This window comes from Hymenobacter coalescens (assembly GCF_054783195.1).
Genome location: NZ_BAAGRA010000022.1, coordinates 172639 through 229929 on the forward strand (window position 1 = coordinate 172639; position 57291 = coordinate 229929).

The window sequence follows — 57291 nt, forward strand, 5'->3', positions numbered from 1 at the left end:
TGGTTGAGTGTGCTCAGCAGGGCTTCCACCACTTTGGGGTTGGCCTGCTGCAGCTCCTTGGTGTAGCTCACGGCCCGCAGCCGCTCCGTGGCCGAAGGCGCGTCGATAAGGGAGAGCAGCATCACCTGGCGCATGTCCTGCACCTGTTTGGTCAGCGCCGCCAGCTCCTGCCGGTCGGCCGAGCCAACCGGGGCGGGGCGCTGGCTGGTGAGCCAGTAGCCGCCCGCAATGCCCAGCGCCAGCAGGCACAGGCTATAAGCCAGACGACCGGCAAACTGCGGGGTGAGCAGCGCCTGCAGCCAACCCACGGCGCGGCTAAGCGACGAAGCTGATCTGGGCGCCATTTCGGTGGCTTTGTAGGCGGCCAGCATGGCGTAGAAGTCAGGCCGCAGGGTTTCGCTGGGTTCCGGCGTGGGCAGCTGGACCAGGCCCCGCCACAGCTGCCGGGTCATTTCCAGCTCGGTGCGGCAGTCGGGGCAACCGGCTACGTGCGCGTCCAGGGCCTGCTGAGCGGCCGGCGGAAGCTGGTGGTGCAGGTAATCGAGCAGATGCTCTTGGATATGGTCGCAGCTCATGGCTTTCCCGTCAGTTTTCGATTTTCAAATACACCGCCTTCAACTCGTTCATGGCGCGGTGCACGCGCACCTTCACGGCGCCTTCGGTGGTGTTGAGCACCCGCGCTATTTCCCCGTATTTCAGCTCCTGAAAGCGGCTGAGCAGCAGTACCTCGCGGTGCTCGGGGCTGAGCCGGGCCAGGGCGCGGTGCAGGGTGGCTACTTCCTGTTGCTGCTGCAGTTGCTCGTCGGCCTGCGCCCCGCCGCCGAGGGTTTCGGCCAGCGCCGTCACGTCGGCGTGGCGGGCAGCGTGGCGGTTTTGCTTGGCGTAGTCGGCCAGCACGTTGCGGGCTAGGTGAAACATCCAGGTGCGAAACTCCCCTTCGCCCGTGTAGGTGTGGCGGTACTTGAGCATGCGGTAGAACACGTTCTGCACCAGGTCCTCACCCGCCGCGGCCTGCCCCAGCATGTGGTACAGAAACTGGAACAGCGGGCGGTGGTAGCGTTCGAAAAGCAGGCCCATGCGGTCTACCTCGCCGGCCTTGACCCGGAGCATGAGCGCGTTGTCCGTAGGGGAGTCCAACTGGGGTGGGGTAGAAGGTGGCGGTATTTGGTAGTGGACACCGCGCTTCGGCCGGATGGTTACAGCCGGGCCCCAACTTTTTTTGCGCCGGCATCCCAGCACTGGCGCTGGGATGCCGCCAAGGTAACGTGAGGCTTTAAAACGCATAAAGCCCCCGCTTATGAAGCGGAGGCTTTGGGCAAACCTAGCGTGCCGGCCTTAGGCCGACAACCACACTTACGCGGCCCGGCCGGCGAGCGGATTGGGGAGCGAAAAAAAAGTGCCGGCCGGTAACCCGACCGGCAGAACGCAAAAAACCGCGGCCCAAAGGGCAGCGGTTTTCTCCTTATTCCAAACAAGGTGCTTTTCGGCACCCTGCGTACACAACCACGCAAAAAGCGGATAAGTGCCTGATGAACTGTTGGTAATCGAGGGGCTTATTGCATATTTTGAGGGAATTATGGGTCTAAGCTCGACGGTATAGCCGTGCGCGGGGTATTAACACCGGCTGTTCGCGTGTCAGGCCGGTACATAGGTGGCCGCGCGTCGGCGTTGACAAGGCCCCGAAAAAACGGCCTGTTACCGTGCCTCGGCCATATCCCTAGGCGGGGCGAGGCCGTAGAAGCGGGCACCATTCCCCCTTCTTCTCAACATCCGTTCTTTATGAAAATCGTTGACCTCCGCACCATGCGCGGTCCGAGCTACTGGTCTGTGAAGCACCGCAAAGTGATTGTGCTCAAGCTGGATCTGGAAGACCTGGCCGATACGTGGAGCAACGCCGTGCCCGGGCTCGACGGGCGCCTGCTCAAGCTGTTGCCCGACCTGGGCCTGCCTTGCAGCAAAAACTCCCGCGACGTGCTGAAGCGCCCGCCGCTCACGCGCGAGCAGCTGGCCGACGGCGAACCGTGGGGCCACGTCGTGCAGCACATTGCCCTGCTGCTGCAGCGCATGGCCGGCATGCCCGTCAGCTGGGGCAAGGCCCGCCCCGCCCACGAAGAAGGCATGGAAGTGGTGCTGTTTGAGTACCAGGAAGAGCGGGCAGGGCGCGTGGCCGCCGAGGCCGCCGTGGACCTGCTCAACGCCGTGGTGCGCAAAGAGAAATACGACGTGCGCGCCATCGTCGATGAGCTACACGAAATCCGCGAGGACGAGTTCTTTGGTCCCAGCACCCACAGCATCGTGGCCGAGGCGGCCTCGCGCGGCATTCCCTACATTCAGCTGGAAGGCTCCAACATCATTCAGCTGGGCTACGGCGTAAACCAGAAGCGCATCTGGGCCACCACCTCGTCGTACACCTCGCACGCGGCGGTGGAAATTGCCGGCAACAAAAACCGCACGAAACGCATGCTGCGCAACGCGGGCGTGCCCGTGCCCCGCGGCACCACCGTGTACGACGCCGACGAACTGCGGCAAGCCATCGAGGAGCTGGGCTTTCCCATCGTGACCAAGCCGCTCGACGGCAACCATGGCAAAGGCGCCTCCATCAACCTCACCAGCTGGAAGGAGGCCCTGGCGGGCTTCAAGGCAGCGCAGGTGTACTCGCAGGCCGTCATCGTGGAGCAGTTCATCGAGGGCTTCGACTTCCGCCTGCTCGTCATCAACGGCAAGCTGGTGGCCGCGGCCAAGCGCACCCCGGCCTGCGTCACCGGTGACGGGGTGCACACCATTCAGGAGCTGATTGACGAGATTAACAAGGACCCGCGCCGCGGCGTGGGCCACGAAAAGGTGCTCACCCGCATCAAAATCGACAAGCACACCCAGCAGATCCTGAAAGCCCGCGAGCTGACGCCCAAATCGGTGCTGCCGGCCGGGGAAATCCTGTACCTAAAGAGCACGGCCAACATCAGCACCGGCGGCACCGCCACCGACGTGACCGATCTGGTGGACCCCTACAACGTGCTGCTCGCCGAGCGCGTGGCCGGCATCGTGGGCCTCGACATCTGCGGCATCGACGTGCTGACTACCGACATTGCCATTCCGCTCAACGAAACGCGCGGGGCCGTCATCGAAGTAAACGCCGCGCCGGGCTTCCGCATGCACATCTCACCGGCCGAAGGGCTGCCGCGCAACGTGGCCGCGCCGGTGGTGGACATGCTGTTTCCGCAGGGCTCCAAGTCGCGCATTCCCATCTTCGCCGTGACGGGCACCAACGGCAAGACCACCACCTCGCTGCTGCTGGCGCACATCGTAGCCTCCAAGGGCTACAAAGTAGGCAACACCACCACCTCGGGCATCTTTATCCAGGGCCGGCAGCTGCAGAGCGGCGACTGCACCGGCGCGCAGAGCACCGAGTTTGTGCTGAAAGACCCGACGGTGAACTTCGCCGTGCTGGAGGTGGCCCGCGGCGGCATGCTGCGCTCGGGGTTGGGCTTCAACTACTGCGACGTGGCCGTGGTCACGAACGTGGCCGCCGACCACCTCGGGCTAAAGGACATTCACACCGTGGAGGAAATGGCGCAGGTGAAGGGTGTGCTGCCCCGCACCGTGCGCAAAGGCGGCTGGGCCGTGCTCAACGCCGACAACGACCACACCTACGCCATGCGCGAACGGCTGCAATGTGGCGTGGCCCTCTTCAGCATGCACGACGACTGCCAGCGCATCCGGGAGCACGTAGAGGCTGGGGGCGTGGCCGCCGTGTACGAAGAAGGTTACATCACCATCTACAAGAATACCTACAAGCTGCGCATCACCCGCGCCGAGGACATTCCGGTGACTTTTGGTGGGCGGGCCAAGTTCAACATCGAAAATGCGCTGGCCGCCGCGCTGGCCGCGTACTGCTACGGCTTCACGAAGGACGACATCAAGACGGCGCTCTGCACGTTTACCCCGTCGGCCACCAACACGCCGGGCCGCATGAACGTGTTCCGCTTCCCCACCTTCGAGGTCATCGTCGATTACGCCCACAACACCCACGGCATCGAGAAATTCGCCGAGTTTCTGGAGGCCACGCCCGCCACGCACAAGGTGGGCATTGTCTCGGGCCTGGGCGACCGGCGCGAGCAGGATACCATCGACTACGCCCGCGTGGCCGGCCGCATCTTCGACGAGGTGGTGCTGCGCCAGGACCAGGACCTGCGCGGCAAAACCGCCGAGGAGCTGGAAGCCCTCATGCGCCGGGGCCTGACCATGGACAAGCCCGACCTGCCCATCACCTACATCGACAACGAGCCCGAGGCCATCGACTTCGCCCTGCAGAACGCGCGTGAAGGCTCGGTCATCACCATCTTTACCGAGGATATCAAGCACACGATTGCCAAGCTCGAAGCCTTCGAAGCCAGCCTGAGCGAAGCCCAGCGGCAGCCCGCTTAAGCCCGTTTGCTGCCCACGAAAAAGCCCCGCCGGACCTGCGTCCGGCGGGGCTTTTAAGTTGAACCCTGAGGCTTATTTCAGCGTGAAGGTGGTCTTGCCGATCAGGTAGCCGTCGGCGTACAGCTCCACGGTGTGGGGGCCGGTTTTGTATTCGGTGCCCTTGGCGTACACAAACTGCACGCCCTGGCGGGTGTTGTCGTACACCAGTTCCTGCTTGGCGGTGTAGAAGGCTTCGTTGCCGTCGATGAGGAAGGTGCCGCCGCCGGTGCTCAGGTTGTAGAGGGCCGCGCCGTCGGGCTCCAGCAGGCGCATCATGATCTGCTTGGTTTCCTTGGGCGCCACCTCGTTCTGGCCCAGGTTAAAGCTGATTTTGATTTTCTCGACGCGCTTGGCCTTGAACTCGTTGTCGTCGTCGCTGTCTTCCTTGTTGCGGCGGTTGATGACCCCGATGCGGATGTTTTCAGCCCGCAGGCGCGAGGCAATGGCTACTTTCTCGCTCAGCTCCTGGTTGGTGCGGGCAATGGTGCCGATGGTGTCGGTGAGCTTGTTCTGGCGCTCCTTGAGGGTTTGCGTCTCGGTGAAGAGCATTTCGTTGTCCTTCTTGAGCTGAGCAATTTCCTCATCCTTCTGCCGCAGCTGCCGCTCGAAGTTCTGGGCGCGCTGCTGGTAGCGCTTCTGGTCGGCCAGCGAGAAGGAGCCGGCGCGGAAAGAGCGCAGCTTCAGCAGGTCGGCGTTGACGGAGGCAATCTTGGCTTCGAGCGAGTCGTTGGCCAGGCCCATGCCCTGCAGCTCCTGGCTTTGGCGCTCGAAGTCGGCTTTGAGCGTTTCGTACTGCTTGATCTGCTCTTCCAGCTTGGTGTCCTTGACCTTGATGTCGGCGGCCAATTGTTCGTTTTGCTTGCTCTTCTGCTGGTTCATGTAGAAGAGGATGCCGTTGATGCCGACAAGCACGAGCACCAAGGCCGCCAGAAGCAACCAGCGGTTGTTATTGCGGCGTTCGGGAGCTTGTTGTTGTTCCATAAGCGGGAAAAGTGAATGAAGCCGGGCCGGGTCCGGTGCCGGGCCACAGCGTTACCTTTACGCCAAAAATACACGGATATTATAACCGGGCAACTTTCTCGGCCCGCGTAGCGCCGCCTTTTGCATGTCCGAATCCAATTTTGACGCCGCTTACTGGAGCACCCGCTACGCCGCGGGTCAGGACCAGTGGGACGCGGGCGCCATTACCGAACCGTTGCGGGCGTACCTCGCCCAGCTGGGCCCGCCCGACGCGCGCCGCATCCTGATTCCGGGCGCCGGCCGCGCTTACGAAGCTGAGTATCTGCATCGAGCCGGCTGGCCTGAGGTGTGGGTGGCCGACTTCGCCGCGGCGCCCCTGCAGGCCTTGCAGCAGCGCGTGCCCGACTTCCCGGCGGCGCATTTGCTGCGGGCCGACTTCTTCCAGCTCGGCGGGCGGTTCGACCTCCTCCTGGAGCAAACATTTTTTTGCGCCCTCGACCCCGCGCTGCGCCCGGCGTATGCCCGCCAGTGCGCCGAGCTGCTGCGCCCCGGCGGCAAACTCGTGGGCTTGCTGTTCGACGGCCTGGTCGGGCCGGGTGACGGGCCGCCCTTCGGGGGCACGCGCGAGGAATACCGCGAGTATTTCGCGCCGTACTTCGATTTTGTGCATTTCGAGGCCGCTTACAATTCCATCAAGCCGCGGCAAGGGCGGGAGCTGTTTATCTGCCTGCGGCGGAAGGAGCACGCCGGGGCACGGCTGTAGCGCGGACTTTAGTCCGCGTCCCCGGATAGTAATTCACCTCGTTGTGATGACCACCGTCCAGTTCTGCGGAGTTACCAGCTGCGGACGCGACCGGAACCGAAGGAAGGCGTAGCCAAGTCCGCGCTACTTCCCGACCTTTGTCGCTACTCTAACCTGGCTTTCATGCTATGATTGACACCCTCGCCACCGCCCTTCCGCACTTCCGCAACACCAACTCGGGCCAATTTTTCCTGATGGCCGGTCCCTGCGTTATCGAAGGCGAAGACATGGCCCTGCGCATTGCCGAGCAGGTGCGCACGCTCTGCGACCGGCTGCAGATTCCGTACGTTTTCAAAGGTTCCTACCGCAAGGCCAACCGCTCCCGCATCGATTCCTTCACGGGCATCGGCGACGAAACGGCGCTGAAGATTCTGCAGAAAGTCGGCCGCGAAATCGGCGTGCCGACGGTGACGGACATTCACGAGTCGGGCGAGGCCGCGCTGGCCGCCGAGTACGTGGACGTGCTGCAGATTCCGGCTTTCCTGTGCCGCCAGACCGAGTTGCTGGTGGCCGCCGCCGAAACCGGCAAGGTGGTCAACATCAAAAAGGGCCAGTTTCTCTCAGGCGAGGCCATGGGCTTCGCGGTGGACAAGGTGAAGCAATCGGGCAACCCGCACGTCATCCTCACCGACCGGGGCAACTCCTTCGGCTACACCGACCTGGTGGTCGATTTCCTGAATATCCCGGCCATGCAGCGCTTCGGCGTGCCGGTGGTGATGGATGTGACGCACTCCCTGCAGCAGCCTAACCAGAGCAGCGGCGTGACGGGCGGCAAGCCCGAAATGATCCAAACCATTGCCAGCGCCGCCATTGCCGCCGGCGCCGACGGCCTCTTCATCGAAACGCACCCGACGCCGGCCACCGCCAAGTCAGACGGCGCCAACATGCTGCAGCTCGACCGCCTGGAGCGGCTGCTGGAGCGTCTCACCCGCATCCGCGAAGCCGTCCGTTAGCACGTAGCGCGGGCTTGCGCCCATGTTTGGCCGGCCGATAGCCGCACGGCTATCGGCCGGATGCTGGCGTTTCCACCGGACCGATGCGCGCTTAAGTCAGGCTACACGCCCAGCCCGCGGCCTTCGATGCGCAGCGTGAAATGCTGCTTGGGCGCGTTTCGGCGGAAAAACACCAGTCCGATGAAGAACAGATCGATGGTAGTCGTCACGTCCGGGTGGGCTTTGATGGCTTCCCAGGCCCGCTCCATCTCGGCCGACCAGTGAATGTCGTCGAACACGAACACCGACTCGTCGGTGCGGTAGGGCAGGCACTGCTCCAGGTAGCGCAGCGTCGGCTCGTAGCGGTGGTTGCCGTCGAAAAAGGCAAAATCCAGCGGCTGGCCAAGGCGGGCCAGGGCGTCGGGCAAGGTCTGGTCGAAGTTGCCCTCGATCAGCTCCACGTTTTGCAAGCCCAGTTGCTGGATGGTTTCGTGGGCCACGGCAGCCGTTTCGGGGCAGCCTTCAAAGGTCAGCACCCGCGCCTTCGTGGCCGCCGACGCCAGGTAGGCCGTGGTCAGGCCCAGGGAAGTGCCCAGCTCCAGCACGGTAGCGGGCTGCTGGTAGTTGACGAGGCGAAACAGCAGCTGCGCCAATCGCGCGGGCTTGGCCGCGTGCCGGGCTACGTCGCGCACGGCCCGCTCGCGGCCGGCGCCGGTGAGGGAACCCGCGCCGTAATCGGTGATGCGCAGGCGGCGCTGATCCTCGCGCAGAGCGGCCCGGCGCAGTTCGATGGGCTCGAAAGGACTGTACTCGCCGGTGTGGCAGACGACGTCGAGGTACAGGGAAAAAACAAACGGGGAATGCAGCCCGTGGGCATTACCCGAACGAAGCCAGTAGCGGAGGTAGCGCAGTGCCTGCTGAAGCAAAGGAGGTCGATTGTTAAATGGCTGAATGGTTAAATGGCTGGCCGTTCTGGTATCGTCAGAGCGGCCAGCCATTCAGCCATTTGGCCAAGTAGCCAGTTAATTCAGTCGGAACGGCACCACGAGGGTAAACTCGGGAATCTCGACCTCAAAGGTACGGCCGTCGGCCACGCGCTCCATCAGGTAGGTGCCGCGCATCTTGCCGATGCCGGTCTTCAGGTTGCAGCCCGATACGTACTGGTGGCCGTCGCCGGGCTCCAGGGTGGGCTGCTGGCCCACCACACCTTCGCCTTCCACTTCGCGCACCACGCCGTTGGCGTCGTAGATGTGCCAGTGTCGGCGCAGCAGCTTCACGGTGTACTCGCTGTGGTTGCGAATGTCAATCTTATAGGCAAAAACGAAATGCTCCTGCTGGGGGCTGGAATACTCCGAGAGGTAACTGGTCGAGACGCTGACGGTGACGCCCTGGGTGGTCGTTGAGTTCATGGCGCGGGAATGACAACAGGTGAGGCAGTAGGGCTAACAGCAGCCTTTCGGATTTGGTTTACGTACGCACTCCGGCTACGTTTGGCCCGCCGAATAGCATCCCGTACCCCCAAGAGGCATGAGCGTAAAGATAGAAGAAAGCTGGCGCAAGGTGTTGCAGCCCGAGTTTGAAAAGCCCTATTTTCAGGAGCTTATTGCATTTGTCAAGCAGGAATACGCCACCCAGACGGTGTACCCGGCCGGCAACCAGATTTTTCACGCCTTCGACGCGGCGCCCTTCGATCAGGTGAAGGTGGTCATCCTCGGCCAGGACCCCTACCACGGCCGCGGCCAGGCGCACGGGCTGGCGTTTTCGGTGCAGCACGGCGTGCGCAGCCCCCCGTCGCTCATCAACATCTTCAAGGAACTGGAAGCCGATCTGTGCATTCCGCGCCCGCCCGACGGCAACCTGGACCGCTGGGCCGAGCAGGGCGTGCTGCTGCTCAACGCCACGCTCACCGTGCGTGCCGCCACCGCCGGCTCGCACCAGAAGCGGGGCTGGGAGGAATTTACCGACGAGGTCATCCGGAAGATTTCCGAGCAGAAGGAGCACGTGGTATTCATTCTCTGGGGGGCTTACGCCCAGAAAAAGGCCGAGCTGATCGACCAGGGCAAGCACCTCGTGCTGAAAGCCGCGCATCCCTCGCCCTACGCCGCTGACAAAGGCTTTTTCGGTTCCAAGCCCTTCAGCAAGACAAACGCGTACCTGAAGCAGCACGGCCTGGAGCCGATCAACTGGTAGAGCGCTGCGCCGGTACCACCAAGTGTTCGTGGCGAGCAACCCGATAGTACCGGCGCAGCGCACGGGCGCTGCCTTGCAATAAAAAAAGCCCGGCTGGAGTAGCCGGGCTTTTTTCGGGATGCGCTGCGGGGCGCTTAGTCAATCGTGTTGAACAGGCGGTTCCAGCGAATTTTGCCGCTCACGCCGCCGAATGGGTCCACCGACATCCAGATCAGCACGGCCTTGCCCACGATGTGGTCCTCGGGCACGAAGCCCCAGTAGCGCGAGTCCAGCGAGTTGTGGCGGTTGTCGCCCATCATGAAGTAGTAGTTCTGCTTGAAGGTGTAGCTGGTCAGCGGCTTGCCGTCCTGCAGAATCTGGCCGATGCCCAGCGAGACGTTGTCGTTGTGCTCGTAGCGCATGATGATCTTGGCGTAGATCGGCACGTTCTGCGGGGTAAGCTGCACGGTCTGGCCTTTCTTGGGCAGCTGCAGCGGGCCGTAGTTGTCGCGGTTCCAGGTGACCTGCGGCGTGGGCGTGGAGTGCGGGTAGTCGGGGTTGTTCGGGAACACGTCGATTTCCGTCTTGCCCGGCTCGGCCACGTCGCGCGTCAGGCTGCGCACGTAGGGCTGCTTCTTGAAGAAGTCGGCCGTGGTGGCGGTCATGTCCACCAGGTAGGTGGGCGTCGGAAACATGGGGCTCGGCGTGGGCAGGCCGTCCGCGTCGTTGTAGCTCACCACATTGTGCTCCCGAAAGGCGCGCTTCAACTCGTCGTCGGGCTGGGGCACGTCCAGGGCGTAGGTGGTCTGCGAGCCGGCCGGGGTGCCCTGCGACTTGCCATTGATAAACACCTCCTGATTTTTGATTTCCAGCACGTCGCCGGCCACCGCCACGCAGCGCTTGATGTAGTTGGTGCGCAGGTCGGCCGGGTGCTCGTCTTCGAAGGGCACGTTGAACACGACCACGTCGCCGCGCTTCACCTCCGAAAAGCCCGGCAGGCGGAAGGAGGGCAGCTGAATCAGGTCCGAGTAGCTCTTGATGCCCGAGCCCCACAGCGTCTGGTGCGTCAGGGGCACCTGCAACGGCGTCTGCGGGGTGCGCGGGCCGTAGTGCAGCTTGCTCACGAAGAGGTAGTCGCCCACCAGCAGGGAGTTCTCCATGGAGGGCGTCGGGATGGTGTAGGCCTCGAAGGTGGCCCAGCGTATCAGCGTGGCGGCCACCACCGCAAACAGGATAGCGTCGCCCCACTCGCGCCAGAAGCCTTTGGGCTTGGTCGGCTGCTCAGCCGGTTTTTTCTTCCAGAAAGTAACTGCCATTGAAAACAACAAACCGGCGAAACCGCCTTTGGGTGTCAAGAAAGAGGATTTGAGCGGCTGAATATCCGATTTTCCCCGTCTACTGATGCTGCCCGAAGCAAAAAGCTGCGGGCGGCCGTCGTCAATTGCCCGGGCCTAACTAAAAAGAACGCGCCGAAACGCGTTCCTTCAAGGCGGCCGTGGCCACGGAAATTACAGCCCGAGCAGGTCTTTCATGCCGTACACGCCCTGTTTGCCGGGCAGCCACTCGGCCGCCAACACGGCGCCGTGGGCGAAGCCTTCGCGCGAGAGGGCCTCGTGCTTCAGCTCCAGCACGTCGGCCGGCGAGGTGTACGTGACGATGTGCGTGCCCACCGTTTCGGCCAAACGCTCGGACAGGATGGCCAATTCCTCCGGCGACTGGGCCGGGTCGTTGCGCCATTTCTTTTTCTCGGGGTAGTGGCGCAGAATACCCTCGGCCACCGTCAGGGCGGTGCCGCTGGGCTGATCCACCTTGTGCACGTGGTGAATCTCGCGCACCTGCACGTCGTAGCCGCCGAACTGGTGCATTTTGGCCGCGATGTACTCGTTGAAGTGGAAGAACAGGTTCACGCCCACGCTGTAGTTGGAAGCGTAGAACAGCGCGCCGCCCGTGGATTTCGCCAACGCTTTCGCCTCTGGAAAGTGGTGCAGCCAGCCCGTGGAGCCGCACACCACCGGCAGCCCTTGGCGCAGGCAGGCCTGCACGTTGGCAAAGGCCGCGTCGGGGTGGGTAAACTCAATGGCTACATCGGCGTTGTGCGGACCGAACTGGCTGAGCTGGGTTTCGGGCTGCGAGGGGTCGATGATGCCGGCAATCTGGTGGCCGCGGCTGCGGGCCTGGGCTTCAATGGCACGGCCCATTTTGCCGTAGCCAATCAGGAGAATATTCATGGGACTAATGACGGCGCGGGGCAGCCGAAGTGGGCGCCTGGCGCAGCGTAAAGGTAAGGGCCATTCCGGCGGCCGGCGCGCCCGGCAGGGGCAAAGCGTAAGGCTGAATGTTCAGGCTGAGGTTGTCGCTCACGTCGAAGTCGTGTAGGTGCGCGTCCACCAGCGCGTCGACGATCTGCGCGCCGTAGGCCAGGCCGATGTAAGCAAAAAAAACGTCGCGGCGGGTGCGGTAAAAGTTGAAGGCCACGGACTGCAGCCGGTCGCCGTTGGCGTCCTGCGCATACAGCCCGGAGCGGCGGCCGGTGTCCCGGGCCCGCGGGTCCACCGCCGGGTCGATACCGCTCTGGGCCAGCCGCCGGGCGTCGATGCCCCGCTTGAATTCCTTGTACGCCTGCCAGTAGAAAACCTCGCCGTAAATGGTCGCGCCGAGCGCCCCGTACACCAGTGGCAACTTCCAGTATTTGTGGTTGTATACCTGGCCGGCGCCGGGCAGCACCGCCGCCAGGATAACGGCTTTCTGCGGCCGCGTCACGCGCCAGCCCAGCAGCCGCTGGTTGCGGCGCAAGGAGTCCGCTACGGTGGGGCCGGCCTGCACCCGCACCGAGTCGGAGCCGGCCGTGACGGTTTGGGCCTGGGCGCCATTCGCCAGACAAAACAGCCCCACTGCCAGGGGCAATGGGGCTAGTCGACGGTACATGGGGATAGGGCTACTCATAATGCTTCCCCACAACGCGGCTTACGCCGGCTGCAGTATGCTGATGATGCGGTGCATGTCTTCCGCCGAGTCAAAGCTGATGCGAATCTCGCCGCGGCCCTGAGCGGAGGGCTTCACTTGTACGCGCGAACCGAACCGGTCGGACAGGTGCCGCTCGGCGCGCTTGATTTCGGCCACCGGCACCACCGGCGCCTCCGTAGTCGGCGGCGTTTGCTCACCCTTGCCCGGAGCAGGGGCCGATACGCCCTGGCGCACCAGCTGCTCCACCCGGCGCACCGACATTTCTTCCGTCACGATGCGGCGGAAGAGGTTCAGCTGGGCGGCCGCGTCGTCCACGCTCAGCAGGGCGCGGGCGTGGCCCATGCTGATGACGCTGTCGCGCAGGCCGATCTGAATATCGGGCGGCAGCTTGAGCAGGCGCAGGTAGTTGGTCACGGTCGAGCGGTTTTTGCCCACCCGGTCGCCCAGCTCTTCCTGCTTCAGGTTGCACTCGCTCACCAGGCGCTGGTAGCTGAGGGCTATTTCAATGGCGTTGAGGTTTTCGCGCTGAATGTTCTCGATCAGCGCCATTTCCAGCATTTGCTGGTCGTCGGCCTTGCGGATGTATGCCGGAATGGCCTCCAGCCCCGCCAGGCGCGAGGCCTGCAGGCGACGCTCCCCGGAAATCAGCTGGTAAGCCGCCGGGCCCACCTGCCGCAGCGTGACGGGCTGGATGATGCCCTGCACTTTGATGCTTTCGGCCAACTCCTGCAGCGCTTCCTGATCGAAGTGGGTGCGCGGTTGGTAGGGGTTGGCCTCGATCTGGTCGGTCGGAATCAGGCCCACGGAATTGGCGGGGTGGGGCACCAGGCCCAGCCGCTCACTCTTTTTCTCGTAGCTTCCTTCGATGAGGGCGTTCAACCCGCGACCCAGGCCACCCATGCGGCGCTTAGCCAGCGGCGTCGGGGTGGTTTTCTCTTCGTGCTTCTCTGACATACTCACTCTGAGGCCAATCGGCCAACTGCCGGCCGATACGAAACCAAAAATAGCATAAACCCCCGTGAAACTTCCAGTAAATTTTGTGGAACGTTGGGTTAGGCGATTGTTAAACTGCTGATTGATAAATTTATATGCGTGGAACATTTTTATCGGGCTCGACCCGGACCAGGGTGGCGGGCCGTCCGGCAGCGGCCGGCGCGGGCCTTTCCGCACAGGATGCTTCCGGACGCGTGCTACGACCACCGGGCGGGCGGATGCCCGCGCTGCGGGGCCCTGGCGGCAAGCCTTACAGCTGCTCGCGCACCAGCGTCAGCACGCGCTCCATCTCGCGGCGAACGATGCCGGTGGTGGCTAAGTGATTGTTGTTCAGAAAACTGACGGCCAGCAGGCGGCTCGAGCGGGTGCGCAGGTAGCCGCAGAGGTTGTGGTTGTTGGTCAGCGTGCCCGTCTTGCCCCAGAACCACAATTCTTTCGGGTCGCGGTAGGCGCGCTTGAGGGTGCCCTGCCGGCCGCCGGCCGCCAGCAGGTCGAGCAGGCGCGGCTCGGGCACCAGCTGGTAAAGCTTCAGGAGCAGGGCCACTTGGTTGCGCGGCGTGGAGAGATTCTGGCGCGAAAGGCCGGAGCCATCGACCCAGGCCACCGAGTCGGGCAGCTCGCGTAGCCAGCCCTGCCCGCGCACGTGCCGGATGGTGCGCGCAATGCTGAGCGTGTCGTGGCCGAGCTGGGCGGAGCAGAGCAGCAGGGTTTGCTCGGCCAGGAAGTTGTCGCTGACGCGGATGGTGCGCCGTAGCAGCGAGTCCACGTTCAAGCCGTAGTAGGTGCGGGGCGCCTCGCCGGGGCGCAGGCGCCAGCGGGCGGGCTGCACGTCGCGCTTCAGGGTATCGCGCAGCAGCTGCAGCAGCAGCGGCTGGTCGGTGCGGAAGGGCACTTCGTCGACCCACGCCTTCGGGGCCGGGTACCAGGTGTAGCGGTTGGCTTCCAGCTCGCGGCGCACGTGGTCGGGGCTGGTGGCGCCGGCGGCCGCACGCTGCGTGGCGGCCCTGAACGAGGCCGGGCGCACCACCACGCTGCTTTGGCCGGGCCGGCGGTAATAAAAGCGCACCGTGTGGCCGTAGATGGGAAAGGCGCCGCGCTCGGGCTGAAAGTAGTACGGAAAGTCGTCCCAGCTCCAGCCGGGGCCGAGCTTGGCGTCGGCCAGGGGCGTTTCGGCGTAGCGCAGCGGACCGGGCCAGCGCTGCAGCAGCTGGTAGGCGCGGGTGCTGGGAATGTCGCCGTGCAGAAACGAGGGGTCGGCCGTGCCGCGAAACAGCAGGGTATCGCCGCGGACGACGTAGCGCAGGGCCGGCACCGAATCGGGCAGGATGCGCAGCGCCGCGTACAGCGTAAGCATTTTTTGGGTGCTGGCCGGCACGAAGTACTTGTCAGCGTGCCAGGCCACCAGGGTTTCGCCGGTGGCCACGTCGGTGAGCTGCACGCCGGCGTGGTGCTGACGCAGGACCGGGGAGTTTTCCAGCTCGCGCACCAGCCAGTCGGTCGGGGCGGCGGGCAAGGGCGGAGACGTTGTGGGCGGGCTGGTTTGGGCCTGAGCGAAAGACGCGAAGCCGACCCAGCCGACCAAATGGAGAAGCAAACGGCGCATGAGGCGTCTAAACTACGGTAAGCCCGGCAGTTTTTGATTCCGGCCGGACCGCGTGGGCGCGCGGAGTGCTGCTTCATTCCGCGTCGCGTAGGATCAAGGCAGGAATAGGCGACATCGGGCCAGCCGACCCGGCAAGCCCAGGCCGGCTCAAAGCGACAAGGTAACGGCCAGGCCCCGGCGCAGCGTGTTGTGAACCTCGGCCACGCGGTCGGTGTGTCGGATCAGCGCTTCGATTTCCGCCGCCGGGGCGTCGGCCTCCACCCGGGCCGTATAGCGAAAATCGGTGCCAGGCTCACCGGGGCCACCGAAGGTGCCGTGGCACTCCACCGTCACGCTCGTCAGAACCAGGCCCCGCAGGGCCGCTTCGCGGTACAGGTCGTTGCCAAAGCAGGTGGCCAGGGCCAGCAGCAGCAGCTCGCCGCCGTTGACGGCAGAGCCGGCGCCCGTAGGCTTCGGGGGCAGGGGCAGCACCTGGGCCGCGCCGTTGGTTTGCACCGATGTGTGCAGTTGGTCAGCGGTGCTTTGGATGGTGGCGGAAATGGTCATGGTAGGAATGGGTTACATGGACCTGAGACTGTTAACATAGCCAAAGGCAACCACCCAATCACCTGGCCGCAGCGCTTTAAGGCTTGCCGGGATAGAGGCAATGGCCGCATCGGGGGCGCTGGGTCATGCGGCGTGCGGCCCCCGCCCACCGCGGCACTTGGCAGGGTAGGGCAGAGGCCAGGCCTGGGGCGGGCCCAGCACATCCGTCGGCGAGCCGGCCCAGGGGCATGCCGCCCTTATTGGTCGAGCAGGCGCCGGTGGTAGTTGACCTGGCCGAGGTGGTAGGCCAGGTGCGTGGCCAGGTGCGTCAGCAGGTACTCGGTCGAGGTTTTGTGCTCCAGGACCAGCGCGGGGTATTCCTCTGGCAAGGCCGCCGCCGGCAGCGCGGCCAGCGTCGTGGTAACTACTTCGAGGGTGTCGTCGAGGCGGCGCAGCAGTTCCGTCCGGGGCACGTCGCGCAAGGAAAATTCCAGCTCCCGGTGGCGCACGTAGCCGGTGTGGCCGAGCTCCCGGCCGATGTAGGTGTTCAGGTTGCCGATCAGGTGCAGGCACAGATTGCCGGCCGAATTGGCAATGGTGCCCGCGGTAAGCCAGAGGTGTTCCTCGCGGCTGTACAGTTCGATTTCGCGGCGCAGCCGCAGCAAATCCCGGCGGAACAGCGCGGATAAGGTATCAGTGCTCATGCGACTCTAGGTAAAACGTGCCCGCCAGCACCGTGACGGCTTCCCCGTAGATGCACACGCCGTCGGGCCGCAGCTCGGTGCGCATGTGCCCCGTGCGCGCCGACGACTGAAACGCCCGCAGCTCGCGTCGTTGCAGCTTGTCGGCCCAGTACTTGGTCAGGAAGGTGTGCACCCCGCCCGTAACGGGGTCCTCGTTGGTGCCGGCCCAGGGCCAGAAGTAACGGTAATGGAAATCGTAGGCGGGCGTATCGGCGCGGGCCGTCACCAGCACGCCGTTGATGCCCTGGTAGGAGCGCATCAAGGCCGCAAAATCGGGCTGCAGGCCGGCCAGCACCGCCGCGCGGCCGATTTCCAGCAGGATGATTTTGTTGCGGGGGCTGTAGCGGGCATTCAGGCAGTCGGCCAGGCCCAGGGCCTGCAGCACGGCCGTCGGCACGTCGATGGGCTCGGTTTCGTACACGGGAAAGCGCATGCGGATGCTGCCCTCTACCTGCTCGCACCGCAGTTCCACGCCATCGGGGTTGACGAACACCACTTGCTGCAGCCCGGTAGCGTCGAAGGTGACTTTGGCCGCCGCCAGCGTCGCGTGCCCGCACAGCGGAATTTCCTGCTTGGGCGTAAAAAACCGGATGTGGTAACCCCGGCCCGCGGCATCGGGCCGGACGAAAGCCGTTTCGGAAAACCCGATTTCGGCGGCGACGTGCTGCATGGTCGCCGCGCTCAGCTCGTGCTCGGGCAGGCACACGGCGGCCGGGTTACCCGCGAACCGCGTGGTGGTAAAGGAGTCGACGAAGTAAGTTTTCATGGGGCGAAGATGCGCAGGCCGGCGGAGCAAAGAGGGGGCCGCGCCCTACGCCGCGGGCTTGATGACGAAGGCCCGCAGCTCCGCCATCTGGCCGTCGCGAAAGCGCCACACGTCGCAGTACGCGTACTCCACGTCCTGCCCGTCTTCTGCCATGGTGATGGTGCCCAGGGCCGTCACAAAATCGTCCTCGGCAATCAGCTGCTCCACCCGAAACCGGGGCGGCTGCTGGTAGGCCGTGGCCATCCACGCGCGCACGGCCGCCTTGCCCCGCAGCGTCTGCTCGCCCACGAAGGTCCACGCGGTGTCCTCGGTGCAGCGGGCCAGGAAGCCTTCGTAGTCGCCGGCCGTGATGGCGGCGTTGGCTTGCTGGAGGGTGGTTTTGTTGGGGTTGGTCATGGGAAGAGGATTGAATGGTACGCTGAACTCGCGCCGGTTGAACGACCGCACTACGTCTGAATTTGCCCGGGTCATCTTCGCTACGGCTACCGAAACTTCTTCCACAGCTTGGGCAGCAGTTTGGGCAGGTCTTCCTCCTCCCAGTCGGTGCCCTTGGTCGGCGGAGCAAAGTCATAACTCAATCCGTGCGCTAGCGCCACGGCGCGCGGAAACGTCTCATCCTCGTCTTCCTTCCGGCCGGTTTGCCGCGCGTAGGCCTGGGTGGCCACGTACAGCAGGGCCTCAAAGTCACAGTCGTAGGGGCCGGGCGCCACGGTGGCCAGGGAATCGGGGTGTTGCAGAGCGGCCGTGAAGACGGCCTCGCCCTGCCCGATCAGCCAACAGCGGAAGTACAGGTAAGAGTCATCGGTGACGTAGCCGTCGATAATCTTCTGTGCCCCCATGATGCCGTAGTCGTCGGCCTGGGTGATGAGCTGGCGCAGCGTCAATTCGAAGCCGGTTATGTCCGCCAGCGGCCGGGCGGCCAGGGCCTCCACCAGGTACTGCACCCTGGCGTCGTGGTCGGCGGGGGCGGCGGCATTGGCTTGCTCGATCAGGTGCCAGAAGCTGGCGGTGGGCAGGGGGGGCATAGCAGCGGAATCTTTTTTGGGGCGAGTAGCTGCCTGCAAAGGCAACATCCGGCGGCGAACATAGCCAAACCTGCCGGCCCGCGGCGGGCTTGGTTGCGGAATCTGCAGTTGGCCGCCAGGAAAAACTGCGCATCGCAGGCACAGGCAGGGATGCGCCCAACTCTTTCCCTACCTTTGTTTCCCGTTATGCCAGACCGAACCATCACCCCCCCGGCTGCAACGGCCAAGTTCATTTTCGTAACGGGCGGAGTTACCTCCTCCCTGGGCAAAGGCATCGTTTCGGCGTCCCTTGCCAAGCTGCTGCAAGCCCGCGGCTTCCGGGTCACCATCCAGAAGTTCGACCCCTACATCAACATCGACCCGGGCACGCTGAACCCCTACGAACACGGGGAGTGCTACGTGACCGACGACGGGGCCGAAACCGACCTGGACCTGGGCCACTACGAGCGGTTTCTGAACGTGCCCACCTCGCAGGCCAACAACGTGACTACCGGCCGCATCTACGACGCGGTCATTCGCAAGGAGCGGGAAGGCGCCTACCTGGGCAAAACCGTGCAGGTAGTGCCCCACATCACCGATGAGATTAAGCGGCGCATGCTGCTGCTGGGCCAGAAAGGCGAGTTCGACGTGGTCATCACCGAAATCGGCGGCTGCATCGGCGACATCGAGTCGCTGCCCTTCGTGGAGGCCGTGCGCCAGCTGCGCTGGGAGCTGCCCCCGACGGACTCGCTGGTCATTCACCTCACGCTGCTGCCCTACTTGAAGGCGGCGGGCGAGCTGAAAACCAAGCCCACCCAGCACTCGGTGCGCGACCTGCGCGAGGCCGGCCTGCAGCCCGACATCCTGGTGTGCCGCTCCGAGCACCCGATTCCGGCCGAGATGCGGAAGAAGATTGCCCTGTTCTGCAACGTGCAGGTCAACTCGGTTATCGAAAGCCTCGACGCCGACAGCATCTATTCCGTGCCGCTGCTCATGCGCAAGGAAAAGCTCGACGAGCGCGTCATCAAGAAAATGAAGCTCGTCGGCGGGGCCCCCGACCCGGACCTGGAGCTGTGGAAAGACTTCCTGGGCCGCCTCAAAAACCCCACCGAGGAGGTGACCGTGGCGCTGGTGGGTAAGTACGTGGAGCTGCCCGACGCCTACAAGTCCATCCTGGAGGCCTTCGTGCACGCCGGGGCGCAAAACGAGTGCAAGGTGACGGTGCGCATGCTGCAATCGGAGCACCTGTCGGCCGAAAACGTGGCCCAGCAGCTGCACGGCGCCGATGGGGTGCTGGTGGCGCCGGGCTTCGGCGAGCGGGGCTTCGAGGGCAAGCTGGCCGCCATCCGCTACGTGCGGGAGGCCGGCATCCCGTTCTTCGGCATCTGCCTGGGCATGCAATGCGCGGTGGTGGAGTTTGCCCGCAACGTGCTTAGCCTGACCGGGGCCAACTCCACCGAGATGGACGCCCACACGCCCCACCCGGTTATCGGGCTGATGGAGGAGCAGAAGACCATCACCCAGAAGGGCGGCACCATGCGTCTGGGCTCCTACGCCTGCGAGCTGCGCAAGGGCTCCAAGGCCGCCAAAGCCTACGGCCGCAACCACATCGAGGAGCGGCACCGCCACCGCTACGAGTTCAACAACGACTACCTGGCGCAGTTTGAGGCCGCCGGCATGCTGGCCTCGGGCGTGAACCCCGACACGGGGCTGGTGGAAATGGTGGAGCTGCGCGACCATCCGTGGTTTGTCGCCGGGCAGTTTCACCCCGAGCTGAAAAGCACCGTGCAGAACCCGCACCCGCTGTTCGTGCGCTTCGTGCGCGCCGCCATTCAGCACCACAAGCAGCAGGTGGCCGTGGTGTAAGCGCTGCCGACCGGACAGGCATAGCTGAACGTCCTGCGGGAGGGCCGTCGAAGCATCTTTCCCTCCTTACGGAGCGGGGAGGAGGCTTTGGCGGGACCCCGCAGGACGATTTTTTTCATCCTTCATCGGCCTGCTGAATGCCCCGGCTGCGCCCGGCACACCGTTCTTTGTTGGCGGCCGGAGGCCGGGCCACCGGCGCCGCGGCGGCCAATTTGGCATGCCGTGCCGGCTGCGCCCGGTTGTTGCAGGCAGCCGCTGCGTCGCCGAGTTGGGCACGGGGGTAGTCAGTTCGCTGATTACCACGTACTTTTGCGGTTGCTTTCCGCAGTTTGGCACTGAAGTAAGCTCCTAACTGCCTTTTACCCAATACCTAATCCATTCATGGATAAGAACCAGGCCACGGGCCTCATGCTCATCTCGGCCCTGCTGCTGGCGTACCTGTTTTTCTTCAAGCCCAAGGCGGAAGAAGCGGCGCCGCAGCCCGCCAAACCGGCCGTGACGGCCGCGGCTGCCCGCCCCGATTCGGCCACCGCCGCCCGGCCCGACTCGGCCGCCATCGTGCGCGCCCTCGGCGCCTTCGCCGCGGCCGGGCAGGGCTCCGAACAGATCGTGGAGCTGCGCAACCCGAAGGTGACCGTGTCGCTGAGCACCCGCGGCGGCCGCCCGCAGGTGGTGCTGCTTAACGAGGAAAAGACTTTCCAGGGCCAGCCGCTGTTTCTGCTCGACAAGCAGAGCGCCGACATCGACGTGCAGGTACCCACCTCCGACGGGCGCCGCGTGAAGCTTTCCAGCCTGTACTTCCAGCCCTCGGCTGTGACGCCGGTGACGGAAGGCGGCAAGCAGGGCCAGCGCGTGCAGCTGACCGCCACCCTGGGCCCCGGCCAGCAGGTGCAGCAGACCTACACCCTCTACGACGACTCGTACCAGCTGGGCTACAACCTGAAGTTTGTGGGCCTCAGCGGCTTGGTAACGGCCGATCCGCTGACCTACACCTGGGTCGACCACGTGCGGCAGACCGAGCAGAGCGCCAAGCAGAACCGCAACCACTCGACCATCAACTACTACCTGGCCGAGGACGACCTGGGCTCCATGGCCGAGGCCAGCGAGAAGCCCGAGGAGCAGACGGCCGTGAACGTGAAGTGGATCGGGCACAAGCACGACTTCTTCACCGCCGGCCTGATTGCCGACAAGCAATTCCCGAGCGGCAAGTTCAACACCAACGTGAAGGAAGGCGACTCGACCTTCCTGAAGACCATGCAGAGCACCCTGCAGATTCCGGCGGCCGAGGCGCAGTCGGTCGACGGGGCCAGCTTCCAGTACTACTTCGGCCCGAACTCTTTCCGGGTGCTGAAGAACGTGGCGCCGCACTTCGAGCGCAACGTGTACCTGGGCTGGGGCGTGCTGGGCTACGTGAACCGCTTCCTGGTCATCCCGATCTTCAACTTCCTGGAGCAGTACATCAGCTCCTACGGCCTGATCATCGTGATTCTGGTGGTGATTATCAAGACGCTGCTGTGGCCGCTGGTGTACAAGTCCTACCTCTCGCAGGCCAAGATGCGCGTGCTCAAGCCCGAAATCGACGAGATTAAGGAAAAGCACGGCGACGACCAGATGAAGGTGCAGCAGGAGACCATGAAGCTCTACCAGAGCACCGGCTCCAGCCCGCTGGCCGGCTGCCTGCCCATGCTGGCCACGTTGCCCATCCTCTTCGCCCTGTTCCAGTTCTTCCCCAACGCCATCGAGCTGCGCGGGGAGTCCTTCCTCTGGGCCAAGGACCTGAGCACCTACGACGCGCCCATCAAGCTGCCCTTCGAGGTGCCCTACCTGGGCAGCCACATCAGCCTGTTCACGGTGCTGATGACCATTTCGACGCTGCTTATGACCTGGCAGAGCAACCAGATGAACCCGGCCGCCATGCAGGGCCCGATGAAGTTCTACAGCTACCTGATGCCGCTGATTTTCTTCTTCGTGCTGAACGACTTCCCGGCCGGCCTGACCTGGTACTACTTTGTGTCGAACGTGGTGACCTTCGCCCAGCAGGCCATTACCCGCCGCTTCGTCGACGAAGACAAGCTGCACGCCCAACTGCAGGCCAACAAGGAAAAGAACAAGGACAAGAAGCCCGCCGGCTTCCAGGCCCGTCTGGCCGAGGCCATGAAGGCCGCGCAGGAGCGCGAGACCGAAGCCCGCAAGGGTGGACAGCAAGCCAAGAAAAAATAATTTTTCGGGCTACAGCTCAACAACAAAAAAGCCTCCTGATCTGCCGTCAGGAGGCTTTTTTGTTGGCGAATATTAGCTACTTGCGCTATTGGTCCGCTTTTTGGCTAGCGCCCACCCGAACTCCCCTTCTCTCTCCCGCTATGCGCTCAACCTTACTCCCCCTGGCTTTGGCTGCGCTGCTGCTCGGCTCGCTGCCGGCCTGCACCGTGAATTATTACGTGGGCGGTACCCGCCCGGCCGCGCCGGCGACCCCCCAGCCCGGCTACGATTACGACTATCCCGCGCCGCAGCCCGGCCCGGTGGCCTCGGGCCCCGTGCGCACCCCGCCGCCGCCTATCCGGACGCCCCCGCCCGCCCAGCCGCCCGTGCGCGACCCGCGCCCGCCGGTGCGCACGCCCCCGCCGCGGCACACCCAGCAGCCGCCGGTCACCCAGCCCTCGGGCCCGCCGCGGGGCGGCACGCTGCCCACGGCCCCTCCCAAGCCCATTCCGCAGCCCGACCAGCCGCCGCTGCTGCCCACGGCCCCCCCGAAGCCCATCCCGCAGCAACCTCAGCAGCCGCCGCACCAAGCCGGAGAGCTGAATACGCCCGACCAGCCGACTACCAAGCCGCCGCTGCTGCCCACGGCCCCGCCCAAACCCATTCCGCAGCAAAACGGTCAGCTCACACCCGCCGATGAGGCGCCCAAACCGCCGCTGCTGCCGACCGCCCCGCCGAAACCTATTCCCGGGCAAGGGCTGCCGCAGGATGGTACCCTGCACCCGGCAGGCAGCGACCAGGCCCCCCAGCCGCCGCGCGGCGAGGGCCCAGCCGGCAGCCTGACCGACGGCGGTGGGGAGCAGATGGCTGCCCGGCCGGTGCTGGTGTTCCGCAAAACGCCCTGTCTGGGCCCGTGCCCGCACTTCGAGGCGTCGATATACGCCGATGGACGCGTGCACTACGAAGGCTACCGGCACGTAGCCAAGGTGGGCACCCACGAGCTGCGCCTGCCGGCCGAAACCGTCCGTGAGATGATGCGGCAGGCCGATGAAGTGGGCTTGGAGCGGCTGAAAGGGCAGTACATGAGCGGCGCCACGGACATGCCTTCCACGTACCTGACCTACAGCCGCCCTGGGCACCCGGCCAAAACCGTGCAGGTGGAAGAGGGCGCGCCCGCCGAGCTGATGAGCCTGCTCACCTACATCAACAACCAGCTGGAGCGCATCAGCGGCGGTACCAAAGCCGACTTCTAAGCGCGAATGGCAACTCGCCCCAAAAGCCAACGCCCGACTGTACTGACAGTCGGGCGTTGGCTTTTGGGGCTGACCCCGTGACCCCGTGCTAGTCTTTCCAGACGCGCTCCAGCACCAGCTGGTTCATGGGGTTGGGCGTGAGGCCGTGCACGTTGTTCTGCGTCAGACGCACCACCTGGTCGTAGTAGAGCGGAATGACGGGCACGTCGCGCACCACGAGGCGGTCCATGGCCTGGTAGAGGGCCCAGCGCCTATGGTCGTCGCGCTCCAGCTTGGCTTGCTCGTAGAGGCGGTCGTACTCGGGGTTTTTGTAGTGGGTTTTGTTGGGGCCGGCGGGGGAGAAGTTGGGGCTGTAGAACAGGGCCAGGTAGTTTTCCGCGTCGGGGTAGTCGCCGAGCCAGCTCTTGGTGAAAAATGCCACGCGGCCGTTGTCGACCACTTCCTGCTGGGCCGCCGACTGGTTCACGTCGATCTGCACCTGCACGCCCACTTCGGCCCATTTCTTTTGCAGGTACTCGCTGATTTCCTTGCGCTCGGCCACGGTGGTCAGGGTCAGGCGCAGCGGTTTGGCGGGGCCGTAGCCGGCTTCGCGCAGCAGCTGCCGGGCCTTGGCGGGCTGGTAAGAGTAGCCCGGTACCTCCTTTTCGCTGTACGAGGGCAGCGACGAGGGCACAAAGCCGGAGTTGCCGGGCACGCCCACGTTGTTGAGGAAGTAGGCCAGCAGTTCTGGCTTGTTCAGGGCGTAGTTCAGGGCCTGCCGTACGCGCCGGTCACGCAGGGCGGGCTGGTCGGCGGCGCCGCGCAGGTTGGTGGCATCCAGCTGAAAGCCGAGGTACTCGGTGTTCAGGTAGGGCACCTTCTCGTAGCGGAACTTGCCGGCGAAGTCCTCGCGCACCTGCCCGTTGGGGTACAGAATCAGGTCCCTGGAGCCGGCCCGGATGCCCGAAAGAAAGTCGAGCTTGCCCTGCTGAAAGGTCAGAAACTCGGATTTGCGGTCGGCAATGAAGCTGATCTGCACCGCGTCGAGGTAGGGCAGTTGCTTGCCCTTCGCGTCGCGGCGCCAGTAGTTGGGGTTGCGGTGGTACACGATGGCGGAGCCCTCGTCCCAGCGCTTGAACACGAAGGGCCCCGTGCCCACCGGATGCTCCCGGAAATCCTTGCCGTAGCGCTCCACGGCCTCGCGCGGCACTACGTAGGCGTAGGGCATGGTCAGGATGCCCAGGAAGGGAATAAACGGCTCCTTCAGGTACACGCGCACCGTGGAGTCGTTCGGGGCTACAAAGGCCGTGTCGGACGGCTCGCCGTCGGGCTTTTCAAGGATTTTGCCGCGGAAAATCCAGCCGCCGGGGCTGGCCGTGGGCTTGTCGATGATACGGCGAAAAGAGTATACCACGTCCTGGGCCTTCACCTCGCGGCCCTTGCCGCCCGGAAACACCTCCGAGTCGTGGAAGTGCACGCCGGGACGCAGCACGAACGTGTAGGTCTTGCCATCAGGGCTGATGCTGTAGCGCCGGGCCAGGGCGGGAGCGGGGCGCAGCGAGTCGTCGAGGTCGACGAGGCCGTTGTAGAGCTGCGTCACGGCCCAGATGTTGGCCTGGTTGCGCGAGAAAGCCGGGTCGAGCGAGGTCAGCGCCTCGGGCTGGTTGTAGCGGAACACCCGCCGCTCGTCGGCGGGCTTCTCGGCGGGGCCGCAGCCGGCTAAAAAACTTAGGCTAAGCACGAGGCCGAGCGCCGCGGCGGCGGCCGACGGCGCCGGCCCAGGGGCCGCCACGGCCTGGGTGCCGGGCCAAACAAAAGGGCCAATGGCGCGGGTAGTGCCGCATTCCGGGCGCCGCCGCGGCGAATTTGAAGAACCCTGAACACGGCCCGGACGGGCCAAAAAGCGGGGCATGCGAACGGGAAAGAGGTGTATATTTGTAGCAAAGTACGGCGAAATCCGCGGGCTGCCGCCGCCGTTTACCACCGCAACCTTCACCGCATGGAACTTACCTATTACGGCCACGCCAGCTTCGGCCTGCACGTGGGCGGCTCGCGCCTGGTCTTCGATCCGTTCATCAGCCCCAACCCCCTGGCCAAGGACGTGAACGTGGACGAAATCGAGGCCGACTACCTGCTGCTCTCGCACGGCCACGGCGACCACGTCGCCGACGTGGAGCGCATCGCGCAGCGCACCGGCGCCGAGCTGGTGGCCATTGCCGAAGTAGCAGGCTGGTTTGGGGAGAAGGGCCTGAAAGCCACTTACCAAATGAACATCGGCGGCAAGGTAAAGCTGCCCTTCGGCACCGTGAAAATGGTGCCGGCCCTGCACAGCTCCTCCATGCCCGACGGCTCCTACGGCGGCCTGGCGGCGGGCTTCGTGCTCGAAACGGGCGAAGGCAACCTGTATTTCGCCGGCGACACGGCCCTGACCTACGACCTGAAGCTCCTCGGCGAGCAGCACCGCCTGGACGTGGCCCTGCTGCCCATCGGCGACAACTACACCATGGGCATTGACGACGCGCTGATTGCCGCCCGCTGGGTGGGCGTCAAAAAGGTCATCGGCATGCACTTCGATACGTTCCCGGTCATCAAGATTGACCACGCCGAAGCCATGCGCAAAGCCGAAGAAGCCGGCATCGAGCTGGTGCTGCCGACCATCGGCCAAACGATTAATCTGTAAGTTGTCGGTTGTTAGTTGTCCGCGGGCAGTTTCTTACCTTCGAAAACTGAACACGGATAACCGACAACTGGCCACTGTCAACTAGAACGAAATGGGCAAAATCATTGCGGTAGCCAACCAGAAAGGCGGCGTGGGCAAAACCACCTCGTCCATCAACCTCGCGGCCTCGTTGGCGGCGCTGGAATACCGCACCCTGCTGGTGGATGCCGATCCGCAGGCCAACGCTACCTCCGGCGTGGGCTTCGACCCCAAGGACATCCAGCACAGCATTTACGAGTGCATGGTCGACGGCATCAACGCCCAGGACATCATCCTGCCGACCAACATCCTGCCCCACCTGGACCTGATGCCGTCCCACATCGACCTCGTCGGGGCCGAGGTGGAGATGATCAACCTGCCGAACCGGGAAGAGAAGATGAAAACGGCGCTGGAGCCCATCGTGGACCAGTACGACTTCATCATTATCGACTGCTCCCCCTCGCTGGGTCTCATCACGGTCAACGCGCTGACGGCCGCCAACTCGGTCATCATCCCCGTGCAGTGCGAGTATTTCGCCCTGGAGGGCCTGGGCAAGCTTTTGAATACCATTAAGATCATTCAGAGCCGCCTGAACCCGCAGCTGGAAATCGAAGGCATCCTGCTCACCATGTACGACGTGCGCCTGCGCCTCTCCAACCAAGTGGTAGAGGAGGTGAAGCTGCACTTCCAGCAGCTCGTGTTCGACACCATCATTCCGCGCAACGTGAAGCTGTCGGAGTCGCCGAGCTTCGGCATCCCGGTCATCCTGCACGACGCGGAAAGCAAGGGCTCGATCAGCTACCTGAACCTGGCCCGCGAAATCGTAGAGAAAAACATCGTGGCCGGCAACGGCGGCGCCTACGCCGAGGACGACGCCGCCTAAGCGCGCGGCCTCCGCGAATCCTTGCCCAGGCCCCCGGTGGGTCCGCCCTGCGCGGAGCCACCGGGGGCCTGGTCGTGTGAGGTGATTCTTAGAAAGTTACTGTTTTGCGCTCAGCCGGTCCCGCGCAAAATCTGGCACAGGAGAACGAAGCATTTATCTATAAGCATGAAAGGATGAAGCTACGCGGCAAGAATGCCCGCCGCTGTTGGGAAGGCTGCGGGAGAAACTGTAGATTCAGGGCACCGTTCGTTTGCTGCGTACCCACCCACGTACCAAAGGCAGCAGGCGCAGCGGTTATTTTTTGCTAGTCACTCTTCAATTTCTCCTACTGTGCGTAGCCTGATCTTCTGCTCGCTGGTGGCCGGACTTTGTGCCGGTAGCGCCCACCTGGCCGACGCCGGCGTTTCTTCGGCTGCCGCTTCGGCAGGCACACCCAACGGCAAATCTGCCGGGCTTCTGCCGACGCAGGAAGCTGGTACCGGCCTGACGGCCAGTTATTTCTCCAACGGTTCGTTGGCAGGCGCCCCCGTAGTACGGCGCCTCGACGCCGCTATCGACTTCCAGTGGGGCAAGGGCCGTCCGTCGCCTAGCCTGCCCGAGGATAACTTCTCAGCCCGTTGGGACGGCCTGCTGGCCGCTCCGGGCACGGGCAGTTACCGCTTCGTGGCGCGCACGAGCGGCGAGGTCCGGCTGTGGGTAAACGGCAAGAAGGTACTCGATACCTGGGCCGGTAACAAGACCGGGGGCGAAGGCTCCGTGGGGCTGGCCGCTGGCGAGAAGACGACCATCCGGCTGGAGTACGCTCACGGCGAGGGCGAGGCCAGCCTGCAGCTGCAGTGGATGGCGCCGGGCCAGGCCCCGCAGACCATTCCGACCATGTACCTATACCCCACCGACGCGCCGCTGATTCCGGACCCGGCCGCCGTGGCCGCCAAGTCGGAGGAGGTGCCCAAGGCCAAAGCCAAGGCCGTGGCGAGCGTGGAAAAGGCCGAAAATAAGGTGGCAAAAGCCGAAGCCAAGGCGGAAACCAAAGTAGAGAAGGCCGAAACCAAGGTAGCCAAGGCCGAAACCAAAGCCGACAAGGCCAGCGCCAAAGTTGTCGAGGCCGAAAAAGCGGCCCGCAAAGCCGCCGAAGCGAAAACCCCCGACGCCCCGGCGGAAGTAGAGCCGGGTGTGTACGTGCTGACTTCGCGCACCACCGGCAAGCCGCTGGAAGTGCTGGACCCCTCGCGCCCCAACAGCCGCGCCTACCAGGCCGCCGGCCTCACGCCCGTGGAAGCTGCCAAAACGGCCCCGCAGTGGCGCATTGAAAGCCTGGGCAACGGCTACTACCGCCTGATGGTGCCCGGCAACAACAAGGTGCTGGAAGTGCTTGGCAGCTCCACCTCCAACGGCACGCCCATGAACGTGTGGACCTACTACAGCGGCAACAACCAGTTGTGGCGCATCGAGCCCACCGAGCACGGCTACTACAAGCTGCTGGCCAAGCACAGCAACAAAGCCCTGAGCGTGCGCGACTCGGTGGAGGGCACCGTGCAATGGCGCTACAGCGGCAAGGAAGGCCAGATGTGGAAGCTCACGCCGGTGGAAGCCGAGGAGCCCGCCCCGCTGATCATGGCCGGTGCCCGGCCTGGCGTGGGGGCCAACAAAATGAGTATTTACCCCAACCCCAGCAACGGCGTGGTGCAGCTGCGCTACGAGCTGCCCGAGGCCATTCCGATGGGCTGGGTGCTCTACAACCAGAACGGCGCTCCGGTGCGCGTGTCGGACTACCGGCGCCAGGCCGCCGGCCCGCACCACCAGACGCTGGACTTCACCGGCCTGCCCCCGGGCGACTACAACCTGCGCATGACCGTGGGCACCGTGACGACGCGCGAGCAGCTGCAGCTGCGCAAGCCTTCCGCCGTCGAGCCGGAACCGGCTACCAGCGGCGGCAACTAGCCAGAAGGCCGCATAAAGCCACCATTGCTACAACGAGAGGCCACCCCCGGACGGGGTGGCCTCTCGCTTTTTTGCGCCTTCAGGCCGGCGCGCAGGGCGGGCGGGAAGCGCCCTAAAACCGTTTCAAGCAGGATCCGCTAGTACAGCACCCGAAACTTGATGGTATGCTCTACCTCGCGCAGGGCCTGGATGACGTCCTGATCGTACTCGCGGTTCACGTCGGTAATCACGTAGCCGATGTGCTCGTTGGTTTTCAGGTACTGGCCGAGGATGTTCACCTGGTGGGCGGCCAGCACGTTGTTGATGCGGGCCAGCACACCGGGCACGTTGTGGTGAATGTGGATGAGGCGGTGCGCGTCCTGCTGGGCCGGCAGCTGCAGGTTGGGCAGGTTCACGCTCTGCTGGGTGTTGCCGGTGTTCACGTACTGCATGATGCGCTCCGGCACAAACTCGGCAATGTTGCGCTGCGCCTCGGCCGTGCTGCCGCCGATGTGGGGCGTGAGCAGCACGTTCGAGAGGCCGCGCAGCTCGCTCTCAAAGGTTTCGGCGTTGGTTTTGGGCTCGTACGGGAACACGTCGACGGCCGCGCCGCCGAGGTGGCCGCTGCGCAGGGCGGCGGCCAGGGCGGGCACGTCCACCACGTGGCCGCGGGCGTTGTTGAGGAGCAAGGCGCCGGGCTTCATCAGCGCCAGCTCTTCGGCGCCGATCAGGCCGGTGTTTTCCCGGCGGCCGTCCACGTGCAGGGTTACGATGTCGGCCTGGCTGAGCAATTCCGGGAGCGTGCGGCACTTCACGGCGTTGCCCAGCTGCAGCTTTTCGGCGATGTCGAAGTAGAGCACCTGCAGGCCGATGGCTTCGGCCACTACCGACAGCTGCGCGCCGATGTTGCCGTAGCCGACGATGCCGAGCTTCTTGCCGCGAATCTCGAAGGCCCCGGCAGCCGATTTGTCCCACTCGCCCTGATGCATCTTTTCGCTCTTGACGGGCAGGCGGCGGGCCAGGCTGATGATTTCGGCGATGGTCAGCTCCACTACCGAGCGGGTGTTCGAAAACGGCGCGTTGAACACCACGATGCCGCGCTGCATGCACCCGACAAGGTCAATCTGGTTGGTGCCGATGCAAAAGGCGCCCACGGCAATCAGCCGGTTAGCCCGCTCCAGCACCCGCGGCGTCACCTGCGTCTTCGAGCGGATGCCCAGAATGCTCACGCCCTCGATGCGGGCCATGAGCTCCTCCTCGTCGAGACCGCCGGGCACGATTTCCACCTGGTAGCCTTCCTCCCGAAACAGCTTTTCGGCGGTGGGTTCGATGTTTTCGAGCAGCAGGGCCTTGATGCGGTTTTTAGGGTAGGAGAGGGTCATGGGGAGCTTGTTCTGGTAAAGAAACTCGTCAAAAGTGGGCGCCACCTGGTCGGCGTGGGCCACCACGGCCGGGCGGCTCACGTTTTCGGTAAAGGCGTAAAAGCGCGCCGCCAGCCCGGCCTCGCGGATCTGATAGTCGGTAATTCCGTCGCCGAGCACGTACACCGGCGCATCGTCCAGGCCCAGCTGCTGCAGCTGGCGGATCTTGCCGCCGTCCTGGCTGAGTGGGTTCGTGGAGTCGAAGCCGGTGATGTTGCCGTCGGCGTCGAAGGTGAAGGTATTGGCCAGCACCTGATCGGCCGGAATGCCGAACTCGGCCACCACCGGCTCGATAAATTCGCGGAAGCCGCTGCTCACGATGTAGATGCGGCCCGGCGCGTGCTCGTGAAAGAACGCCTGGTTGCGGCGGATGCTCTCCGACACCTTGGTGTGCAGGTGCGCTACCAGCTCCTCGAGGTGCTCGCGCCGGGCCGGCAGCAGGGCCACGCGCCGCCGCAGGGATTCGCTGAACGACACCGAGCCGTCCATGCCCCCGTCGGTGAGGGCCTTGATTTCGGCCACGATGCGCGCGCGGTCGGGGTGGCCGCGCAGGGCAATGTCGGCCAGCTCGTCCAGCCCTTCTACCTGCGTAAAAGTGCTGTCGAAGTCGATGACGAGGTACGGTAAGCTCATGAGGAAGTAATGGCCCGCACGGCGGCTGACCGGACGGGTCTGGCTGCCCGCCGGGTGCAGAACAGCGGTGAGAGGTGAGCAGAATGGCGGGATGCAACCGGGGCAAAGCCGCGGCGGGCGGGGCAGGAGGGAGCAAGCGGCAGCAGCAGGACGCGGGCCCGTAGCGCCGCCTGAGGCGCTGCATGAGACGGGCTCGGCCGCCACACGGCGTACCGCGGGCAATATCGGGCGGATGCGGGAGCAATTGCAACCCGGTCCGTAAATACCCCGCGCGGCCCGGCGCGCCGACGGCCCGAAAACAGGTCCGCCCGTCCGGGCCGGGGCGCGAACGGGCGGAAACTAGTGGCAGCCAGCGGCGCGAAAGGCCGGGCGTTAGTCATCCATTTTGGCTTTCGACTTGCGACGCTTCTCTTTCACCTTCACGTCGTCGGTGCGGGGCGTTGCGGTGCCCTGCGTCACGCCGGTGCCGGCCTGCGTCTGAATGCCCGTGCCACCGCCCGTCGTGGTCGATTCCACGGTGGTTGTGGTGGTTTCGGTGGTGGTAGCCGGAGCGGGCTGCACGATTACCGGCGCCGGGGTAGTGGTCTGGGCCGGGGTGGTCGTGGTTTGCTGCGTGGTCGTCGTGGTGCGCGTCTGGGCGTTGGCGGCAACGCCGGTCATGCACAGGGCGGCGAGAACGAGGAGCTTTTTCATGGCTAGGATCGGTCAGAGAATGAAACCATACCCGCTGCGGCGCGGGTTGTTGCGTCCCCTTTAACGTAGCTCAAGCGTGGGGGTTGGGCTGGGGCGCCGGCATCCGGCTGAACGAACCCGCCGAAAGGGGCACCCAGCGCTTGTGTGATGCTTTGACTATCAGCAAAATAATAAAGAAGAAGTAAAGGGGCAGCACCAGGCAGAAGCACGACAGGCCCGCTCCGACTGGGGCAGGCCTGCGCGTCACCGGCTAGCGGGGCTGGTTATTTGGGCGATACCCGCGGCGCGGCGCCCCGGGTTTGCCAGCGCGGGTCGAAGCGGACGCCGCCGAACAGGTAAAGCATCAGGCCCCGGGAGTAGCGAAACACCAATGGCAGCGTGACCAGCGTGGCTACGGCCACGGTGGTGATGTACACCCACAGCGGCGGGTCGCCGGCCAGGTAGTAAAGCAGTACGCCGGCCACGGTAAAGATGGCCACGGCAAAACCAAAGCTGATGTACATGGCCCCGTAGTAAAAGCCGGGTTCGGGCTCATAGCTCTGCCCGCACACGGGGCAGTGCTCGGGCATATCCGAAAACTTGGTAAGGCTGAGCGCCGAGTGCGTAAACAACCGCCCTTCGTGGCAACGGGGGCATTTGAGTTCGAGCAGGGCCAGCGAGGAAGAATCAACAGCAGCCATAACAGATGTTGCGAAGATGAAAGAGGGGCTACCTGGGCAGGTGGGCAGCCGAAACCGGTCGGACTGGAGCATACATGTGTCCCGCCGTGCCGGCGTTGGTTTCTACGGCAAAAGTACGGGCTCGGTACGCCGCCGCACCGGACTACTTCGGGGGAAGTCTGGCACAAATCAACGCTGCTGCCGGTAGGCCTCCGGGGTGCGCCCGGTGTACTTGCGGAAGTAGCGGCCGAAGTACGAAGGGTCGTCGAAGCCCAGCTCGTAGGCTACCTGCGCCACCGACAGGGCCGAGTGGACCAGCAGGCGCTGGGCCTCCACCACCACCCGCTCGTGAATGAGGGTACTGGCCGTCTTGTTGAGCACACGCCGGCACACGGCGTTCAGGTGATTGGCCGTCAGGTGCAGCAGCTGAGCGTACTCCTGCACGGTGCGGTGGGTGCGGTAGTGCTGGTTCAGCAAGGCCCCGAATTGCCGGATCTGCTGCAAGGCCAGGTGGGGCCCGCCCGTAGCCGGCGCCGCCGCGTGCCGGGCGGCCAGCTCCAGGCACAGGTGCAGGTACGAGCGCACCACCTCGGCCTGCTCGGGCTGCTCGCGGGTGGTTTCCTGGTAGAGGCGCTCCAGCAGCGGCAGCAGCTCGGTTTCCTGGGCCGGCGGCGGCAGGTAGAGCACGGGCGGGTGCACGCCGTCGAAAAACGGGTACTGGTAGAGCCGCGGGCCGGGGTGGCGAAACAGGTAGAACTCGGCCGCGAAGAACACCACGTAGCCCTGCGCCTCGGGCGGCAGCTGCCAGTGGTGCACCTGCCCGGGCGCCAGCAAAAACACGCTGCCGGGCCGGAGCGCGTACGTGACCTGGTCGATGGTGTGCGTGCCCTCGCCGGCCGTCACGTAAATCAGCAGGTAGAAGTCGTGGGCGTGGGGCTCGCGCACGTGCGGAAACCGCGCCAGGTGCGTGGCCAGCCGCTCGGCGTAGTAGGGCCGCTGCGTTGCCGGCTGCGGAAACGAGGCCAGATCAAGTATGGGCGGGGCGGAAACGGGCTTCATGCGGGGAAGGGGCAAGCAGCTCCAAAGAACGGCAGGACGCACCGTATGTGCGCCCGGCCGGGACCATCGGCGTGGCCAATCAAGTACAGCGGCCCCGCACCGAATGCTCCCGGCCGCCACGATTCGCAACGTACCTTTGGCCGCAACCGGCGCCGGCGCGAACTTATTGGGCCACCCGGGGTTAATACCGCCATGCCGTTAGCTACCCGTCCGGCGCCTGCCCCGCGCCGCGCCGCTTTTGTTTTCTTTCTGTTCGCCCTGCTGATGCTGGCCGATTCTGCTGCTGCCCAACCCGCCGCACCGCTGGTGCCGCGCGTGCGCACCTTTGCTTTCGAGTACCAGACCGTGGTGGCGGCCGTGCCCGCCGGCGGCAAGGCGCTGGACCTCTGGCTGCCTGTGCCCCACGCCGATGCCTCGCAGGATATCAAGGGCCTGCAGATCGACTGCCCGTACCCGTACCAGGTGCGGGAAGGGCAGTACGGCAACCAAGTGCTGCACCTGCGCGTGAGCCCGTCGGCCGGGGCGCCGTTCACCGTGGCGCTGCGTTGCCAGGTAACGCGCCGCGAGCACATCAACCCGCTGCTGCCCAAAGTAGCCGGCCGCAAGCTGCCCAAGGAGCCCGCCGATCCGAACATGAGCCGCTGGCTGGCCCCCGACCGCCTCGTGCCCCTCGACGATTCCATCCGCATCTGGGCCCTGCGCGTGGCGGCGCAGGCCCGCGCCACCACGGAGCTGGAAAAGGCCCGCGCCATCTACAACCACGTGGTGGCCACCGTCAAGTACGACAAGAGCGGGCAGGGCTGGGGCCGCGGCGACATCTACTACGCCTGCGACGCGCGCCGGGGCAACTGCACCGACTTTCACGCCCTGTTCATCGGGTACTGCCGCGCCCTGGGCATCCCGGCGCGCTTCAGCATCGGCTTTCCGCTGCCCGCCGAGCGCGGCGCGGGCGAGGTGAAGGGCTACCACTGCTGGGCGGAGTTCTACACCAAGCAAACCGGCTGGGTGCCCATCGACGCCTCCGAAGCGGCCAAGAACCCCGACAAGCGGGAGTACTTCTTTGGTCACCACGACGAAAACCGGGTGGAACTCACCCGCGGCCGCGACCTGGTGCTGACGCCCCCGCAACAGGCCGAGCCGCTCAACTACTTCGTGTACCCCTACGCTGAGCTCGACGGCAAGCCATTCTCCAGCCTCACCAACCAGTTTCGCTACCGCGACGCGACGGAATAGCTGCCGGCCTCACGATTTTCAATCAGCACGTCATATCGAGCTTGCCGCGACGTCGCGCGGGCTGAAACAGGGAGCTAACCTCCTCGCTGATCGAAGAGGTTAGCTCCCGGACGAAATGTTTCGACATGCTGGCGTTCTGCTGCGGGCTTGTGGCGCCGCCTGCGAGCCGGCCTACACCAAAATGTTATTTACCGCCGTGATGGGGGCTGGCAGGTCCGTTTCGTCCAGCATGTCGCGCAGGTCGATTTCGATGGTGCGCGAGATGTTGCTGATCGGTACGTCGTTGGCGCTGCCCTCGAAGGGGTTGGCGCTGCTTTCGCCCACCCGGTCCAGGGCCAGGAACACCCACATCAGCAGGGCGGCGAAGGGAATGTTGATCCACACCGAGTAACCCTCTAGGAAGGTGCCCGCGCCGAGCTTGTTGAACTCGTTGATGAGCCCGAACGGCACCAGCAGCACGAACAGGTACAGCAGGATGGTGGTGATGGAGGAGAAGTTGCGCGGGTAGGGGAAGTTCTTGATGCGCTCGGCCCGGCCCTGGTGCTCGTAGAGCGCCGTAATGGCCGTTTGCAGCTGCATAAGCTGCAGTTCGGTAAGGGCCGCGCCCAAGCCATTGAGCTGCCGGGACTGCAGGGCCAGCAGTTGGGTGGCGCGGTTTTTCTTGGTCAGCACATAAGCCAGCTCCTGCGGGTCCAGGTAGCGGGCCAGCTCCGGCTCCAGCGGCGCGTGGTGCTCCGGAATCTGGAAGTGGCGGGCGTACTCGCGGTTGGCCGGGTCGTTGAGGTTTTCCCAGACGCGGGGCTCGCGCAGCTGGTAACGTAGCGCCGTCAGCCAGGCGTAGTGACGGGCGAAGATCAGGGGCACGGCCTCGGGAGCGGTGGCGGCCAGAAAGTCGCGCACCATCACGGCGAAGGCCCGGCTGGCGTTGATGATGCTGCCGTAAATCTGCCGGGCTTCCCAGAGGCGGCCGTAGCTGGAATTGTTTTTGAAGCCCACCAGAAACGACACGGCCGTGCCCAGCAGGGCAATGGGCACCCAACTCAGGGAGAGGAACGTGAAGCCCAGGAAGTGGTAGAGCAGCGTGGGCAAGGCGGCCCAGAGCAGGCAGCGGTACAGGTCGCGGCGGGTCCAGTACAGCACTTCGCGCAGGCTGAAGTTGCGGCCGGCGTGCATAGGCAGTGGGGTGGGGGCCGGCGGGACGGTCCGCTGGCGAAGTAAACATAGCAGCGGCCGGGCGCTCGGCAATGCCCGCGCCGCTGCTACCTTGCCGGCTCGCTCACCGCTGACCACGATGCAGATACCGTTTACGCCCGTGGTGGTGCTGCTGCTGGCCGTGGTGGCCCAGGCCGCGTTTGCGGCCGGGCTGCTGTGGCTGGCCCCGCACAACCGCCGCCCCAACCGCCTGCTCGCCCTGCTCATGCTGGCCCTGGCGCTATGGATACTCGACGGCTTTTTCCGGGTGGCCGGCATCTACCAGCAAAACCCCGGCTGGTACTTCGCGCCCATCTACTATTCCCTGGCTTTTGGGCCGCTGCTCTACTTCTACGCCCGCAGCCTCACCAACCACGACTTTCGCCTGCAGCCCCGCCACCTGCTGCACTTCGCGCCGGTACTGCTGCAGGCCGCTCTTTACGCCGGTCTGCGCCTGCAGAGCTACGAAACCCGCAACTGGTTCTGGCAGCACGTGCACCGGCCCTTTACTTACCGCCTGGAGTTTATCGGTACGTGGCTATCCTTGATGGTGTACCTGGCCCTGAGCCTGCAGTTGCTGCGCCGCTACCGCCGCTACCTCGACGACAACTTTTCCGAGACCTCCCAGCTGCGCCTGCGCTGGCTGCGCGTGCTGCTGGTGCTGCTGGCCGTGGTCAGCGCGCAGTGGCTGGTGGAAGTAGTGCTGCGCGAGTTTTTCGACCTGTACTACCGCTACGACTACTCCACGGAGCTGCTGGGTTTTGTCGTGTTTCTGATCGGGGTAGTGGGCCTGCGCCAGGCCGATATGCGGGCCGTGCACTTCGGCCCGGAAGAAACGGCCGAGCAGCTCGCTCCGCCGGGCCCGGCGGCACTGCCTACGTTGGCCGCGCCCACCGCCGCCCCCGTCGATGCCCCGGAGCCGCGCGCGCAGCCGGCCGTCGATCCGGTGGCGCTGGCGCGCGTCCGCTGGGCGCTGGAAGACGAGCGGCTGTACCTGAATCCCACGCTGACCCTGGCCGAGCTGGCCGCGCACACCGGCCTGCCGCCCCGCCTCGTCTCCTTCACCGTGAACCAGGGCTTCGGCAAGTCCTTCAACGAGCTGGTCAACGGCTACCGCGTAGCCGAGGTGCAGCGCCGCCTCGCCGCCACCGACGACGCGGCCCGGCTCACGCTGCTGGGCATTGCCTTTGAGAGCGGCTTTAACTCCAAAACCACCTTTAACCGCATCTTCAAGCAGGTAACCGGCCTGGCCCCCAGCGAATTCAACCGCGGGCAGTAGCCTCTGAGCTTCGTCGCCAACAGGTGCCAAATCAGGTTTTGGGACGCCCCACATCCGGCACTGGGGCGCTTGCGCGGCGGGCGGCGGCCACCTTCGGGTCATGGTTCTACCAACCCGACCCGACCCGTGAAAACCCCGCTGTTACTGCTGCTGGCGCTGCCCCTGGCCGCCGCGGCCCAGGCGCCACCCTCCGCTTGGTCTGACCACTCCCGCGCCCTGCCCGACAAGCTCCGCCAGGTGCCGGTGGGCCTCTCGCTCTGGCACACGCCCAACCCCAATTACCCCGAGCCCGACTCGGCTCAGCCCGGCCGCTACGTGTGGAAGCACCGCACCATGGTGCGCGCGGAGGTGGCCGATCTGGAAATTGTGGAGTGCGGCAGCTTTATCTGGTACAGCGCCGCCGGCTGGCAGGCCAACATGCGCGAAACGCCGGCCGAGTTTGCCGAGCTGTTCGACTGCCCGCAGGGCCAATTGCGCCAGGGCCGCACCTATACCTTCGGGCGCAACTACCGGTACGCCAGCAGCGCCCGGCAGCTCTACGGCGGCGACGCGCTCTGGTACATCCTGGCCCGCGACAAGCAGGGCCGGCTCTACAAGGGCTTCGGCCTGATCGAAACGGAAGCCACTCCGCGCTAGTCCTGCCCACCACCTCTTCCTGCTGAATTCCGCCATGTTCACGCGTCGCCTGCCTTATTTTGCCATGTGCGCCGGCCTGCTGGGGCTGTTGCTTGCTGCGGCGGCCTTCCGCCCGGCCGCCATCCGTTACACCGTGCAGCCCGCGGCCAGCCGCCTGGTTTGGGTGGGCCACGCCGAGGTCGGCAGCTACGCTCCCAGCGGTACCGTGCCGCTCAGCCACGGCTCGTTTGAGTACGACGGCACGACGCTGCGCAACGGCCGTTTCGTGGTGAACCTCGCCTCCCTGCACCACGATAACGCCCAGCTGCAACAACACCTGCGCGGCGCCGAATTCTTCGACGTGGCGCGGTTTCCGACGGCCGAGTTCCGCCTGCAGACCGGGCTGCCCGCGCAGGTGCGCGGTCTACTTTCCATCAAAGGCGTCCGCCGGCCAGTGAGCTTCCCGCTTACCGTCACGCCCATCGCCGGCGGCCTGCGCCTGCGCGGCACCGTCTCCCTCGACCGCACCCAGTTCGGCATTCGCTACCGCTCCACCCGTTTCTTCGCTGACCTCGGCGACCAAGCCATCCGCAATGACTTTCAGCTGCTTTTCGACGTGATGGCTACCGCCCGGCCAAAATAGCGTACTGATGCGCAACGCATTGGCGAACAATGAAAGCTGTAGCAATATGCTATTTTAGTTAGCAAACTATTGGCTATATATTTTAGTATGTGGTATATTTGTCCGACAACGCTAACGGGACAATGGCTATGCACGAACGCGCTTTGAGTACCCTGGAGTTGGAGGCTTGGACGGAGCAGGCCTGCCACGAAATCGACGGGCAGCCCGCCCTGGCGCGGGCCAGCGCCACCCAGCAGTTCCGCGGCGACATTGAGGGGACCGGGCAGCTGGAAGTGCTGCTGACCTACCACTCCGATGGCTCGGCCAGCTCCGTGGGCCTGGAGCGCGTGGTCGGCCGCGTAGGCGGGCGCCAGGGCAGCTTCGTGCTGGAGCACAGCGGCAGCGTGGAGGATGGCGTGAGCAAGGCCAACCTGGCGGTGGTGCCCGGTTCTGGCACCCACGGGCTCGGGGGGCTGCGCGGGCGCGGCTGGGTGGTGCGGCCCGCCGGCCGCGGCGGGGCCCTTACCCTGGAGTACGAATTTCAGGAGTAGCCCCGCGGCGCGCGGCCGTGCAGCCTCCGGTGGGCGCGACGGTCAGTAGCAAGCTGCCCTGTTCTTGCTGCTCCCATGTTGCGCCACTTGCTTTGCTGGGGGTTCAGTGCCCTGCTGCTGAGCCTCGCCCCGCCCGCGTTTTCGCAAACCGCCGCCCCTGCCGACGAAGCCCGGCTGCAGGCGCTGTTCGCCGATTTTGCCCGCGACTACCGCGCGCTGGGCGTGCGCCCGCTGCAGCTTGATTACCAGCAGAACCTACGCCTGATTCCGGCGCCGGGTGAGCTGCAGCGGCGCCAGCAGGTGCTGCGTGAGTACCAGCAGCGCCTCGGCCGGCTGAGCCGGGCGCAGCTGGCCCCCGATTCGCGCTACGACTTCGACCAGCTGGCCTACGAGCTGGCCTTCAACCTGCGCCGCGCCGAGCTGGAGGAGCGGTTTGTGCGGGCCCGTCCCGACCGTGCCAGCGCCGCGTCGGGCCTGGCCACCCTGCCCGACGCGGCCGCCTGGTACGCCCTGTACGCGCAGCGTTACACCTCTTTGGCGCTGACGCCGGCCGAGCTTCTGGCCTTCAGCGAAGCGGAAGTGCGCCGCGTGCAGGGCCAGATCCGGCGCCTGCGCCGCGTACTCGGGTACGGCGCCGACAGCGCCGGCTTCTACCGCCACCTGCAAAGCCCGGCCTTTCAACTTACCGACGAAGCCGAAGTGCGCCGCCGCTACGCCCGCATCCGGCAGCGGGCCCGCGCCGGGCTGCCGCGCCTTTTTGCCGATACCGCTCTGCCGGCCGTGGCCATTCGCGTCATTGCCGATTCGGGGCCGGCCACGCCACCCGGCTACTACCAGCCTGACGAAGCCGGCCGCGACGAAGCGGGCCCGACGCTGGGCGCGTTTTACTTTAACTTCTACCGGCAGCGCCACAACGTGCGGGCCATGGAATGGACCTTTCTGCACGAGGGCGTGCCCGGGCACCACTACCAGTTCAGCCTGAACCGCCAGCAGCAGGCCCGGTTGCCTGCCTTCAAAAGCTTCTTCCTCTACAACGCCCACTTCGAAGGCTGGAGCGCCTACGTGGAGTACCTCGGCCACGACCTCGGCCTGTACCAGGACCCTTACAGCGAGCTGGGCAAATGGGAGTGGGACCTGGTGCGCTCCGTACGCGTGGCCCTCGATGCGGGCATTCACGCGCAGGGGTGGAGCAAGGCGCAGGCCCTGGCCTACTGGCGCCAGCGCGTGCCCGGGGCCGACGACATTGCCGAGCGCGAAGTCAACCGCTGCGTGGCCTGGCCGGGGCAGGCCCTGAGCTACAAGCTGGGGGCCGCGCGCCTGCTGCAGCTGCGCACGCAGCTGCAGCAGCAACAGGGGAGCCGCTTCGATATCCGCCGCTTTCACGCGCTGGTGCTCAGCCGCGGCCAGTTGCCGCTGCCGGTGCTCGAGCAGCTGGTGCGCGATAAGGCCTGAGCCAAGGCAGCGCGCACCGTGGCGCTGGGCTACGGCTCCGACGGCGGCTCGGCCGCGGCGGTTGGGGTGCGCTGGGCCGGTACGGTGCCGGGCAGGTACAGCCGGAACGTGGTGCCTTCCTGCACGACGCTGTCCACGGTGAGGCGCCCGCCCATCTGCTGCACAATGCGGTTGACCAGGTACAGGCCCATACCCGAGCCCGGCACGTGGTCGTGAAAGCGGCGGAACATTTGGAACAGCTCCCGCCCGTGGCGCTGCAAGTCGATGCCCAGGCCATTATCCTGCACCGAAAGCACCGGCACGCCGCCCTCCAGCGACGTGGAAATGCGCACGTGGGGCGCCCGTCCCGGCGCGGCGTATTTGAGCGCGTTGCTCAGCAAGTTGTAGAGGATGCTTTGCAGGTTGGGGCGCACGAAGATCAGGGCCGGCACGGCCGCAAAATCCAGCTCGAAGCGGGCCCCGAGCAGATGCGCCTGCACCTGCAGGCCGCGGATAACCTCTTCCGTGAACGGCCGCAGCTCCAGCCGTTCGGCGGGCAGCTGCTCGTGCTGGCGCTGCACCTGCACCACTTCCGAGAGGTCCTGAATCGTGCGGTGGATTTGGTGCAGGGCGTTTTCGAACATGCCCACCAGCTCCAGGGCCGCCGGGTCGTCGAAGCGGGCCGAGCGGGTGAGTTCCTGGAAGATGCCGGCCATGTTGTCGATGGGCTGGCGCAAGTCGTGCGAGGCCGTGTACACGAAGCTGTCCAGGTCCTGGTTGATGCGCAGCAGCTGCGCATTCTGCGCCAGCAGTTGCTGCTGGGCCTGCTTGAAGTCGTGGATGTCGGTGCTGGTGCCGAACCACTTCACGATGCGGCCTTCCGCGTCGCGCATGGGCGTGGCCCGGTGCAGAAACCAGCGGTACTGCCCGTCCTGGGCGGAGCGCAGGCGGCTTTCCTGCTCGTAGTTTTGGCCGGAGCGGAAGGCCCGCAGGTACTTTTCCATCACTCCGGCCGCGTCTTCGGGCGGCACCAGCTCCGACCAGCCGAAGCGCAGCGCGTGCTCCACCGTCATGCCGGTCAGCTCGGTCCACCGCTGGTTCAGGTAGTCCAGCTCGCCGCCGGGCAGGGCCGTCCACACCACCTGCGGAATGCTCTCGGCCATGAACCGGAACCGGGCCTCGCTGCGCAGCAGCTCGTCGCGCAGCTCGCGCTGCTCGTGGTTATCCACCAGCGTGCCGTACCAGCGCACGGGGTGGCCGGCGGCGTCCAGCTCGGGCACGGCGCGGCACAGCTGCCAGCGGTACTCCCCGCCGTGGTGCCGCAAGCGGTACTCGAATTCCAGCGGCGTGTCCTGCACTTGGCCGAACACCGCGCGCACCGTCGCCTGGTCGTCCGGGTGGACCAGCGTGGGCCATACCGCGTCGGCATCGATTGCGGGCGGCTGCCCCGTCAGCTGGTACCACTGCGGGCTCAGGTATTCCAGGTGCAGGGCGCGGTCCAGGATAAAGGAAATGGCCGGCAGGGCCTCGGTGAGGCTGCGCAGCCGCTCGTCCTGGCGCCGCACCTCGGCCTGCAGGGCTTCCGCCCGCTGCCGGGCCTGCACCTGCTCGGTCACGTCGAGGGCAAAGGACATGATGCCCCGCGACCCGGGCCGGTGCGCCAGCTCGGGCAGGAGCTGGTAGGTGAAGCTGAAGTAGCGGGTCTCCTGCTGCCCGGTGCCGGGGTTGAGAATGGTAATGGGTTGCTCCAGGGCCGTGAACGGCTCCCCGGTGCGGTACACCTCGTCGAGGATGCGCACGAAGCCCTGTTCGGCCACCTCCGGCTGGGCATCCACCACGCGTGCGCCCAGCTGCACCCGCTCACCCACCAGCGCCAGCATCTGCGGCGAAAGGTAGGTGTAGCGGTGTTCGGGGCCCTCCATGGTGTTGACGATGGCCGGCAGGGTGCGCAGCATGCGCTGGAACTGCTCGTCCTTGAGCTGCAGCTGCTGCTGGAAACGCTTCTGGTCGTCGATATCAGTGTTGGAGCCGTACCAGCGCAGCACCTGCCCGGCCGCGTCCAGCTCGGCCTCGGCCTGGTTCAGAAACCAGCGGTACTGCCCGTCGCGGCCCCGGAAACGCAAATCGAAGCGCCAGCCGCGGTTGTCAACGCGGGCCGCGCGGTACTCCTGCTCCACGCGGGCCAGGTCGTCGGGGTGCACCACGCGGCGCCAGTGCTCGGCAATGGTGGAGTGGGCAGGCAGGCCGGTGTACTCGTACCACTGCGGGCTCACGTAGTGGCCGGCGCCCGCGGCCTCGTTGATGTACGTGATGAGCGGCAGCGCCTCGGTCATGCGGCGGAGCCGCTCGTCGCTGCGGCGCACTTCGGCCTGCAGCTCGGCCGTGCGGCGGCGGGCCAGCACCTGCTCCGTCACATCCACGCCAAAAGCCAGAATGCCCTGCGCCTCGCCGCGCCCGTCGAAGAGCGGCTGGTACACGAAGTTCAGGTAATGCTCGCGCAGGTTGCCGGTGTCCGGGTCGAGCACCCGCAAGGGCGCTTCCTGCGCTTCGTAGGTCTGGTTGGAGCGGTACACCTCGTCGAGCAGGGCCACAAACCCCTGCTCGGCCACTTCGGGCAGCAAGTCGGCGGCCCGCTCGCCCAGGCGGATGCGCCCGCCCATCAGCTCGTGGTAGCTGGGCGTGACAAAAGCGAAGCGGTGCTCGGGGCCCACCACCGTGGCCACGTAGGCCGGCAGCTGGCTCAGAATCTGCTGCAGCTGCCGATCCTTGATTTCCAAGCGCTGCTGCAGCTGCTTCTGCTCATCAATGTCTACGCTGGAGCCGTACCAGCGCAGCACCTGCCCGGTCGGGTCGAGCAGGGGCACGGCGTGGGTGAGCACCCAGCGGTAGGCGCCGTCGTGGCGGCGCAGGCGGTACTCGCCCGTCCAGGGCCGGCGCAAGCGGCGCGCTTCGGCAAAAAGGCCGCGCATGCGGTCGGCGTCGGCCGGGTGCACGGGCTCGTCCCAGTGCGTGAGGGCGCGGGCCGCATCTTGGCCGGTGTAGGCCTGGCGCTGCGGGTTCACGTAGAGCATGCGCCCCTCCGCGTCGGTGATGTACACGTACAGCGGCAGCGACTCCACCAACAGGCGAAATTGCTCGTTGTGCTGGCGTACTTCCTCCTGCAGCTCGGCGGCGCGGCGCTGGGCCAGCACGCGCTGCGTTACGTCGAGGCCAAACACGAGGATGCCCGTGGAGCGGCCCTGCTCGTCGGTGAGGGGCTGAAAGACGCCGTCGAAGTACCGCGTGGGCTCCAGGGCGTCGGGCGCCATGGGCACTTCGTTGAGCACGTAAGGCTGCTGGGTGCGGTACACCTCGTCGATGAGGGCCACGAAGCCATTGGCCACGAGCTCGGGCCGGGCCACCGCCGCGGGCACGCCCAGCTCCATGCCGTCGCCGAGCAGCTCGCGGCTGCGTTCGTTGAGGAAGGTGTAGACGTGGTCGGGGCCCGCCAAGGTGACGATGTGGGCGGGCAGAAGCCGCAGAATCTGCTGCAGCTCCCGGTCCTTGTCGGCCAGTTGCTGCTGGCTCCGCTTCAGGTCGTGGATGTCGGTGCCGGTGCCCAGCCAGCCCGTGATGCGGCCCGCCGCGCTGCGGCGCGGTACGGCCTGCACCAGCATCCAGCGGTAGGTGCCATCGGAGCCGCGCAAGCGGTACTCCACCTGGTACTCCTGGCCGCTGGCCAGGGCCCGCTGCCACGCGCCCTCCACGCCGGGACGGTCGTCGGGGTGGATGTCGTCGAGCCAGCCCCAGCCCAGGGCCTGCTCCAGCGTGCGGCCGGTGCGGCGCAGCCACCAGGGGTTCTGGTAATCGGCCGCCCCGCTGGCGTCGGTGGTCCAGATCATCAGCGGCAGCTCCTCCAGTAGCCGGCGGCTGTGCTCCTGGGTTTCGGCCAGCTCCTGCTGCATGCGCCGGCGGTCTAGCTCGGCCAGGTGCTGCGCCGTCACATCTTCGGTTTCCTGTAGGATGAAGCGCAGGGCGCCCTGCTCGTTGAGGATGGGGTAGTGGGTGGCCTGCCAGTAGCGCTCCTCCAGGCCGCCGCCCTGCGCGGCGGGCCGCTCCAGGTCGTAGCGGATCAGCGGCATGGTGTGGGCCTCCTTGTGGCGGCGCACGTGTTCGAGCGAGGCCCGGAGGATGTCGGCCTCGCTTTGGTCTGCGGCCGGAAAGGCGTCAAACAAGGGCTTGCCGACAATTTCCTCGCGGCTTTTCATAGCCACCGCCGCGTGGCGGTCGGTATGGTCGAGTACCGTCGCGGCCGCGTCCGGGGCCAGCAGCAGGAAGCTGCCCGGCAGGTGGCGGAACAAGGCCAGGTAATCGGACGACGCGGCGGATGGCACCATGAACGAGCAAGGAAAAGCGGGGAAGGAGTCGGGCCGCTCAGGAAGCGGCCCCGGGCTTGGTAAAGCTACCGAAATAATGGGCGGCCGGGCCGGCCACAAACCGGCATCAACCTTCGGAGTACAGCGTGCCCGCCTTGTCGGCCGATACCTTGATGCCCTTGATCAGGGCCGAGCTGAAGCCTTGGTGCTCCATCTCGTTGAGCCCGGCGATGGTGCAGCCTTTGGGGGAAGTCACCTTGTCGATTTCCTGCTCCGGGTGCGAGGCCAGCTGCAGCAGCAGGGCGGCGGCCCCCTTGGCCGTTTGGGCGGCCATGGTCAGCGCGTCGTGGGCGTGAAAGCCGATTTCGGTGCCACCCTGCGAAGCCGCCCGGATGGCCCGCAGGAAAAATGCCACCCCGCAGGCGCACAGCGCCGTCGCCGAAGTCATCAGCTCTTCCTGAATGCGCACGCACACGCCCACCGTGTCGAACAGGCGCTCCACCAGGGCCACGTCGGCGGGCGCGGCCTCGTCGGCGGCCACGCAGGTCATCGACTGGCCGATGGCAATGGCGGTGTTGGGCATGGCGCGCACCACCCGGGCCTGGGGCAGCTGCAGGCGCTGCCGAATGGCTTGGCAGCTTACCCCCGAGGCCACCGACACGAACAGGTGACGGGCCGGGTTGAGGCCGGGGCGCAACTCGTCGAGCAGTTGGTTGAGCTGCTGGGGCAGCACAGCCAGCACCACCAGATCGGCGTCGGCCAGGGCGGCGCGGTTGTCGGCGGTGGTGCGGTAGCCGGCCGCGGCCAGCGGCGCCAGCGCCCCCACGGTGCGGCGGGTGAGGGTAATGGCGTCTGGGGTGGCCAGGCCGGCTTTCACCAGGCCCTTGGCCAGCGACAAGCCGATATTGCCACTGCCCAGGATGGCGATGCGTAGAAGATCAGCGTTCATAGGCTGCAATAGTAGCGCGCCGGGCGGTTTCTTTCACGTGGCGGAACGCTACGTTCGGCCAGCAAATCCGTCCATTGGGCGAGAAGCACCTGTCGGCCCTGGCACGGGCATGTATTTTCGAAGGCTCCATTAGGCTACCAAATTCCGCATGTCCGTTTCAGCTGCCGGCGCTTTAGCCGATCTGCAAGCTGCCTTGGCCCACGCCGAGGCACGCATCGCCGACCTCACCCAAGCCCTGCACCAAGCGACCCACGAGGCCGACCGGGCCACGCGCCAGCTGGCCGTCGTGACGGAGCGCCTGCCCATCGGAGTGCTGTGCGTCGGGCCAAACGAGCGGGTGCTGGGGCTCAACGCCCGGTATTTCGAGCTGTTGGGCTTGGATGCGGACGTAGCCGACTGGCTGGACAAGCCTGCCCCCGAGCTGCAGGAACTGGTGAGGCGGCACGGCGTGGGCGCATACGGCACGCCTACCCAGGCCGCCGGTGCCCCGCCGGCCTACCACACCGTGGTGCTACCCGACGGCCGCGTGCTGCGCCGCCGCCGGGTGATTCTGGCCGAAGGCGGCTACGTGGAGCACCTCAGCGACGTGACACGCGCCGACCTGGACGAAGGCATGCTAGCCGCGGCCACCATGCCCGAGCACAGCCCCTATGCCATGATTCGCTATGCCACTGACGGCGAGGTGCTTTACGCCAACGCGGCCGCCTGGCGGCTGCGCCAGCAGCTGCACGAAAAGAGCCCGGAGAAGGTGCGAGGGCGGTTTTTTGAGCTGGTGGGCGTGGCGCTGCAGGCCGGCGAGCCGCGCCAGATGGAGCTGGCCATCGAGGGCCGTCAGTTTCAGGTGTACGCGGTACCCTTCGCGGCCGAGGCCTACGTCAACCTGTACCTGCTTGACATCACCGACCGCCACCACGCCCAGGCCCAGACCCGCGCCAGCGAGGCCCGCCTGGCGCAGCAGCAGCGCCTCACGCAGGACATCCTCGATACGGTTTCCAACACCGTGGTGGTGCGCTCGGCCACCGGGCAGGAACTGTTCAGCAACCGCGCTTTCCGCGAGCTGATGCACCGCAGCCTGCGCACCGACGAGGACATAATGGAAAAGTACCGCACGGCCACCGAGCGGGTACTGCGCACCGGCCGCGATGAAGCCCTGACCGTGCCGCTGACCCTGCAAGATGGGGCCGTGCGCTGGCTACACGTAGAGCTGCGCCGCCTCAGCCGCCCCGAGGCCGAAGCCGCTATCCTCATCGTCTCCACCGACGTGACGGCGCTGACCCTGGCTCAGCGCGAACTGGCCCAGGGCCAGCGCCGCTACAATGAGCTGATGGACTACGCCCAAGCCCTGATCTGGACCCACGACCTCGACGGATACGTGCTGTCGGCCAACCCGGCCCTGCAGCAGCTGCTCGGCGTGGGCCTGGCCGAAGCCTTGGTGGGACGGCCCCTGCAGGACGCCTTCGAGCCCGAGCGCCACGACGAAGTGCTGGAATACCTGGCGCGCATCCGCGAGCAGGGCGAACACGCCGGCCTCGTGAAGCTGCGCGACCAACAGGGCGGCCTGCACTACGTGCAGCAGTACAGCCGCCGGGTAAATGAGCCGGAGCGCGAGCCGTACGTCATGGCCTTCGGGCACGACATCACAGAGCGCGTGCTAGCCGAGCGGGCCATGCAGCGGGCCAAGGAAGCCGCCGAAGCGTCGGCCACAGCCCGGGCCAACTTCCTGGCCAACATGAGCCACGAAATCCGCACCCCGCTCAACGGCGTGCTGGGCATGGCCACGCTGCTGGCCAAAACCCCGCTGGATCCGCGGCAGGCCAATTTCGTCGATGTGATTCGCAGCTCGGGCCAGCACCTGCTCGGCGTCATCAACGACGTGCTGGACATTGCCAAAATCAGCTCCGGCAAGGTCGAGTTTGAGCAGCGCGCATTCAATCTCTGCGACTCGATGGGCGCCGCCATTCAGCCCCTGGTGCTGCAGGCCGCGCAGAAGGGCCTGACCTTCAGCGGTACTCCGCTGCGCACCAGCTGCGCTTACCCCTGGGTGCTGGGCGACGCGCACCGGCTCAACCAGATTCTGATCAACCTGACCGCCAACGCCGTGAAATTCACCGACCCCGGCGGGCACGTGGACGTGGTGGGCCGGCAGCTGGCCGAAACCGCCGATTCGCTGACCGTAGAATTTCGGGTGAGCGACACGGGCCCGGGCATTGCCCCGGAACGCTTGGAGCGCATCTTCGACAGCTTCACCCAGGCCTACGCCGATACGGCGCGCAAGCACGGCGGCACGGGCCTGGGCCTGACCATCAGCCGGGCGCTGGTGGAACAGATGGGCGGCGAGCTGACCGTGGAGAGTGAGCTGGGCAAGGGCAGCACCTTCGCCTTCACCGTCACGCTGCCCAAGGCGGCCGCGGCGGCGCCCGCCACGGCCCCGGCCGCCCTCGATACCGGGGCGCTGCGCGGCAAGCGCGTGCTGCTGGTCGAAGACAACGAAATCAACCGTGATGTGGCCCGCCTGCTGCTGGAAGAATGGGGCGTGCTGGTCGACGAGGCCATCCACGGCGAACAGGGCGTGCAGAAGTTCTACGCCGGACCGGACTACGACGCGGTGCTGATGGACATTCAGATGCCGGGCATGAACGGCCTGGAAGCCACTGCCCGCCTGCTGCAACACCCCGACCCGGCCCGCGCGGCGACGCCCATCGTCGCACTGACGGCCAACGCCTTCCGCGAAGACAACGAGCAGTACCTGGCCGCCGGCATGACGGCCTGCCTGGCCAAGCCCTTCGAGGAAAGTGAACTGTACGGCGTCCTGGTTGAGGTGATGGCCCGGCCGCGCGCCGTGGCCACGCCGCCGGCCTACGACCTCGGCCCGCTGCGCGACATGGCGCGTGGCAAGGAGGCTTTTGTGGTCAAGATCATCCGCTCCTTTCTCACCAACATACCCGAGAGCCTGCTGGCCCTCGAAGCCGCCGCGGCGGCCGGGCATTGGGCCGAGGTGGCGCGTACCGTGCATCACATCAAGCCCAACCTGACCGCGCTCCGCATCACCGGCACCGACGGCCCGGTGGCCCAGCTGGAACAGTTTCGCCACGACGTGCCCGTGCACCTGCCCGATGCCGAACTGCGCGCCGTGGCCGAGCAGCTGACGGCCGCCGTGCAGCGCGCCCTGCGGGAGCTGCCCCGGGAACTGCCGGCGGAATGAGACCTTGGGCAGAACGCCCCGGGGCACCGGCCGCTACTGCCTCTGCTCACTTACCACGAACGGCCCGGGCAAGCGCCCGGGCCGTTCGTGGTAAGTGAGTAAGGGTGGAGAAAAACCAGCGGCCGGTACCGGTCGCACCTACAGTCCGCGCAGTTGCCGCATGAAGTCCTCGGCGTACGACTTGCCCACCGGCACTTCGTAGGAGCCGACCTGCAGCATGTTGTCCTGCACCGAGTCGATGCGGCGGGTGTTGACGATGTAAGAGCGGTGCACCCGGCGGAAGTGGGCAAAGGGCAGGCGCTCCTCCAAGGCCTTGAGGGTGATGTACACGATGTGCTTCTGCGACTCGGTTACCAGGATCGAGTACGTAGACATGGCCTCGATGAAAAGCACGTCGTTGAAATCAAGCCGCAGCAGCTTGTTGTTGACCTTCACAAACAGCTCGGAGTCGTTGGCCGATATGGACGCGGGCGCCGCGGCCGCACGCTGGCTGCGCACCCGTTCCACGGCCTTGAGAAAGCGGCCGTACTCCACGGGTTTCACCAGGTAATCGGTCACGCGCAGGTCAAAGGCGTCGACGGCGAAGTTGGGGTGGGAGGTGACCAACACCACGTCGGGGGCGGGGGAAGGCAACAGCGGCACGAGCTCCAGCCCGCTCAACAGGGGCATTTCAATGTCAAGAAACAACACGTCGACCGGGGGCTGGGCTGTGCTCGTGAGGGCCAGCGCGGCGCGGGCGTCGGGCAGGGAGGCAACCAGTTCCAAGCCCTCCGTCAGTCCAACATAGTGCTCCAGGGTCAGGCGGTTGATTTCGTTGTCGTCGACGATGACACAGCGCAAAACGGCGGAAGCAGGCATAAGAGCAGCGGTGGGTACGAAGAGGTAGCCAAGGGCATTGGCATAGCCAAAGCGGGCATTTGCAGAGGGAAGAGCCACCCTGAGCAAAATACAAAGTAGTGGCAATACAGCGAAACTATGTTTGAATCGAATACAACGCGCAGGTTTTCGACTAATGCCCCGCTTTCGCTCGGTGAATTGCCCCAACCGCGGGGCCGTTCGGAAGCTCTGCCGGAGCCGGGGCCCAAACCCGCGCGTGGTTCGCTTCGCTCTTTTACGCCATTTTCCACACCTCTTGTTCCATGCGCGTGCTTCCTTCTGTCATAGCGCTGCTGCTCAGCGCCATCGGTGCCCTGCCCGTCCACGCCTGCGACGGGGCGCCGGCCAAAACGGCGGCGCCGCCCCGCACGGCGCTCAAAGCCGCCGGCAAGGCCCCGGCCGCCAAAAAGGCTGCGCTGACCACAGTCCGCCTGAAGCCTGCCCCGGTAGCCCCCACCAAAGACGTGCTCAACGAGCACTTCGCCGTGACGGTAGTGGGCAGCATTACCGACCCCAACGGCCAGCCGCTGCCCGGCGCCACCGTCTGGAAAACCAACAGCCGCGAGGTGCTGGCGGTGGCCAACTCCCAGGGCGACTTCAGCCTGAGCCTGCCCACCAACGCTTCCATCGCGCTGACCTGCGGCTACGTCGGCTTCATCGAGCAGCAGCTCGACCTGCGCCAGCCCCGCCGCCTGAACCAGTTCGTGGTGAACCTGCTGCCGCTGCCGGCCAGATACCGCTAATTCCTGCTTTTCCTGGTCCAGGGTTGCCGCCCGGGTCCTCTGCCTCCCACTCTTCCGCCTAGTGCATGAAAATTCCGTTTCGCTTCGTCCTGGCCTTCGTGCTGGTCGGCCTGTTGCTCACCGGTCTGCGCGTCAGCAGCTTCGGCAATAACGGCCCCGCGCTGCCGCCCGACGCCCGGGACACCGCCAACCAGAGCGCCCTTTCCCTCACGCTGTACCTGACCGACGCGCTGCACCTCTCGCAGACGCAGTCCTGGGCCGTGCGCGCCTGCACCCAGCGCGAGCTGCAGCAGCTGGCCGCCACCCCCGCCGCCGCCGACACGGCCGAGGTAGCGCTGCGGGCCCAGGAGGTGTACGAGGCCGCCATGGCCCGCATCCTCACGCCCGAGCAGTACCGCGCGTTTGAGCAGCTGGAGCGCGGCCAGCTCGTGAGCAGCATCGTCGCCCGCGTGCTGGCGGCCCGCTAACCGGCGCGCTTTGCTGCTGAACAGCCGGGGCCGGCCACCCATGCGGTGGCCGGCCCCGTGCCTGTATACCGGGTGGGCGCAGGGCCGCCTAGTCGTTGGCGCTGACGTACCACTGCTCCGGCGACACCTGATCCTTGCCCAGGGCCTTGTTCAAGGTGTGCACCACCAGCAGGAAGTCGTACTTGTCGCGGCTGAAGCCCAGCTCCCGCAGCAGCGGCTCCATGGGCAGGGTGCTGAGCACGGCCATCTTGCGGTACGCCGGCCGCTCGTCGTCGGGCAGGGCCGCGTTCTGCTCCTCGATGACGAGGCAGGCGGCTTGCAGCGTCGCGTGCAGCGTGTCGCCCATGTCGGCCGAGAGCACGTCCTCGATCAGCCACTGGTTGTCCTTGCGCCGCTTGATGCACGTGAACAGGCCCACTAACTCGCCGCGGTGGCTGACGCCAAAAAGCTGGTACGCGGCCTGGGTGATTTTCCAGGGCAGCATGCGCGTGTCGCGGGCCACCATGCACACGTACAGGTCGGCGGCCAGCGCGGCCAGCCCGTCGATGCGCGCATCGTCGGGGGCGAGCGGGGCCACGGCGTAGCCGGCGGGCAGCGGCGCGGTGGGCAGGGCCGTCAGCGGGCGGCTCCAGAGCGGAAACGTGGTGGATTGAAACGCCGGCATCAGCCGCAGAATGCGCGACCAGCGCGGGTCGGGCAGCATGTAGAGCAGGTCCACGCCCCGGTCGGCCAGGCTGTCGGCGGCTTTCAGGTACATGCTCACCACCATCTGCTGCAAGCGCAGGAAGCCGGCTTTGCTGCGGAAGTTCTCGTTGACGATGACCGCGTAGGGCCGGTAGCCGCTGATTTCCTGGCCCCGCACCATCACCGGCGTGGGCATGTAGGCTATCTGGGCCACGATTTCGTTGGTGGAATCCTCGGTAGCCAGCATAAAGGAGGCCGCGCCCAGCGGCGTGCGCAGAAACTTCTGCTCCCACTGCTCGGCCGTGATGCTGCCCCAATCGGAGTGCCGGGTCCAGAGGTCGACCAGCGCCGGCTCGTCGGCTTCGGTGTTCATGCGGTAGGTAATTGCCATGGCGGGGGAGGTCCGGTAAGAAGGTGAAAAGAGCAGCGGCCGGGTCGGCCGCTCAGGAAATGTGCTGGTGCCGGTAGAGGTCGGCGTACACTTCGCCGCGGGCCAGCAGGTCGTCGTGGGTGCCGTGTTCGGCCACCTGCCCGTCTTGGATGATGAGGATCTGATCGGCGTGGCGGATGGTGGAGAACTTGTGCGAGATGATAAACACCGTCTGCTGGTGCGCCATCTGGTCGAGGGCCTCGAAGATGCGGGCCTCGGTGCGGCTGTCGAGGGCGGACGTGGGCTCGTCCAGGATCAGGATGGGCGCCTTCTTCAGAAAAGCCCGTGCCAGGGCAATGCGCTGCTTTTCGCCCCCCGACAGGGAAGCGCTCAGCTCGCCCACCAGGGTGTCGTAGCCGTCGGGCAGCCGGCTGATGAACTCATGGGCCTGCGCCGCCTGCGCGGCCGCCTGCACCTCGGCCAGGCTCGCGTCGGGGTTGCCGAAGCGGATGTTGTCGAGGATGGAGATGGGAAAAAGCAGCGGCTCCTGCGGCACCAGCGAAATGTTCTCGCGCAAGGACTGCAGCTGCAGCTCGCGCAGGTCCAGCCCGTCGAGGGTGATGCGGCCGCGCCAGGGGTCGTAGAAGCGCAGCAGCAGCGAGATAATGGAGGTTTTGCCCGCGCCGGTGGGGCCCACCACGGCCACCATTTGCCCGGGCAGCACCTGAAAGCTGACGTCCGTGAGCACCTCGCGCGCGGGGCCGTCCTCGGCCGGGTAGCCAAAGCTTACCGCGTCGAAGCAGATCAGCCCGCTGGCGCGGAGGGCCACGGCCTGCACGGCCTCGGGCACCACTTCCGCAGAGTCCAGAATGTCGAACACGCGGCGGCTGCGGGCTACCACGGCAATGGCCGCGCCCACGGCCGTCGAGAGGGCGTTGACGGGCGCGTACAGGGCCGTGACGTAGCCGAGAAAAATGAACAGGTCGCCGGCCGTGAGGTGGCCCTGCAGCCCGCGGTAGGCGCCCGCGCCCAGCAGGGCCGCCGAAGCCAGCCCGGTAATGAGCGCCGTGAGCTGGTTGTAGGTGGTGCCCACCACCGTGGCGCGCTGAAACGCCTGCCCAAACCCGGCCGCCTGCTGCTCCAGCTTGCGCTGCATCAGGGCTTCGCGGGCAAAGCTCTGGATGGTGCGGATGCCCGCCAGGCTTTGCTGCACGAAGGCCGACAGCTCGCCCTGCCGGGCAAACTGCGCGGCGGTCGTCTGGTCCATGGGCCGGTAGAAAAGGGCCAGCGCCAAGACCAGCAGCGGCACCACGGCCATGGCAATCAGGGCCAGCACCAGGTCGAGCTGCACCATCACGTAGCACATAGCCGCCATGCACACCAGCGAGACGATGGCCGGCACGATGATCTGCGCCACCACGAAGTAGACCACGAACACGTCGCCGGTGATGCGCTGCAGCAGGTCGCCGAGCTTGTTCTGGGCGTAAAACGTGAGCGACATGCGCTGCAGCTTGGCGTAGAGCTCCAGCGAGAGGTCGTACACGAGCTGGCGGCCGAGCCGCACCGTGAGGCGCACCACCGCGGCCGACAGCACTGCGCTGCCCACCGTCACGACGGCCGTGAACACCACCAGGGCCAGCAGCAGCTGCGGCTTGTCGTGCGCGAGACGTCCCGCGCCGGGCAGGCGCTCCAGGCCGAAGGGCAGCGGGTGCGCGCCCAGCACGTTGTCGATGACGAGCTTGATGGGCAGGGGCTTCAGCACTTCGAAGCCGACGCCGACCAGGCCGATGCAGATGAGCAGCAGCAGTTGCCCGGTATAGCGAAACACGTACCGCCAGAGGCGGACGAACAGGTGCACGGTGCGCATGAGCAGGGGTTTTCGGAGCGGGGTTGGCGCGGGCCGACGGGAAAGTGCCGTCGGCCCGCGCCGCTAGGAGTAGGTGGCCGCCGGGCGGGGCTCAGGCCAGCTTGTATTGTCCGTATTCCGCTTCCAGTTCTTCTTCCAAAACGGGGGTTTCCGGTTCGTCAGCCGTCGGGGCTTCCTGGGAAGTGGCCGTCGTCGCGAGGCTGCGGAAGGCCAGCGACAGGTCGCTCATGGAGCGGGCCACGTCGGTGAGCAGGTGCGCCACGAACAGGCCGGTGCCCACCGCCAGCAGCCCCGACAGCACGTAGGCGCCGTCCAGAAACGAGAGCGTGGTGAGGGCCAGCAGCAGCCCGGTAATGACGTAGGCCGAGGTGCTCAAGATGGCCCAGGACTTGAACTTGACCATCATGCGGCCGCCGCCGTGCTCTTCCACCACCATCAGCCCGCGGGCCCCGGAGAAAAAGCTGCAGCTGGCCTGCAAATCCCACCGGTCGAAGGTGCCGCCGCGGCGGGCCCGCACCTTGCGGCGCAGCAGGTGGGTTTCCACCCGGGCCAGCAGCTCGTCGATGGGGTGCCAGTCCTCCGACCAGAACTCGTCGCGGTGGCTGAGCCGGAACAGCTTCGCCAGGTATTGCTCGCCGCTGCCGCGCCGGCGCCAGGGCGTCAGGCCGTGCTGCAGGCGGCCGTAAAGCCGGGCCACCGGCTGCAGCAGGTGCAGCAAGGTGGTCAGCGCAAACCGCCGCAGCCGCGCCCCGCGCCCCGGCACGTGACGCATATCGGCCTTGGCGGCGCTCAGCGCGGCCTGCGTCAGCACGATCAGGCCCGTGACGACGAGCAGCGGCAGGGCCCAGAGCAGCGGCGCCCAGAGCACCGAAAGGACCGACAGCCCGGCGAGCAGGGCCATGAACAGAAACCACTCGGGCATCAGCGGCAGGTAAGCGGCGGAGTTGGGCGCCTGCTCGTACACCGACTGAAACAGGGCCGAGCCCCAAGTACCGTGGAAAATCTTGCGCTTGCCGGTCTGGATGGGCAGCGTCAGGCCATTGCCATAAATGCGTCCGGTCCAGGAAAGGTGGCCGAAGCTGTTGTACTTCTCGGGCCACTTGCCTTCTAGCAGCGCCTCGGCCTTGCCGTAGCCTTTCTGCTGGCGCCAGTACATCTTCACCGAGTTGCGCCGGTGGTGCCACACAAACGCGGCGGCGTGAAAGCCGATGGTGCGGCCCGTGTGCAGGATGCGCCAGCACAGGTCTACGTCGTCGCCGGCGGCGCGGTAAATGGGGTCGAAGCCGCCGACTTCGAGCAGCACCTCGCGGCGGAACGCCATGTTGCAGCCGGGAATGTGCTCGGCCAGCTCGTCGGTGGTGAGTACGTGCACGGGCCCGCCGGGGGCGTTGGCCACGCAGTGCGCGATGGGGCCGTCGTCCGGGGGCGGCAGGTTCGGCCCGCCGATGCCCGCGTGCCCGGAGCTGAGGAAGGCGTAGGCCAGGTAGCGCAGCCACTGCGGGTCGGGGTAGGCGTCGTCGTCGATGTAGGCCACGATGTCGCCCTGGGCGGCGTACAGGGCGGTGTTGCGGGCGTTGCTCAGCCCCCGGTTCGGCGTGCTGATGAGCTGCACCTCGGGGTATTCCTGCACGATGTCGAGCAGGCGGTCCGTGGAGCCGTCGTTGACCACGATGACCTCGTAGTGCGGGTAGTCCAGCGCCCGCAGGCCCTCCAGCGTGTCGCGGATGGTGGCGCTGCCGTTGTAGGAGCACACGGCCACCGAGACGAACGGCAGGGGCGCATCGTTGGTAAAGGGGGCGTCGGCGTAGGCCCGGCGCACGGCGTGCAGCGCAGGCTTGGGCTGCCGGTCACGGTCGACGAGGCCAAAATCCCAGTCCTCGATGTCGTAGCCGCCGCGCCACCACTCGTCGGTCCAGGCGAAAACGAAGGTGCCCACGCAGCCCTTGGCGAAGATGCTGCGGATCTGCCAGTCGAGCGAGGCGGCCTGCTGGTCGACGCCGTTGCGCTGGCTGTCCAGCCCTACTTCCGCCAGCAGCAGGGGCTTGTCGCCGGCCAGGTTGTGCAGCTTGGCCAGGTAGCCGTTCATCTTCTCCGGTGTCTCCAGGTACACGTTGAAGCAGAAGAAGTCGAGGAAGGGCAGCTCCAGGTATTCCGTGGTGGGGTAGTTCACGTACGTCACCAGGCCCTGCGGGTCTTCGGCCTTCACCGCGTCGTACAGCTCGTGCAGGAAGCGGCTGATCTTCGTCTCGCCGTACCAGCGCACGATGGGCGCCGGAATCTCGTTGCCGATGGCGTAGCACAGGATGGCCGGGTGCTGCTCCAGCGCCCGCACCTGGGCCCGCATGTCGGCCGCGATGCGGCGCGCCTGGGCCGGGTCGTCCAAAAAAGTGAGGTGCTGTTCCCAGGGCAGGCCCACCATCACCTGCAGCCCGTACACCAAGGCGCGGTCGAGCAGGTAGGTTGGGGGCACGGTGTAGGTACGAACCGAATTGATGCCGTTTTCGGCCATTGCCGCGAAGTCGAGGTCGATTACCTCGGGCGGCGGGTACTGAATGCCTTCCTCATCAGGGCGAAACGTGCCGTAAGTGACGCCTTTCAGGTAGAATTTTTGATTTCGCCACGTCAGGAACTTGCCGCTGACGTGGACTCTCTCTCGGCCTGGGCATGCCGCTGCCTTCGGAACCTCTTGCGTAGATTCTTGTCTCATGACCTCGTCGTTGGTTAGGGCGCATGCCGGCGCTTAGGCCGCGGTGCGCGCGAGGCTACAACTGGTGCTGCTGCAAAGGCGTAGGCCGCTGATTATCCTCCTCCTCAGGCATGCCAAGTCACCGCTGAGCCCGCCCACAGCCGGAGGAGACGGCCGCGGCTGGGCTGGTTCGGGGTGCTGCACTTCAGCAGTCTCACAACAGGTTGTTAAAGCCGCTAGGTGTGGTAGTAGGGCGAAGCAGCTTTTTGGGCTGCATCAGCAGTGGTGCGAGAAGCGGTGGCGTGGGAGCGTTGGTCAGGCCGCGAACCTGCCATTCGGTAAGGGGACACAAGTGGTACCGACTATTTGTGTTTGTGAATATAGTAACAGGAATTCATTAACTGCATCTATCTAATTTTTTTTTATACTTTTTTGCAACAAAAAATATTCATTTATTATTAGAACGACCCTGCGACGCGTACAGCATCCACAAGGCCGTGCGTCGGTATGCACAGCCACCTCTGGGGTATTTTGAGTCCGGTAAGCCAGAAGGTTATTGCATGCAATGCCGGCGTTGGCGGCTGACACGCCTGGCAGCTACCGTGCGCTGGGTGCAACTGCGACGCTGGTCGACGGGCTTGCCAAGCACGCGGCGCGCCCGGCACAACAGCCGCGCAACGGGTGAGCGAAAGCGGCGCCTGCGGCTGGCTAAGGGGCTGGCGACTAGCTGCGGCGGGGCGTGGTGCAGGCGGGCACCCACTTCGTCGCGTGGCAGCTGGTGCAGGTGGCCTTGGCGCCCTTGTCCAGCGGCTGCACGTAGCCGCACTGGCAGCAGGCGTAGCAGTCGGCCTCGTGCACACGGGTCTGCTCCTGCTGCAGCCGCTCGGGCCAGATGGGCAGGCCGGGCCGCATTTCGTCGTCGCTGAAAAAGTAGGCGCTGATGTTGCCGGTGGCCTCGATGTAGGCGCGGCGCACCTGGCCC

47 protein-coding genes (2 of these 47 cut by a window edge) are annotated in these 57291 nt (G+C 65.8%); 19 read left to right on the plus strand and 28 right to left on the minus strand.

Annotated elements, in window-relative coordinates; genetic code table 11:
* Positions 1-575, minus strand: partial view of a HEAT repeat domain-containing protein gene (locus ACYVKQ_RS20685; RefSeq protein WP_460677264.1) — the 5' portion only. The gene continues 343 nt to the left of window position 1, outside the view; the window shows 575 of its 918 coding nt (coding positions 1-575); its start codon is at positions 573-575; the stop codon falls past the left edge of the window.
* Between the two features lie 10 nt (positions 576-585).
* The gene (locus ACYVKQ_RS20690) at positions 586-1110 is read right to left on the minus strand and encodes an RNA polymerase sigma factor (RefSeq protein ID WP_460677311.1); all 525 of its coding nucleotides are present in this window, start codon (positions 1108-1110) and stop codon (positions 586-588) included.
* A 669-nt stretch (positions 1111-1779) separates the two neighbouring features.
* Here ACYVKQ_RS20690 and cphA point away from each other — a divergent pair.
* The gene (gene cphA, locus ACYVKQ_RS20695) at positions 1780-4425 is read left to right on the plus strand and encodes a cyanophycin synthetase (RefSeq protein ID WP_460677265.1); all 2646 of its coding nucleotides are present in this window, start codon (positions 1780-1782) and stop codon (positions 4423-4425) included.
* A gap of 72 nt (positions 4426-4497) precedes the next feature.
* Here the strand turns inward: cphA and ACYVKQ_RS20700 are convergent, their stop codons facing one another.
* On the minus strand, positions 4498-5445 hold the full coding sequence (locus ACYVKQ_RS20700) for a hypothetical protein (RefSeq protein ID WP_460677266.1): 948 nt from the start codon (positions 5443-5445) through the stop codon (positions 4498-4500).
* 124 nt (positions 5446-5569) lie between these two features.
* On the opposite strand from ACYVKQ_RS20700, the gene ACYVKQ_RS20705 reads away from it, so the two are divergent.
* Positions 5570-6187: a methyltransferase domain-containing protein gene (locus tag ACYVKQ_RS20705; RefSeq protein ID WP_460677267.1), complete on the plus strand. Its 618-nt coding sequence runs from the start codon at positions 5570-5572 to the stop codon at positions 6185-6187.
* 167 nt (positions 6188-6354) lie between these two features.
* The gene (gene kdsA / locus ACYVKQ_RS20710) at positions 6355-7179 is read left to right on the plus strand and encodes a 3-deoxy-8-phosphooctulonate synthase (protein ID WP_460677268.1); all 825 of its coding nucleotides are present in this window, start codon (positions 6355-6357) and stop codon (positions 7177-7179) included.
* Positions 7180-7280: 101 nt separating this feature from the next.
* On the opposite strand, the gene ACYVKQ_RS20715 is transcribed toward kdsA, so the two are convergent.
* Both ACYVKQ_RS20715 and apaG read right to left on the minus strand, forming a co-directional pair.
* On the minus strand, positions 7281-8084 hold the full coding sequence (locus tag ACYVKQ_RS20715; protein ID WP_460677269.1) for an O-methyltransferase: 804 nt from the start codon (positions 8082-8084) through the stop codon (positions 7281-7283).
* Positions 8085-8180: 96 nt separating this feature from the next.
* Positions 8181-8567, minus strand: coding sequence for a Co2+/Mg2+ efflux protein ApaG (gene apaG, locus ACYVKQ_RS20720; RefSeq protein WP_460677270.1), 387 nt, complete (start codon positions 8565-8567; stop codon positions 8181-8183).
* A gap of 118 nt (positions 8568-8685) precedes the next feature.
* Here apaG and ACYVKQ_RS20725 point away from each other — a divergent pair, with 118 nt between their 5' ends.
* The gene (locus ACYVKQ_RS20725) at positions 8686-9348 is read left to right on the plus strand and encodes a uracil-DNA glycosylase (protein WP_460677271.1); all 663 of its coding nucleotides are present in this window, start codon (positions 8686-8688) and stop codon (positions 9346-9348) included.
* Between the two features lie 134 nt (positions 9349-9482).
* Here the strand turns inward: ACYVKQ_RS20725 and lepB are convergent, their stop codons facing one another.
* The 10 genes from lepB to ACYVKQ_RS20775 all read right to left on the minus strand — a co-directional run bounded on the left by lepB (position 9483) and on the right by ACYVKQ_RS20775 (position 17946).
* Entirely contained in the window at positions 9483-10643 is a 1161-nt protein-coding gene (gene lepB, locus ACYVKQ_RS20730) for a signal peptidase I (RefSeq protein WP_460677272.1), read from the minus strand.
* A gap of 192 nt (positions 10644-10835) precedes the next feature.
* Positions 10836-11555, minus strand: coding sequence for a 4-hydroxy-tetrahydrodipicolinate reductase (gene dapB, locus ACYVKQ_RS20735; protein WP_460677273.1), 720 nt, complete (start codon positions 11553-11555; stop codon positions 10836-10838).
* Positions 11556-11559: 4 nt separating this feature from the next.
* Positions 11560-12252, minus strand: coding sequence for a DUF5683 domain-containing protein (locus tag ACYVKQ_RS20740; protein ID WP_460677274.1), 693 nt, complete (start codon positions 12250-12252; stop codon positions 11560-11562).
* Positions 12253-12291: 39 nt separating this feature from the next.
* The gene (locus ACYVKQ_RS20745; RefSeq protein WP_460677275.1) at positions 12292-13245 is read right to left on the minus strand and encodes a ParB/RepB/Spo0J family partition protein; all 954 of its coding nucleotides are present in this window, start codon (positions 13243-13245) and stop codon (positions 12292-12294) included.
* Between the two features lie 289 nt (positions 13246-13534).
* Positions 13535-14797, minus strand: a complete 1263-nt coding sequence (locus tag ACYVKQ_RS20750; protein WP_460677276.1) for a D-alanyl-D-alanine carboxypeptidase/D-alanyl-D-alanine-endopeptidase — start codon at positions 14795-14797, stop codon at positions 13535-13537.
* A 237-nt stretch (positions 14798-15034) separates the two neighbouring features.
* Positions 15035-15433, minus strand: a complete 399-nt coding sequence (locus ACYVKQ_RS20755; RefSeq protein ID WP_460677277.1) for an OsmC family protein — start codon at positions 15431-15433, stop codon at positions 15035-15037.
* 236 nt (positions 15434-15669) lie between these two features.
* Complete coding sequence (locus ACYVKQ_RS20760) at positions 15670-16116, minus strand: DUF1572 family protein (protein WP_460677278.1); 447 nt, start codon at positions 16114-16116, stop codon at positions 15670-15672.
* Positions 16106-16921 (minus strand): PhzF family phenazine biosynthesis protein, encoded by an 816-nt coding sequence (locus ACYVKQ_RS20765; RefSeq protein ID WP_460677279.1) that lies wholly within the window; start codon positions 16919-16921, stop codon positions 16106-16108. The genes ACYVKQ_RS20760 and ACYVKQ_RS20765 overlap by 11 nt, the downstream gene beginning before the upstream one ends.
* Before the next feature lie 45 nt (positions 16922-16966).
* The gene (locus tag ACYVKQ_RS20770; protein ID WP_460677280.1) at positions 16967-17317 is read right to left on the minus strand and encodes a nuclear transport factor 2 family protein; all 351 of its coding nucleotides are present in this window, start codon (positions 17315-17317) and stop codon (positions 16967-16969) included.
* Positions 17318-17403: 86 nt separating this feature from the next.
* A complete protein-coding gene (locus ACYVKQ_RS20775) occupies positions 17404-17946 on the minus strand; it encodes a DUF4240 domain-containing protein (protein WP_460677281.1) in 543 nt (180 codons plus the stop codon).
* Positions 17947-18132: 186 nt separating this feature from the next.
* On the opposite strand from ACYVKQ_RS20775, the gene ACYVKQ_RS20780 reads away from it, so the two are divergent.
* The 3 genes from ACYVKQ_RS20780 (at position 18133) to ACYVKQ_RS20790 (ending at position 23243) form a co-directional block, all read left to right on the plus strand.
* Complete coding sequence (locus ACYVKQ_RS20780) at positions 18133-19791, plus strand: CTP synthase (RefSeq protein WP_460677282.1); 1659 nt, start codon at positions 18133-18135, stop codon at positions 19789-19791.
* Between the two features lie 381 nt (positions 19792-20172).
* A complete protein-coding gene (gene yidC, locus ACYVKQ_RS20785) occupies positions 20173-22011 on the plus strand; it encodes a membrane protein insertase YidC (RefSeq protein WP_460677283.1) in 1839 nt (612 codons plus the stop codon).
* A 140-nt stretch (positions 22012-22151) separates the two neighbouring features.
* Positions 22152-23243, plus strand: a complete 1092-nt coding sequence (locus ACYVKQ_RS20790; protein WP_460677284.1) for a DUF6438 domain-containing protein — start codon at positions 22152-22154, stop codon at positions 23241-23243.
* A gap of 88 nt (positions 23244-23331) precedes the next feature.
* Here ACYVKQ_RS20790 and ACYVKQ_RS20795 read toward each other — a convergent pair whose 3' ends face one another.
* The gene (locus tag ACYVKQ_RS20795; protein ID WP_460677285.1) at positions 23332-24963 is read right to left on the minus strand and encodes an ABC transporter substrate-binding protein; all 1632 of its coding nucleotides are present in this window, start codon (positions 24961-24963) and stop codon (positions 23332-23334) included.
* Between the two features lie 258 nt (positions 24964-25221).
* On the opposite strand from ACYVKQ_RS20795, the gene ACYVKQ_RS20800 reads away from it, so the two are divergent.
* From ACYVKQ_RS20800 to ACYVKQ_RS20810, 3 genes are all read left to right on the plus strand, one after another.
* A complete protein-coding gene (locus ACYVKQ_RS20800; RefSeq protein ID WP_460677286.1) occupies positions 25222-25902 on the plus strand; it encodes a metal-dependent hydrolase in 681 nt (226 codons plus the stop codon).
* Positions 25903-25993: 91 nt separating this feature from the next.
* A complete protein-coding gene (locus ACYVKQ_RS20805) occupies positions 25994-26803 on the plus strand; it encodes a ParA family protein (RefSeq protein ID WP_460677287.1) in 810 nt (269 codons plus the stop codon).
* 330 nt (positions 26804-27133) lie between these two features.
* Positions 27134-28744 (plus strand): PA14 domain-containing protein, encoded by a 1611-nt coding sequence (locus ACYVKQ_RS20810; protein WP_460677288.1) that lies wholly within the window; start codon positions 27134-27136, stop codon positions 28742-28744.
* Positions 28745-28881: 137 nt separating this feature from the next.
* Here the strand turns inward: ACYVKQ_RS20810 and serA are convergent, their stop codons facing one another.
* The 4 genes from serA to ACYVKQ_RS20830 all read right to left on the minus strand — a co-directional run bounded on the left by serA (position 28882) and on the right by ACYVKQ_RS20830 (position 33188).
* Entirely contained in the window at positions 28882-30777 is a 1896-nt protein-coding gene (gene serA, locus ACYVKQ_RS20815; protein ID WP_460677289.1) for a phosphoglycerate dehydrogenase, read from the minus strand.
* A 372-nt stretch (positions 30778-31149) separates the two neighbouring features.
* On the minus strand, positions 31150-31470 hold the full coding sequence (locus tag ACYVKQ_RS20820) for a hypothetical protein (protein WP_460677290.1): 321 nt from the start codon (positions 31468-31470) through the stop codon (positions 31150-31152).
* Positions 31471-31733: 263 nt separating this feature from the next.
* A complete protein-coding gene (locus ACYVKQ_RS20825; RefSeq protein WP_460677291.1) occupies positions 31734-32150 on the minus strand; it encodes a DUF983 domain-containing protein in 417 nt (138 codons plus the stop codon).
* Between the two features lie 168 nt (positions 32151-32318).
* Positions 32319-33188, minus strand: a complete 870-nt coding sequence (locus ACYVKQ_RS20830) for an AraC family transcriptional regulator (RefSeq protein ID WP_460677292.1) — start codon at positions 33186-33188, stop codon at positions 32319-32321.
* A 192-nt stretch (positions 33189-33380) separates the two neighbouring features.
* Between ACYVKQ_RS20830 and ACYVKQ_RS20835 the strand changes: the two genes are divergently transcribed.
* Complete coding sequence (locus ACYVKQ_RS20835; RefSeq protein ID WP_460677293.1) at positions 33381-34421, plus strand: transglutaminase-like domain-containing protein; 1041 nt, start codon at positions 33381-33383, stop codon at positions 34419-34421.
* A gap of 171 nt (positions 34422-34592) precedes the next feature.
* Here the strand turns inward: ACYVKQ_RS20835 and ACYVKQ_RS20840 are convergent, their stop codons facing one another.
* Entirely contained in the window at positions 34593-35594 is a 1002-nt protein-coding gene (locus ACYVKQ_RS20840; protein WP_460677294.1) for a bestrophin family protein, read from the minus strand.
* A 118-nt stretch (positions 35595-35712) separates the two neighbouring features.
* On the opposite strand from ACYVKQ_RS20840, the gene ACYVKQ_RS20845 reads away from it, so the two are divergent.
* The 5 genes from ACYVKQ_RS20845 (at position 35713) to ACYVKQ_RS20865 (ending at position 40131) form a co-directional block, all read left to right on the plus strand.
* Entirely contained in the window at positions 35713-36891 is a 1179-nt protein-coding gene (locus tag ACYVKQ_RS20845; RefSeq protein ID WP_460677295.1) for a helix-turn-helix domain-containing protein, read from the plus strand.
* 126 nt (positions 36892-37017) lie between these two features.
* Positions 37018-37527 (plus strand): hypothetical protein, encoded by a 510-nt coding sequence (locus tag ACYVKQ_RS20850; protein ID WP_460677296.1) that lies wholly within the window; start codon positions 37018-37020, stop codon positions 37525-37527.
* Positions 37528-37561: 34 nt separating this feature from the next.
* Positions 37562-38149, plus strand: a complete 588-nt coding sequence (locus ACYVKQ_RS20855; protein WP_460677297.1) for a YceI family protein — start codon at positions 37562-37564, stop codon at positions 38147-38149.
* A 128-nt stretch (positions 38150-38277) separates the two neighbouring features.
* The gene (locus ACYVKQ_RS20860; protein ID WP_460677298.1) at positions 38278-38679 is read left to right on the plus strand and encodes a DUF3224 domain-containing protein; all 402 of its coding nucleotides are present in this window, start codon (positions 38278-38280) and stop codon (positions 38677-38679) included.
* Between the two features lie 75 nt (positions 38680-38754).
* On the plus strand, positions 38755-40131 hold the full coding sequence (locus ACYVKQ_RS20865) for a DUF885 domain-containing protein (protein ID WP_460677299.1): 1377 nt from the start codon (positions 38755-38757) through the stop codon (positions 40129-40131).
* A gap of 29 nt (positions 40132-40160) precedes the next feature.
* Here the strand turns inward: ACYVKQ_RS20865 and ACYVKQ_RS20870 are convergent, their stop codons facing one another.
* Together ACYVKQ_RS20870 and proC are read right to left on the minus strand one after the other, a co-directional pair.
* Positions 40161-44486, minus strand: a complete 4326-nt coding sequence (locus ACYVKQ_RS20870) for a PAS domain-containing sensor histidine kinase (RefSeq protein WP_460677300.1) — start codon at positions 44484-44486, stop codon at positions 40161-40163.
* A gap of 106 nt (positions 44487-44592) precedes the next feature.
* The gene (gene proC / locus ACYVKQ_RS20875) at positions 44593-45414 is read right to left on the minus strand and encodes a pyrroline-5-carboxylate reductase (RefSeq protein WP_460677301.1); all 822 of its coding nucleotides are present in this window, start codon (positions 45412-45414) and stop codon (positions 44593-44595) included.
* Positions 45415-45562: 148 nt separating this feature from the next.
* On the opposite strand from proC, the gene ACYVKQ_RS20880 reads away from it, so the two are divergent.
* Entirely contained in the window at positions 45563-48616 is a 3054-nt protein-coding gene (locus ACYVKQ_RS20880) for an ATP-binding protein (RefSeq protein ID WP_460677302.1), read from the plus strand.
* Positions 48617-48754: 138 nt separating this feature from the next.
* Here the strand turns inward: ACYVKQ_RS20880 and ACYVKQ_RS20885 are convergent, their stop codons facing one another.
* Entirely contained in the window at positions 48755-49474 is a 720-nt protein-coding gene (locus ACYVKQ_RS20885) for a LytR/AlgR family response regulator transcription factor (protein WP_460677303.1), read from the minus strand.
* 287 nt (positions 49475-49761) lie between these two features.
* On the opposite strand from ACYVKQ_RS20885, the gene ACYVKQ_RS20890 reads away from it, so the two are divergent.
* Positions 49762-50235, plus strand: a complete 474-nt coding sequence (locus tag ACYVKQ_RS20890) for a carboxypeptidase-like regulatory domain-containing protein (protein ID WP_460677304.1) — start codon at positions 49762-49764, stop codon at positions 50233-50235.
* Positions 50236-50300: 65 nt separating this feature from the next.
* A complete protein-coding gene (locus ACYVKQ_RS20895) occupies positions 50301-50702 on the plus strand; it encodes a hypothetical protein (RefSeq protein ID WP_460677305.1) in 402 nt (133 codons plus the stop codon).
* Between the two features lie 88 nt (positions 50703-50790).
* On the opposite strand, the gene ACYVKQ_RS20900 is transcribed toward ACYVKQ_RS20895, so the two are convergent.
* The 4 genes from ACYVKQ_RS20900 to ACYVKQ_RS20915 all read right to left on the minus strand — a co-directional run.
* Positions 50791-51777, minus strand: coding sequence for a hypothetical protein (locus ACYVKQ_RS20900; protein ID WP_460677306.1), 987 nt, complete (start codon positions 51775-51777; stop codon positions 50791-50793).
* A gap of 52 nt (positions 51778-51829) precedes the next feature.
* Entirely contained in the window at positions 51830-53623 is a 1794-nt protein-coding gene (locus ACYVKQ_RS20905) for an ABC transporter ATP-binding protein (protein WP_460677307.1), read from the minus strand.
* Between the two features lie 91 nt (positions 53624-53714).
* The gene (locus ACYVKQ_RS20910; protein WP_460677308.1) at positions 53715-56330 is read right to left on the minus strand and encodes a glycosyltransferase; all 2616 of its coding nucleotides are present in this window, start codon (positions 56328-56330) and stop codon (positions 53715-53717) included.
* Positions 56331-57032: 702 nt separating this feature from the next.
* Positions 57033-57291 carry the 3' portion of a DUF421 domain-containing protein gene (locus tag ACYVKQ_RS20915; protein WP_460677309.1) on the minus strand. 455 nt of this gene lie beyond the right edge of the window, so the window shows 259 of its 714 coding nt (coding positions 456-714); its start codon lies beyond the right edge, outside the window; its stop codon occupies positions 57033-57035.

Excerpts from the sequence above, each read along its gene's own strand:
- lepB (WP_460677272.1), bottom strand. The coding sequence starts at position 10,643 with ATGGCAGTTACTTTCTGGAAGAAAAAACCGGCTGAGCAGCCGACCAAG.
- ACYVKQ_RS20860 (WP_460677298.1), top strand. The coding sequence starts at position 38,278 with ATGCACGAACGCGCTTTGAGTACCCTGGAGTTGGAGGCTTGGACGGAG.
- ACYVKQ_RS20790 (WP_460677284.1), top strand. The coding sequence starts at position 22,152 with ATGCGCTCAACCTTACTCCCCCTGGCTTTGGCTGCGCTGCTGCTCGGC.
- ACYVKQ_RS20740 (WP_460677274.1), bottom strand. The coding sequence starts at position 12,252 with ATGTACCGTCGACTAGCCCCATTGCCCCTGGCAGTGGGGCTGTTTTGT.
- cphA (WP_460677265.1), top strand. The coding sequence starts at position 1,780 with ATGAAAATCGTTGACCTCCGCACCATGCGCGGTCCGAGCTACTGGTCT.
- ACYVKQ_RS20765 (WP_460677279.1), bottom strand. The coding sequence starts at position 16,921 with ATGAAAACTTACTTCGTCGACTCCTTTACCACCACGCGGTTCGCGGGT.
- ACYVKQ_RS20820 (WP_460677290.1), bottom strand. The coding sequence starts at position 31,470 with ATGAAAAAGCTCCTCGTTCTCGCCGCCCTGTGCATGACCGGCGTTGCC.
- proC (WP_460677301.1), bottom strand. The coding sequence starts at position 45,414 with ATGAACGCTGATCTTCTACGCATCGCCATCCTGGGCAGTGGCAATATC.
- ACYVKQ_RS20855 (WP_460677297.1), top strand. The coding sequence starts at position 37,562 with ATGTTCACGCGTCGCCTGCCTTATTTTGCCATGTGCGCCGGCCTGCTG.
- serA (WP_460677289.1), bottom strand. The coding sequence starts at position 30,777 with ATGAGCTTACCGTACCTCGTCATCGACTTCGACAGCACTTTTACGCAG.
- ACYVKQ_RS20825 (WP_460677291.1), bottom strand. The coding sequence starts at position 32,150 with ATGGCTGCTGTTGATTCTTCCTCGCTGGCCCTGCTCGAACTCAAATGC.
- ACYVKQ_RS20880 (WP_460677302.1), top strand. The coding sequence starts at position 45,563 with ATGTCCGTTTCAGCTGCCGGCGCTTTAGCCGATCTGCAAGCTGCCTTG.
- ACYVKQ_RS20830 (WP_460677292.1), bottom strand. The coding sequence starts at position 33,188 with ATGAAGCCCGTTTCCGCCCCGCCCATACTTGATCTGGCCTCGTTTCCG.
- ACYVKQ_RS20870 (WP_460677300.1), bottom strand. The coding sequence starts at position 44,486 with ATGGTGCCATCCGCCGCGTCGTCCGATTACCTGGCCTTGTTCCGCCAC.
- ACYVKQ_RS20770 (WP_460677280.1), bottom strand. The coding sequence starts at position 17,317 with ATGACCAACCCCAACAAAACCACCCTCCAGCAAGCCAACGCCGCCATC.
- ACYVKQ_RS20905 (WP_460677307.1), bottom strand. The coding sequence starts at position 53,623 with ATGCGCACCGTGCACCTGTTCGTCCGCCTCTGGCGGTACGTGTTTCGC.
- ACYVKQ_RS20840 (WP_460677294.1), bottom strand. The coding sequence starts at position 35,594 with ATGCACGCCGGCCGCAACTTCAGCCTGCGCGAAGTGCTGTACTGGACC.
- ACYVKQ_RS20900 (WP_460677306.1), bottom strand. The coding sequence starts at position 51,777 with ATGGCAATTACCTACCGCATGAACACCGAAGCCGACGAGCCGGCGCTG.
- ACYVKQ_RS20910 (WP_460677308.1), bottom strand. The coding sequence starts at position 56,330 with ATGAGACAAGAATCTACGCAAGAGGTTCCGAAGGCAGCGGCATGCCCA.
- ACYVKQ_RS20725 (WP_460677271.1), top strand. The coding sequence starts at position 8,686 with ATGAGCGTAAAGATAGAAGAAAGCTGGCGCAAGGTGTTGCAGCCCGAG.
- ACYVKQ_RS20780 (WP_460677282.1), top strand. The coding sequence starts at position 18,133 with ATGCCAGACCGAACCATCACCCCCCCGGCTGCAACGGCCAAGTTCATT.
- ACYVKQ_RS20760 (WP_460677278.1), bottom strand. The coding sequence starts at position 16,116 with ATGAGCACTGATACCTTATCCGCGCTGTTCCGCCGGGATTTGCTGCGG.
- kdsA (WP_460677268.1), top strand. The coding sequence starts at position 6,355 with ATGATTGACACCCTCGCCACCGCCCTTCCGCACTTCCGCAACACCAAC.
- ACYVKQ_RS20690 (WP_460677311.1), bottom strand. The coding sequence starts at position 1,110 with ATGCTCCGGGTCAAGGCCGGCGAGGTAGACCGCATGGGCCTGCTTTTC.
- ACYVKQ_RS20755 (WP_460677277.1), bottom strand. The coding sequence starts at position 15,433 with ATGACCATTTCCGCCACCATCCAAAGCACCGCTGACCAACTGCACACA.
- ACYVKQ_RS20800 (WP_460677286.1), top strand. The coding sequence starts at position 25,222 with ATGGAACTTACCTATTACGGCCACGCCAGCTTCGGCCTGCACGTGGGC.
- ACYVKQ_RS20845 (WP_460677295.1), top strand. The coding sequence starts at position 35,713 with ATGCAGATACCGTTTACGCCCGTGGTGGTGCTGCTGCTGGCCGTGGTG.
- yidC (WP_460677283.1), top strand. The coding sequence starts at position 20,173 with ATGGATAAGAACCAGGCCACGGGCCTCATGCTCATCTCGGCCCTGCTG.
- ACYVKQ_RS20885 (WP_460677303.1), bottom strand. The coding sequence starts at position 49,474 with ATGCCTGCTTCCGCCGTTTTGCGCTGTGTCATCGTCGACGACAACGAA.
- ACYVKQ_RS20705 (WP_460677267.1), top strand. The coding sequence starts at position 5,570 with ATGTCCGAATCCAATTTTGACGCCGCTTACTGGAGCACCCGCTACGCC.
- ACYVKQ_RS20700 (WP_460677266.1), bottom strand. The coding sequence starts at position 5,445 with ATGGAACAACAACAAGCTCCCGAACGCCGCAATAACAACCGCTGGTTG.
- ACYVKQ_RS20805 (WP_460677287.1), top strand. The coding sequence starts at position 25,994 with ATGGGCAAAATCATTGCGGTAGCCAACCAGAAAGGCGGCGTGGGCAAA.
- dapB (WP_460677273.1), bottom strand. The coding sequence starts at position 11,555 with ATGAATATTCTCCTGATTGGCTACGGCAAAATGGGCCGTGCCATTGAA.
- ACYVKQ_RS20895 (WP_460677305.1), top strand. The coding sequence starts at position 50,301 with ATGAAAATTCCGTTTCGCTTCGTCCTGGCCTTCGTGCTGGTCGGCCTG.
- ACYVKQ_RS20745 (WP_460677275.1), bottom strand. The coding sequence starts at position 13,245 with ATGTCAGAGAAGCACGAAGAGAAAACCACCCCGACGCCGCTGGCTAAG.
- ACYVKQ_RS20865 (WP_460677299.1), top strand. The coding sequence starts at position 38,755 with ATGTTGCGCCACTTGCTTTGCTGGGGGTTCAGTGCCCTGCTGCTGAGC.
- apaG (WP_460677270.1), bottom strand. The coding sequence starts at position 8,567 with ATGAACTCAACGACCACCCAGGGCGTCACCGTCAGCGTCTCGACCAGT.
- ACYVKQ_RS20775 (WP_460677281.1), bottom strand. The coding sequence starts at position 17,946 with ATGCCCCCCCTGCCCACCGCCAGCTTCTGGCACCTGATCGAGCAAGCC.
- ACYVKQ_RS20835 (WP_460677293.1), top strand. The coding sequence starts at position 33,381 with ATGCCGTTAGCTACCCGTCCGGCGCCTGCCCCGCGCCGCGCCGCTTTT.